Consider the following 43,067-nt stretch of genomic DNA (forward strand, 5'->3'; position numbering starts at 1 on the left):
CATCCTTGAAGGCCCCTCCGGCTGGTTCGCGGCGACCGCCCCCCAGGCCGAGGCTCGACTGGTGTTCGAACCTGCTGCCCGACCCTGGCTGGCGGACGTCAGCTTCAAACCCTGGCCCGCCTGCCGCCATGCGCACCCGGCAATGGATGCGATGCGTGAATGCTTGCGTGCTGGAGCGCTGCATGCAGCGGACGTGGCGGCGGTTCGCGTCGACACCTACGGTGATGCGTTGCGCTTTTGTGATCGGCCGCTGCCGCGCGACGAGGCTCAGGCGCGCTTCTCGATACAGCACGCGCTCGCCGCCTGGCTGCTGTGGGGCGAGCCTCGCTTCGAGCACTACGCGGCCGCTGCGATCGACGATCCGGAGCTGGCGGCGCTGCGCGCGCGCATCACGGTGCACCGCGGCGAAGCGCAGCAGGCCCGCTACCCGGCGCACTATGGCGCGGCCGTGCGGGTCGAGTGCCGCGACGGCCGCGTGCTGGCTGCCGAGCTGCAGGACTGCTGGGGCGACCCGGCTCGGCCCATGCCAGAGGCCGCCGTGCGCGACAAAGCCGCGCGGCTGATGGCCTATGGCGGCTGGGCACCGGCAAGGGTCGAAGGCGCCCTCGCCGCCGTCGAGGCATTGCCGCAGGCTGCCGACCTGGAAGCGCTGCAAAGGACGTTGCAACCATGACGATGATGGACCGCTTGCTCGATCATGCCCAGGCCCTGCGCTTTGAGCATCTGTCGCGGGCCGCCGTGCAGGCTGCGTTGACCTTCATCACCGACAGCGTGGGCGTGGGCCTGGCCGGCAGCCGGCATGCGCGCGTCGCTGAAGTGCGCGCCGCAGCGCAGGGCTGGGGGTGCGGCGACGAGGCCAGCGAATGGGCCAGCGGCGAGGCCTGGCCGGCGCCGACGGCGGCCATGCTCAATGCCTACCAGATCCACAACCAGGAGTTCGACTGCGTGCACGAGCGCGCCGTCGTGCATCCGCTGGCCACCGTCCTGCCGGCCCTGCTGGCACAAGCCGAGCGCCAGTCGCGGCGCGGGGCGCCGGTCAGCGGACGCGATCTCATCGCCGCGTTGGCCCTCGCGGTGGATGCTGCCGCGACGCTGGGCTGCGCGCATGTCGCGCCCATGCGCTTCTTCCGGCCGGCGATGTGCGGTGCGCTCGGAGCCACGCTGGGCTTGGCCAAGCTGGCCGGCTGCAGTCGTGCCCAAATGGCCGACGCGCTGGGCATCGCCTATAGTCAGCTGGCCGGCACCATGCAGGCCCACAGCGAGGGTTCACCCATGCTGGCGTTGCAGGTGGGGCTGGCTGCGCGGGCGGCGGTCTGCGCTTTGGACCTGGCGCAGGCCGGATTCAACGGCCCGCACGACATCCTCGAGGGGCCATTCGGCTACTTCGAGCTGTTCGACGCGCCGCTAGCGCCGCGCCGCGCGCAGGTGCAAGACCTCTTCGACGCGCTCGGCCGCGACTGGCGAATCGCCGAGCTCAGTCACAAGCCTTTTCCCACTGGGCGCGCTGGCCACGGCGCGCTGGATGGCGTCATCACGTTGCAGCGCGAGCACGGTTTCACAGCTGACGACGTGGTCAGCGTGCAGCTGGCTGCGCCGCCGTTGGTGCTGAGACTGGTGGGCCGGCCAGCCATGGCGGGCATGGACGTCAACTACGCCCGCCTGTGCCTGGGCTTTTTGGTGAGCACCTGGCTGCTGAAGGGGCGGCTGGGCCTGGCCGACTTCAGCCGCGACGCGCTGGATGATCCTGAACGCCTGGCGCTCGCAGCGCGCGTGCGCGTGGTGCCCAACGACTGCGCGGACCCCAATGCACTGGCGCCGCAGCGCGTGGCCGTCCAACTGCGCGATGGTCGCCACCTCGCCATCGATTTGCCCGCCGTACTGGGCCATCCACGGCGGCCGCTGTCGATCGAGGCGCAGCGCGCCAAGTTCGACGCCTGCTGTGCCCATGCAGGGCTGGGCGCTGAGGCCACCGAGCAACTGCACGAGGCCAGCCTTCGTCTGGCCGACTCTTCCGACGCCGCCTCCCTCGTGCGGCGCATGCATCCCCCGATTTCTCACTGAATCCGCGAATCCCCATGAGCCACCCGACCTACTACGAGTCCTTCGACGTCCGCGAGATCCTGGCGGACTACCCACTGGGCGATGCCTTCGACCAGCTTGCCAAGATCAGCCGCGACGAACTGCGTGCGCTGCAGAATCGGCGCTTCATGAAGCTGGTGGAGCGCGCTTGGCAGATTCCGTTCTACCAGCGGCTTTGGGGCGGCAAGGGCATCATCCCGGCTGACATCCGGAGCCTGGACGACATCGTCAAGCTGCCCAGCTTCGGCAAGCACGAGATCATGGAAAGCGTGGCCTTGAAGCCGCCGCTCGGTGACTTCCACGGCGCCGACGTCCCGGTCGAAGGCCGGCACCTTCCCATGATCCTGCACACCACCAGTGGCACCACGGGCCGACCGCAACCGTTGTTGTTCAGCCCCAAAAGCCGTGAGATCCAGAGTCTGCTGCTGGCCCGCATCTACCGCATGCAAGGTCTTGCGCCGCGCGAGGTGGTTCATTCGGTCTATGGCCACGGCATGATCAACGGCGGCCACTACGTCCGCGAGGCGGTGCTGCATTACACCAACGCGCTGCTGATTACGCCGGGCACCGGTGTGGAGACGCCGTCGGTGCGCCAGGTGGAGCTGATGCGCGATTTCGGCGTCAACGTGGTCGTGGGTTTTGCCGACTACATCAAGCGCCTGGCGGACGTCGCGCGCCAACAGGGCATCGAGCCCGGCCGGGACATTCCGGTCCGACGCATCTGCGGCCATCTGGGTCGTGAGTCGCGTGAGACGTTGTCGGCTGCCTGGGGCGGTGCCGAGATGTTCGACTGGTACGGCGTGGGCGACACCGGCGCCGTGGCCGGCGAGGGGCCGGACCACGATGGCCTGTACCTGATGGAGGACGCGCAGTACGTGGAGGTGGCCGATGTCGACACCGGAGCGCCAGTGGCCGACGGCGAGAAGGGCGACATGATCGTGACCTGCCTCTACAAGGACGACATCTATCCCATCATTCGCTTCAACACGCATGATGTGACGCAGGTGCTGACAACGCCGTCCAAGCTGGGCTGGAGCTTCAAGCGCATCGCCGGTTTCCTGGGGCGCAGCGACAACATGGTGAAGATCCGTGGCATCAACGTCTTCCCCCAGGCCATGGGTCCGCTGTTCGAGGAACGGGCCGACTTTGCAGGGGAGTTCCTGTGCACGGCCGTGCGCGACGCCGCCGGCCGCGACGACCTCATCGTCTCCATCGAGACGAGGGGGGCGCGCGACGAGGCATCCGCCCAGCCCTACAGGGACCTGCTCAAGCGTGCGCTGGGCGTGGAAGTGCAGGTGGAGCTCGTTGAACCGCGCGCGCTGGCCGCGCTGACCGGCATCGAGACGCGCCAGAAGCCCATCCGGCTGATCGACAAGCGTTTCGCCTGAGTCATGATCAGCACCGACCTCATACTTGGCGACCTGACCGCCCAGAGTCGGGCGCTGGCGGCCGGCCGCACGAGCAGTGTCGAGCTGACCCGCGCGCAGCTGGACGTGATCGCCTCTCGTCCGGATCTCAACGCCTTCCTTCACGTCGACGCCGAGGGTGCGCTGCTTGCGGCAGCCGCCAGCGACGCGCGCCGTGCGGCCGGACAGGCGCTCGGCGCCTTGGATGGCCTCACGCTGGCCGTCAAAGACAACATCGACGTGGCTGCCATGCCGACCACGGCCGGCATGGCCACGCGGCGTGGCCGTGTCGCTGCGCAGGACGCCTTTGCCGTTGCGCGGCTGCGCGAGGCCGGCATGGTGCTGTTGGGCAAGCTCAATATGCACGAGGCCGCGCTGGGCGCCACCAACGACAACCCGCATTACGGCCGCTGCGAGAACCCGCACCGAGCCGGCTACACGCCCGGCGGCTCCAGTGGCGGGTCGGCTTGCGCCGTGGCCGCCGGCCTGTGCGCGCTGGCGCTGGGCAGTGACACCATGGGTTCTGTGCGCATCCCTGCCGCCTACTGCGGCGTGGTGGGCCTGAAGGCCAGCTATGGCCGCATCTCGACCGGTGGCAGCGTGGCCTGCAGCTATTCGCTGGACCATATTGGCCCCCTGGTGCGCTCGCATCGCGACCTGGCGTTGGTCATGCCGGTGCTGGGCGTGTTTGACGCCGCCTGTGCCGACGCGCGCGACGTGGCCGACCGACCTTCGCCTCCGAAGCCGCGCTGGATCGCCGCGAGCGACATCGAGGCGCTGGGCACTAGCCCCGCCGTGGTTGCCGCCTATCGCAAGGCGCTGCAGGCACTACGGGCGCGCGGCGACGAGGTCCGCGAGATCTCGCTGGTCGGCTACGACTTCGGCCGGGCGCGCCGCGCCGGTTTGCTGGTCGTCGAGGCAGACCTGCTGGTGGAACATGCTCAGGACTGGCGGGCTCAGCCCGAGCAGTTTTCCACCGAGCTAACGCGCTTCCTGCGTTACGGCGAGAAGCAGTCGGCCGCAGCGTATGCCGGCGCGATGCGCACGGTGGCCGCAGCCCATGTGGAGGTGGCCCGCTGGTTTGAACATGGCGACGTGATGCTGTTGCCCACCGCGCCGCAGCAGGCCTTCGCCTTCGGTGAGCCGGTGCCGGCCAACCAGGCTGACCTCACCAGCATCGCCAACATGGCCGGCGTGCCGGCGCTGTCCGTGCCGTTGCCGGTGGCCGAGGGCGAGCTGCCTGTCGGCTTGCAGCTGCTCGCGCCGTTGGGGGGCGAATCCACGCTGATCGCGGCCGACCTAAACGGAATCTGCAAGTCATGAAGCTCGAAGGCATCAGGGTCCTGGACCTGTCCATGTTTCTGCCGGGACCGCATCTGACAATGATGATGGCCGACCATGGCGCAGAGGTCATCAAGATCGAACCGCCTCAGGGCGAGCCGGTGCGCGAGGTGGGCCTGCGTCAGGCCGGCCACAGCGTGTGGTTCCGCAACACGCACCGCAATAAGCGCTGCATCACGCTGAACCTCAAGATGGCCGATGCGCGTGAGGTGTTCCTGGCGCTGGCCCGCGAGGCGGACGTCGTTGTCGAGGCTTTCCGGCCCGGTGTCGTCGAGCGCCTGGGAATAGGCTACGAAACCGTGAAGGCCGTCAATCCGCGTATCGTCTACTGCTCGATCTCGGCCTTTGGTCAGACGGGACCGCTGGCGCACAAGCCGGCGCACGACTTGTCCGTGCAGGCCGAGGCCGGCTTGGTGTCGGTCAACCTCGGCGCCGACGGTCTTCCCGCCATGCCGGGCGTGCCGTCGGCCGACATGGCCGCGTCGCTGATGGCGTTGTCCGGCATTCTGATGGCGCTGCTGCGCCGACAGCAGACAGGGCAGGGCGACTACCTCGACATCGCGATGTACGACGCGTTGCTGGCCTGGACACCCAATGTCATGGGCCCGCCCTTCGCAGAGAACCGTGCGGCCGTCGTCAAGGACGAGCGCTCTTGGGGCGGCTCGTCGTTCTACGGCATCTTCGCCACGGCCGATGGCCGCCACATCACATTGGGTGGAGGTGAGCACAAGTTCGTCGAGGCGCTGTTGCAGGCGCTGCAGCGGCCCGACCTGATCCCAGTGGCGCTTTTGCCGCCAGGCCCGGCCCACGAACCAGTGCGCGTTTTCCTGAGGGAGGCTTTCGCGCAGCGAAGTCTGGTCGACTGGTGCGAGTTCCTCGCGCCACTGGATCTGGCCTGGGCGCCGGTGCGCGATCTTCACGAGGCCATCCACAGTGAGCACGCCGCTGCGCGGCGCATGATCGTGCAGCGGCCGGGCGAACCGCCGCAGCTAGGTTTGCCAATCAAGTTCAGCGCTGAGCCGGGGCAATTGGACGGCCGTCTCGATGAGCGTGGCGGCTCCACCGACGCAGTGCTGGGCGCGGCTGGCTATGCGCCTGAGGCCATCGCCGCGCTGCGTGAGCGCGGTGCCGTCAGCTGACGCGTCGTCGCTCCGCCCGCCATGCGCCGCCCACTGGGCGGCTTTTTTCTGCCAGCGTTCTTTCCTGCGTTTCAAGGCGGCGGGGTGAAACGCAACGCACCGTCGCATGAAACGTCGCGACCGAGATTCCGCTCGCCTTCCCCCCGGCGGGTGGGCGGGAGAACGGCCGACTGAGGGTGGTCCAGGCCGTCTAGTCGGTCTTGGATGGCCTGTTTTCTAGTGGTTTCCCTGATGTCCGGACAACCGAATCAATCCTGGCACATGTCTTGCGCTTAAGCACTCATTCAACCTTTGCCGCGAGGACAAGACAAACATGGAGTTCAACGAACTGGCAGTGCTGCGCTGGCTGCACATCATCGCGATGGTCTACTGGCTGGGCGGCGAGTGGGGGGTGTTCCAGACGTCCTACAACGTCATCAACCGCAAGCTGGGTCTGGACGAGCGCAAGCGCCACATGGAGACCGCCTATCGGATCGACATCCTGGCGCGTACCGGCATCATCATGCTGCTGCCGCTGGGCCTGCACATGGGCTATCTGTGGGGCATCCAGCCGCTGGGCGGCGCGTGGCTGACCGGCATGTGGATCGCCTTCGCGGCATGGCTTGCGCTGTGCTGGGGCGCGTTCCTCAAGCGGGAGACCGACATCGGCATCAAGCTGACCAAGATCGACGAGGCCATCCGCTTCTTCGTCATCCCGGCGCTGTTCGTTGTCTCGATCTCCTCGCTGCTGGGTCATGGGCCGCTGGAGGCGGAGCCGGGCCAGCGCTGGTACTCGGCCAAGATGTTCGTGTACGGCATCACGCTGATCATCGGTCTGAAGTTGCGATTCATCATGCGTGAATGGACGGCCATGTTCCGCATCTTGGCGCAGGGCCCCAACGTTGAAGTCGAGACCAAGCTGGACAAGTCCATCCGTTTTGGTCGCAGCATCGCCTACGTCTACTGGATCTGCATCTCTACCGTCGCCTTCTTCGGCGCCGTGAAGCCCTTCTGATGTCGCGGTACCGCGCTGCAGAGAGCCACCGATGAACGAAGCCTGCAAATCCATCGCGCCCTACCAGGCGCTGGCGCTGCAGACGGCCTGCCACGCCGTCAACCGTTGCGCCGGCACGGCGCAAGCGCGCGAGCGAATGATGGACAACATTGGGCGCGTTCACCGCCAAGTGCTGGCCAGCAAGGCCTTCATCGGGCCGGACCTGAAGCTGGTGGTGGCACCAGAGTACTTCCTGACCAGCTATCCGCTGGGCGACTCCTTGCCGGGCTGGGCGGCCAAGGCGGCGATCGCGCCGGACGGACCGGAGTACGTCCGCCTGGGTGACATGTGCCGCGACGCGGGGATCTATTTTTCGGGCAACGCCTACGAGACGGACGCCCATTTCCCGGGCCTGTATTTCCAGACCAGCTTCATCATCGACGACGGCGGTCGCGTCATCTTGCGCTACCGCCGCCTGGTGTCCATGTATGGCCCCACGCCGCACGACCTTTGGGAACGCTATCTGGAGATCTACGGCCTGGACGGCGTGTTCCCCGTCGTCGACACGCCGCTGGGGCGGCTGGCCTGCGTGGCATCCGAAGAGATCCTCTATCCCGAGATCGCGCGTTCGCTGGCGCTTCGCGGTGCTGAGGTGCTGCTGCATTCCAGCAGCGAGGTGGCCAGCCCGCGCCTGACGCCCAAAGACGTGGCCAAACGCGCGCGCGCCTACGAGAACTGCGCCTGGTTGGTGTCCGCCAACAGCGGCGGCATCCGTGACGTGGACATTCCCGAGAGTTCTGCCGACGGCATGTCCAAGATCGTCGACTACCTGGGCGAGGTGCGGGCCGAGGCCGCCAGCGGCGAGACCATGGCCGCCAATGCAACCCTCGACGTCGCCGCGCTGCGCCGCCATCGCCGCAAGCCCGGTATGGGCAACGTGTTGTCGCGCCAGCGCCTGGAGTTGTTCGCGGCCACCTATGCCGGCAGCGTCTATCCGGCCAACACCATGCTGGACGACAAACGCCAGCCCTTCGTGCCGGAGCGCGCCCATTTCGGCGCCCGCCAGCGCGAGGCCATCGAGATGCTGACTGCGCGCGGCGTGCTCGCCCGCGACTGACCGCCCCCATATTCCGAGACCCCGACACCATGAACGATAGCCAGCTGTTGGGCGCCCTGCGCGCCGCCCTCGGTACCGAGCGAGTGCTCGACGACGCGAGCACCCGCGACTACTACTCGCACGACTTGTACTGGTACGGTAAGCCGCCCGCCTGCGTCGTGCGCCCGGTCGACGCCGACCAGGTACAGACCGTCGTGAAGATCGCCGCTGAAGCCGGTCGGCCCGTCGTGCCGCGTGGCGGTGGCATGTCCTACACCGGCGGCTACGTCGCCGACGATGCGCGGGCCATCCTGCTGGACCTGGCTGGCATGAACCGTGTGCTCAAGATCGACACGGTCAACCGCTATGTGACGGTGGAAGCCGGGTGCACCTGGGCGCAACTTCATGAGGCGCTGGCGCCGCTGGGCGTGCGCACGCCCTATTGGGGCCCGCTGTCGGGTCAGCGCGCCAGCGTGGGTGGCACGGTGTCGCAGAACAGCGTGTTTTTCGGCTCGGTGCGCCATGGCAGCGCCGCCGAGACGGTGCTCGGCGTGGAGGTCGTGCTGGCCGATGGCCAGCGCCTGGTGACCGGCAGCGCGGGCCGCCATCACGGGATCCCGTTCGTGCGCTGGGGCGGTCCAGACCTGACTGGCCTGTTCATCGGCGACGCCGGCGCGTTTGGCATCAAGGTCGCGGTGAGCCTGCGCCTGATCACGCCCGCCGAGGCCGTGGGCTTCGGCTCCTTCGGCTTCTCTGACTTCACCACCATGATCAACGCGCAGGCCGACCTGGTGCGCGCCGGCCTGGGCGCCGAGACCTTCGGCATTGACGCCTACAAGGCCCGCAATTCCGCGCAGACCGGCCGCAAGCTGGGTGAGGCGACGAAGACGGCGCTTGGCGTCATCAAGAGCGGCAAGTCGCTGCTGTCGGGCCTCAAGGATGTGGCCGGCATGGCCATGGCCGGGACCAACGACCTCGAGAACGCAGCCTACTCGCTGCACCTCACCGTCGAGGGCGACACCGAGCAGGATGCCGATCGCCAGCTGAAGAAGGTCGAAGCCATCGTCGAGAAGAACCACGGCTGGGTGTTGCCGCCGGTGGTGCCCAAGGCCATGCGCGGTCGGCCCTTCCCGCCGCTGCGCTCGGCGCTGGGGGTGGACGGTCAGCGTTGGGTGCCGGTGCATGGCATCCTGCCGCTGGGAACGGCCGCGGCCTGCGTGATCGAGGTCGAAGCCATGATCGCCGCCCGCCAGGCCGAGCTGGACCAGCACGGCGTGCTGTATTCGCCGCTGACCACCAACGTGCCCAACGGCATCCTGTTCGAGCCGTGCTACTACTGGATGGATGAGGTGACGCCGCTGCACATCGACGCCACCGAGCTGTCCGATCCGCCGGCGGCGTGGGCCCAGCGTGTCAACCGGCCCGACCTTCGCGCCTATGTGATGGGCTTGTGGCAGGACACGGCGCGCATCCTGGCCAAGCATGGCGCGGTGAACTTCCAGATCGGTCGAGCCTACCCCTTCCTCGACACCGTGTCCGCCCCGTACGCGGCGCTGATCGAGAGCCTGAAGCAGACGCTGGATCCGCAGGGGCGCGTCAACCCAGGCGCGCTGGGCCTGGCGCGGAGCGCCTGAGCATGGCGGCGCCAGCCTCTCGCCCCACCCGCCGCCGCTTGCTCGGCGCTGCCGCGCTGGGCGGCCTTGGCGTGGTGGCCCGGCCCCTGTGGGCCGGCGAGCGTGACGTGGACGTCATCGTGCTGGGCGCCGGCCTGGCCGGCCTGAACGCAGCCCTGCTGCTGGAGCAGTTCGGCCTGACCGTGAAAGTGCTGGAGGCGCGCGAGCGTGTCGGCGGGCGGCTGTACACATTGGACGGCGTGCCGGGCCGCCCCGAGGCCGGCGGCAATCAGTTGGCCCCAGCCTATGCGCGCACAGTGGCGGTCGCCGAGCAGCTCGGCGTGGCGCTGGCCGCCAGCGCCACCTCGCCGCTGCTGCAGCCACAGCGAATGATCTACGACGTCGGTGGTCAACGCATCGGCGCGGCCGAGTGGGCCTCGTCGGCACTGAACCCACTGCCAGCCGCGGTGCGCGCGATGCCGCCAGACCGCGCGCTGCTCGGCCTGGGCGGCGCAAGCTCGCTGGCCCAGCTGAGCGATTGGCGCGAAGCCGAAGCGCGCGCGCAGGACGTGCCCGTGCTCGCGCGGCTGCGCGAGCTGGGCATCAACGAAGCCGCGCAGGCGCTGCTCGCCGCCAACAACAGCTACGGCACCAGTCTGGCTGACACCTCGCTGCTGACGCTGCACTACGTGCAGAGCAACCTCGCAGAGGTCCGCAAGATTCCCGGCCCGCTGCAGAACGTCAGGGGCGGAAACCAGCGCCTGCCGGAGGCCATGGCCGCGGCACTCAAAGGCCCCGTGCTGCGGGGCCGGCGAGTCGTGGCGGTGGACACGGCTGCGAACGGTGCCAGCGTGCGCTGCGCCGATGGCAGCCAGCACCACGCCCGCCACGTCATTTGCGCGCTGCCACTGCCGGCCCTGCGTGGCATCCGCTTCACGCCGGACCTGGACGCGCCGCACGCCGAGGCGGTGCGCAGCGTGCCCTATGCCCAGATCACGCAACTGCACCTGGAGGTGCTGCGTCCGTTCTGGGACGAGGCGGGGCCGGCGCCCTATGTCTGGTCCGACGGCGTGCTGGGCCGCGTCTTCCCCAACGACGAGCAGGGCAGCGGCCGGGCCGAAAGCCTGGTGGTCTGGTCCAACGCGGCCGGCGCCGCACGCTGGGATCGCTTGAGCGATGCCGACGCGGAGGCCCTGGTACTGGGCGAACTGGCGCGGCTGTTCCCCGCCTCGCGCGGCATGTTGAAGCTGGTGCAGCGCGTGTCCTGGCAGCAGGACCCGCTGGCTGGCGGGGCCTGGGCCAACTGGGCCCCGGGGCAGGCCACGCGGTTGGCCAAGGCCTGTGCCGCGGCGAAGGGGCGCCTGCACTTCGCCGGCGAGCACACCGGCGCCACCATCCGCGGCATGGAAGCTGCGATGGAGTCCGGCGAGCGGGCGGCCTCCGAAATCCTGTCCACCCTTTGAGAGTTTCCTGAACCCCATGTTGATGAAGACCATGCTCCGCGCCATGGCGGTCCTGCTGTTCGTCGCCGCCTCCGCGGCCGGTGCGCAGACCGCCGATGTTCAAAAGGGCAAGCTTGCCTTCATGCGCTGCGCCGCGTGCCACACCGTCGAGACCGGCGGCAAGCATCGGGTCGGCCCCAACCTGGCCGGCATCGTCGGCGCGAAGGCCGGTCGGCATGCCGACTTCGGCTACTCGGCCGCGATGAAGAAGGCCGCGCAGGACGGCCTGACCTGGGACGCCGCGACGCTGCAGCGCTGGCTCGCCCGCCCGGCGGCCGTGGTGCCTGGCACGTCCATGGCCTACGCCAACAGCCTCAGCGACGCCGAGATGAAGGCGCTCATGGCCTACCTCGCCGCCCAGTCACCCGCCAAGCCCTGATGACCATGAACCGGCCAGCCTTCGACATCGACGGCTTCAATGAATCCGTGCTCGTCGTTCGTGACGAGGGCCCGCACCTGGATTGTTGGGTGGGTGTGGGAGGCTTCGAGTTGCGCCACCATGGCGCGATCGATCCGCGCCTGCTGGCTGCATGGGGACGTCCCGGCGCGACGGGCGAGGAATGGTTGCTGGCCCACCCGGCCTGCGCCAGCGGCTGCGTGCGGCTGGTTAAGCTGGCCGGTGCGGAGCCGCAGGCCGACGTACGCCCGGACGACCAGTGCTGGGACAGCGGCGGCATCTTCGACCTCAACGTGCGCGTGCTGGACCTGCAGCGTCAGGCGGCCCGCTTGCGCGCGCTGCACTGGCACGGCGCATCCCCACCCATCGGCTGGGACTTCGGCCCCTCGCTGAAGGTCAAGGAATGGCTGGTGCGCGGGCCCGACAACGTGCGCCTGGCGCTGATCGAACGGGTGGCACCGCCGCTGGAGGGCTTCGACCACCTGCGCGAGTTCAGCCAGGTCTTCAACTCCAGCCAGATCGTGCGCGACATCGATGCCGCGTTGGCCTTCTACCGCGATGTGCTGGGCTTTCAGACCGTCATGCACTACGAGCGCCCGGGCTTCCCGCCTGGTGCCAACCTGTTCGGCATCCCGCCCGGCGTGGCAGACCGGATCGGGCTGAACCTCTACATCGTCCATCCCCAGGGCAAGGCCGAGGGCTCGATCGAGCTGGTCGCAAACCCGGGCGCCGAAGGACTGGACCTGGCTGCCGACGCTCGACCGCCCAACCACGGCATGGCCGTGTTGCGCTTTCCGGTGCGTGGCATCGCCGCGCTGGCGGCGCACGCGCGGGCGCAGGGCGTCGCACCCGTCGTGCCACTCACCACGCTGACCCTCGCGCCCTGGGGCGAGGTGTGCCTGCTTGCGCTGCGCGCCCCCGATGGCGCATGGCTTGAATTCATCGAGCCGGTCGATGTGCCGGCGCTTCCCTGAACCCACCCCCGATAGGATGCATATGCGCAAACTGAGCAAGACTTCGCTGCTGCTGGCCGTGGCCCTGGCACTGGGCCACGGCGCCGCCCTGGCGCTGGACTTGAACAAGCCCGAGGACAGCTACCAGGCGATGCTGCGCGTCGTTGGCGACCTCAGCGGCAAGCCCGTCTACAAGGACTGGGACGCCACCATCTTCGCGCAGCTGCCCGGCGAGAAGGCCCGACCCATCCTGCGCACCATCGGCTTCAACGCCGGCCGACTGATCAAGCAGCCCGACGGAAGCTACCACTGGGTCACGCGCGAGGTGTCGTTCTACGTGGACCTCAAGACCGGCCAGATCCTTGACCACTGGGCCAACCCGTTCAACGGCAAGACCGTCAAGGTGGTGCAGGTCGCCAACGACCCGGTCAGCAACAAGTTCCCGCTCATTGAACCCGGCAAGCCCAACCCCTTCGCTGCCTTCAGCAGGTTTGAGGTGCGCGGTGACGTGGCCTGGATGCGCTGGGATGTGCCGTTGAAGTACCCCAATGAGCTTAAGCCGGACCTGTATCCCGAGGAGTCGCATGGCGACACCTACATCGCCTCCGAGCATTTCCACTTCTTCGTCAACACGGCCGACGCGCAGAGCGACGCCGCCACCACCACCCCCACCCACTACTCCTGGTTCCGTACCGGCCCCTGGCTGCCCTGGATGAGGATGGGTTCGGCGCCCGGCACGCTGCTCTACAGCGGCAACGGCCGAAAGTACGACAGCTTCGAGGCGCTGCCCGAGCAACTGCGCGAGTACACGCGCAAGCACTACCCGAAGTTCATGGACGCACCCACCAGCTTCTACCAGCCCAACGAGACGAGCTGGTCTTACTACCGCAAGCTCAGGGAAGCCGAGGCCGCCGCAGCCAAGCCGACCGGCAAGTGACATCCCTTCAAGAACGCATCAAAGGAACAGAAAAATGGCCAGTTTGAACTCCGTCCAGGCCTGGGACCATGAAGTCGACGTGCTGATCTGCGGCTTCGGCATGGCCGGCTCGTCGGCCGCCATCGAGGCGATCGACAACGACCCCAACGCTCAAGTGTTGATCATCGAGAAGATGCCCGAGCGCTATGCCGGTGGCAACGCCCGTGCGTCGGGCCAGTCGCTGATGATCAACAAGAACCCGCAGGCGCTGAAGGACTACCAGCGCGCGATGAGCCAGCCCAACCCAATCCCCGAGGACATGCTGGACATCTGGGCCGACCGCATGTCCAAGCTGGAGCCCTGGATCCAGGCACGCGCCGAGGAGGTCGGCGCCAAGTTCATCAAGGGCACGGGCTTCTCCGAGCGCGAGGCGGTGCTGGAGTTCCCCGAGTTCGGCGCCCGCGAGGCGGTGGCCTACACGTCCACCATCCTGCCCATCCCGTCCGGCGTGTGGCTGGCCTTCAAGGCCAATGTGGACAAGCGCCCCGTCAAGGTGATGTACGAGACGCCGCTGGTGGATTTGGTGCAGGACCCTGACACCCTGGAGGTGTTCGGCGCCATCGTCGAGCACAAGGGTCAGCGTGCCGCCATCAAGGCGCGCCGCGGCGTCGTGATGGCCGTGGGCGGCTACGAAGCCAACCTGGAGATGCAGCGCAACTACTGCGGCTACCAGGACATCCATCCGCTGGGCACGCCCGGCAACACCGGCGATGGCATCAAGATCCTGCAGAAGGCCGGCGCCGAGCTCTGGCACATGCGCAACAACGGCCAGTCGGGCGGCATCTGGCCGGGCATCCAGCATCCGGACTTCCAGACGGTCTTCATGCGCAACTTCTTCATGCAGACCTTCAGCTGGCTGGAGATCTGCGCCGACAACCAGCGCTTCTACAACGAGACTGCCGAGCTGCAGCTGACCCACTACAAGGAGAAGAAGCACGGCTTCTTCACCGACACGCCGCACATCAACGCGCAGCCGGTGCACATGATCTTCGACGAGGAGACCCGTGTAAACAACTGCCTCGTCGTCAAGGCCTTCACCTGGAACGTCGCCACGGAGCAGCTGGAGTGGAGCGAGGACAACAGTGCCGAAGTCCAGAAGGGCTGGATCCTGAAGGCTGACTCCATCGCGGAGCTGGCCGCCAAGATGGGCCGTGATCCGGCGGCCGTCGAAGCCACCGTGGCCAAGTACAACGCCGCCTGCGCCAAGGGGGAGGACGAGTTTGGCCGCCACCCCGCCACGCTCCAGCCCATTGCCAAGGGCCCGTTCTACGCGCTGAAGATCGTGCCGGCCGTGGTCTGCACCAGCGGCGGCGGCAAGCGCAACATGGAGGGCGAGGTTATCTCCACCAGCGGCCAGCCCATCCCGCGTCTGTACGAGGCCGGCGAATGTGGCTCCATGTTCTCGCACCTCTATCAGAACGGCTGCTACCTGACCGAGGCGATGATCTCGGGCCGCGCCGCCGCGAAGAACGCCGTGTCCCTGAAGGCCTGGGGCTGATCGGCCCGGAGAACCCGAGATGCGAGTCAACACCCTTTCGATGAAGCTCAATGTGCGCATCGAGGAAGCTGCCGTCAAGGAGGGCGCCATCGTGATGAGCGGGTTCGCGGGTGCCATGCCCTGCGAGACCGTCGTCGCGGCGGACGAGGCGGCGCACATGCTGCGCCTGTGCCTCAAACCCGCCATCATCAAGCTGGTGCTCAAAGCCTTCTTCACCCGCGCGACCCCCAAGGCTTCAGACTGAACTCGATCCCATGACCCAGACCGCCGCCACCACCCTGTCCATCCGAAATCCGCGCACCGGACAGCCCGACTACGAACTGCCGGTGCACGACGCCGAGCAGGTGGCGGCGGCGGCCCGGGCGCTGCGCGAGGCCCAGCCGGCCTGGCAGGATGGGGGGCTGCCGGCCCGGCTGGCGGCCGTCGCCGCCTTCGCTGAGGCCATTCAGGCCAGGCGCGAGGCTCTGGTCGCCGCCCTGACGGCGGATACCGGCCGACATCGCGAGTCGGTCATGGAGGTCGATGCGATCGTCGCGACGCTGCGGCGTTGGATCAACGATGCGCCGGTGCTGCTGGCCGATGCTCCGCCGCGACAGTCGCAGATCCCACATATCCTCATCGAGGAGCGCAAGCGACCCTATCCGGTCGCTGGCGTCATCAGCCCCTGGAACTTCCCGTTGATCCTGTCCCTGATCGATGCCGTGCCGGCGTTGGTCGCGGGCTGCGCGGTGCTGATCAAGCCATCGGAAGTCACTTCGCGCTTCGTGCCGGTGCTGGAACAGGTCATCGCCGCCGTGCCCGGGCTGCCGGCCGTGCTTCGCTTCGTCACCGGCGCCGGCGCCACCGGCGAAGCGGTGGTGCGCAACAGCGACGTACTCTGCTTCACAGGCAGCGTGCGCACCGGTCGCCGCGTGGGTGAATTGGCGGCGCAGCATTTCATCCCGTGCCACTTGGAGCTGGGTGGCAAGGACGCTGCCATCGTCTGTGCCGACGCCGACATCGAACTGGCCGTGCGCGCACTGACCTTCGGCAGCATGGTCAATGCGGGCCAGACCTGCATGTCCATCGAACGCTGCTACGTCCATCGCAGCATCCATGACCGGTTCGCCGCGGCGCTGGCTGATTCGGTGGGCAGACTGCGTCATTGCCACCCCGGCCTTGACGACGGCGAGCTGGGGCCCATCATCGCGGCCATCCAGGCGCCTATCGTCCAGCGCCATCTCGAGGACGCCTACATCAAGGGGGCGAGGGCGCTGACGGGCGGTCGTCTGCTGAAGCTGGGCGGCGGCGACTGGCTGGAGCCCACGGTGCTGGTGGATGCCCGCCACGATATGGCCATCGTCAGCGAAGAGACCTTCGCCGCGGTCCTGCCGGTGATGCCATTCGACGACGAGGACGAGGCCATCCGGCTCGCCAACGACACGAGCTACGGCCTGTCCGGTTGTGTCTTCTCGCGAGATGTCGAACGAGCCAGGAGAATTGCCAGTCGCCTCAACGCGGGCGCGATCTCCATCAATGACGCGGCACTGACGGGCATGGTCCACGATGCCCCGAAGCAGTCTTTCGGATACTCGGGCCTCGGTGGATCGCGCATGGGGAAACCCAGCCTGCAACGGTTCTATCGCATGCAGGCTTTTCTCATCAACACGGGCGAGGCATCACCCTGGTGGTTTGGCCATTGAGAGGCCTCCTGTCAGCAGCCATGCCAAGTGTTGGCTTGACGTCAGGCGCTGCGACGATCGCTTGCTGGCCGACTGCTTTCGTGATGTGGCCGTCAGCGCGGCCAGGGCGGCTAAAGGACGGTGATTTCCTCCCAATCCTGACCCGCCGGACGCGCGCGAACAGCGCAGGCGCCAGGTGAAGAATCTACAGGAGACCTGCCGCGGGGCAATGCTGGCGCAGCGGGCAATGACAAGATTCCAGTCCGTGCTGGGAAAACCGGTTGCGAAGGTCCGACTCCGCTGATGGCGGACATTCGTGGGACAGGCCTTAGCGGCAGCTCCTAACAAGAGAGCGGTCGACTGCGCCAGGGCGACCTGGCCGTCAGCTCAGGCTCCGATAGCCGCGTGCGCTATCGGGCGAACTGGCAAACCACCTGAACTGGTCAGCCACTTCTTGTGGAGCGGAGCACCCTCTTGAAATGCTTGACCCCGCTCCTAAGTAGCGCGCGACCGGCCGGATGTTCCGACCGGTGAACACCACTGAACGGAGATTAGGCCATGTTCCATTCATTGCTGACCCATCCGAACAGCCTGTTCGGACAATTCGATCGCCTCCAGCGCGAGTTTGATGACCTCTTCAGCACGTCGGGTCTGCCCAGCAGTATCCGCTCGGTTGCGAGCGGCACCGTGCCGCAGATCAACGTGGGACGCACGCCTAAGAGCGTGGATATTTACGCCTTTGCTCCCGGCCTGGACGTCAGCAAGATCGAGGTCACCCTGGACCGTGGCGTGCTGCGCCTGGCCGGCGAGCGCGCGCAGCCGGGGCCTGCCGACCGCGAGCGCCTGCGCTTCTACGCCCAGGAGCGCGTCACCGGGCGCTTCGACCGCAGCGTCACGCTGCCGGACGACGTCGATCCCGACCATGTCGAGGCCAGCTATCGCGACGGCGTGCTGCATGTCAGCATCGCGCGCCGCGAAGCCGCCCAACCCAAGCGCATCGCCATCCAGTAATCGACTTCATCGAGGAGCCACCATCATGAGCAAGGAGATCATCCAGAACGACAAGCAACAGGCGACCCTGAATAGCGCGGCCAACGAACGTGCCGTAGCACCGGCCGTGGACGTCTTTGAGGACGAGACCGGCATCACGCTGCTGGCGGACATGCCCGGCGTGCCGCGCGACCAGCTCGAGCTACATGTGGAGGGCGACACGCTCCTGATCGAAGGGCGGGTCCAACCGCAAACGCCGAGCGGCCTGGAGGCCATCTACGCCGAACTGCGCGTACCGCGTTGGCGCCGCAGCTTCACGCTCAGCCGGGAGCTCGACACGTCCAAGGTCGATGCCAACCTGAAGGACGGGGTGCTAACGCTGCGCATCCCGAAGCAGGCGCATGCGCAGCCCCGGCGCATCGCTGTCAACGCGGGCTGAATGGAGGGCCGAAACCATTACCAACTTCACCCAGCAGTTGAAGCATGGGGCCGCCGGGCCTGGGAATCGCTGACGGAGGGCCGGTGGGACCTCGGCGCGCGGGCCAGCGGCGCATTGACGCGCTTCTGGGCCGACGACGTCAAGGCCTCCAACGCCGACGGCGACAAGCCTGAGACGAACGGCACCTGGGACTTCGGGCTGCCGCTGACTCGCTGGGCCTTCCTGGCGGTCGACGTCTACGGTGCGGACGACAAGCTGGTCGTCCGCATTGTGGCGCCTGCCTTGGAGCAGGAGGACTTCCAGATAGAGATGAGCGCACCGGAGATGCTCAGCGTGCTGGGTCGCAAGCGGTGCGACCCCGAGCGCGCGAACAGCAACTATGCCCTGCTGTAGTGCGCCTACGGCGCATTCCGGCGCGACATCCAGTTGCCGTTGCCGTGGACGTCGAACGCGCGAAGGCCACCCACGAGGCCGGCGTGCTGGGTATCGAACTGCCGCGGCAGTCGAAGGTACCGCATCGACGCATTGAGGTTCGCGGCGCCTGACGCCGCTCGTGCGCTGCTTGCAGCGCTCAAGGCCCGGTTTCGCCTGGGGCGAACAGCCGTGGGCGCTACCTTCGCGCGTAGATCCTCGAGGAACGTGGAGCGCGGCGGCGATGTTCCACGATCACTTGATTTCCGGCGCGCAGATGTCAAAAATTGGTGCTGTCTGTTCGAGTTCCATCTGCTGGGCCATGATCTTCGACATCATCCGGCAGCAGGTGGAGGTCTTGCGCAGGCCTCTGGCCGCCGTCGTGCTCAGCACGCTCCCGCGCAGATCTTCGCCCTTGCTGCTTCTGCTTCATTGGCATGGCTTTGCGGCCGACGAGACGCAGCGTGCGCCGCCGGACGCGGTCGCCCCCTGGCCGCAGGCGCCGCTGGCCAGTTCGGTGCTGCAGCTCAACCAGACGTGGGCCGACCTGGCGCAGATTGACCGGCAGATGCTCGACGCTGCGTGGCAGCAGGGCGCATGGAATCTGGTGCGAGAAGTGCACCGCGGCTGCAACGTCATCGGCGCGTCGGTGCAGGAAGCCGTGGCGTGCCGACAGGCCTTCGGGGACAACCCGTTCGATCCGGCCGACGAGACGCATCGCGCCCAAGAGGCGCCGGACCGGGAAGCGCTTCGGGACTTCGCGGCCAGGATTGGCTACGTGCGCTGGCTTTTCAGGCCGGTGGCGGATGGTCTGTGGCGCGGCGCGGGGCGAGACGACAGCCTGATGCCCGACGGCCGGCGCCCGCCACCCTGCCCGGTGGAGCTCACTGCCGCTTTGGACGCGCGCGTCTCGCGCAGCGTCTATCAGCTCGGCCGTATAGACAGCATCGTCCTGCTCTGATCGGGCCGTCGGCGCGGGGGGGCTTGAAATCCCCTGCGCCGGCTCTAGATCCCCGACCGGCCGAAGCCGGCAGAGCTGACACCTACAGTGGCTGTCGCGGTTCGTCCAGATTTGTCAATCATCTGCCACCTGAAAGGAGACCCAAGATGCAAATCCGTCCCCTCTACGACCGGATCATTGTCAAGCGCATTGACCCGCTGCGTCAGACTACCTCTGGCATCGTGATCCCCGACACAGCGGCCGAGAAGCCCGAGCAGGGCGAGGTCGTCGCTGTCGGCAACGGCCGGCTGCTGCAGGACGGCTCTGTGCGGCCGTTGCAGATCCAGCCCGGCGAGCGGGTGCTGTTCGCCAAGTACTCCGGCCAGACCGTCAAGCTCGACGACCAGGAATTGCTGGTCCTGCGTGAAGAAGATGTGCTCGGCGTGATCGAGGCTGGTGTCGCGGCGCCGGCGCTGCGAGCCGCCTGAAACGGTTCGCTCATCCATCCCCATCCCTCAACTTCAAGGAGTTTCAAGGAGTAAAGCCATGGCTGCCAAGGAAGTTCATTTCCATGACGAAGCCCGTGCCCGCATCGTGAAGGGCGTCAACATCCTCGCCGAGGCCGTCAAGGTCACGCTCGGTCCTAAGGGCCGCAACGTCGTGCTGGAGCGAAGTTTCGGCGCACCCGTCATCACCAAGGACGGCGTGTCGGTCGCCAACGAGATCGAGCTGCGCGACAAGCTCGAGAACATGGGCGCGCAGATGCTGAAGCAAGTCGCGTCCAAAACCGGCGATGTCGCCGGCGACGGCACCACCACGGCCACCGTGCTGGCCCAGGCCATCGTGATCGAAGGCATGAAGCTCGTGGCCACAGGAATGAATCCGATGGACCTCAAGCGCGGCATCGACAAAGCCTGCGAGGCCGTTGTGGCGGAACTGAAGATCCTGTCCCAGCCCTGCTCGACGAGCAAGGAAATCGCGCAGGTCGGCGCACTGTCTGCCAACTCCGACCAGGCCATCGGCGAGTTGATTGCCCGGGCCATGGCGAAGGTCGGCCAGCACGGTGTCATCACCGTCGAAGACGGCAAGTCGCTGGAGAGCGAGCTCGACGTCGTTGAGGGCATGCAGTTTGACCGCGGTTACCTGTCGCCCTATTTCATCAACAACCCCGAGAAGCAGACGGCCGTGCTCGACGACCCGGCCATTCTGTTGTGCGACAGGAAGATCTCGAACATCCGCGAACTGCTGCCGGTGCTTGAAGAGGTCGCCAAGGCCGGCCGCCCGCTGCTGATCGTGGCGGAGGAGGTCGAAGGTGAGGCGCTGGCCACGCTGGTGGTCAACAGCATGCGCGGCGTCCTAAAGGTCGCTGCGGTTAAGGCACCGGGCTTCGGTGATCGCCGCAAAGCCATGCTCCAAGACATCGCCGTGCTCACTGGTGCCACTGTGATTGCCGAGGAGGTCGGCAAGCAGCTTGAGAAGGCAACGCTGGCAGACCTGGGACGTGCGCGCCGTGTGGACATCCACAAGGACGTCACGACGATCATCGATGGCGCCGGCAAGCCCGAGGAAATCGAGGCGCGTCGCAAGACCATTGCCGCCGAGATCGAGAACGCCAGCTCGGACTACGACCGCGAAAAGCTGCAGGAGCGCCTGGCGAAGCTGTCTGGCGGCGTCGCGGTCATTCGTGTCGGTGCCGCCACGGAAGTCGAGATGAAGGAGAAGAAGGACCGCGTCGACGATGCTCTGCATGCCACGCGTGCGGCTGTCGAGGAAGGCATTGTCCCCGGCGGTGGCGTGGCGCTGCTGCGCGCGCGACGCTCGCTGGAGGCGCTGCGCGGCGGCAACGCCGACCAGGAGGCCGGCATCGCCATCGTACGGCGCGCGCTGGAAGCCCCGCTGCGGGCGATCAGTGCGAATGCCGGCGACGAGCCGTCCGTCGTCATTGATCGCGTTGTTCGCGGCGACGGCAGTCACGGTTACAACGCGGCCACCGGCGAGTACGGCGATCTGCTGGCCATGGGCGTCGTCGATCCCACCAAGGTGACCCGCTCGGCCCTTCAGAACGCGGTTTCGGTCGCCGGGCTGATCCTGACAACCGATGCCACGGTCGCGGAGCAGCCGAAGGAGGCCAAGGCGCCGGTGCCAGCCGGCACGGAGTTCTGACATGGACGGGCCCACGACTTCGCACCCCGAACGGTCCGCGACGGACGCGGGCCGTGAGGGCTGGGCTTGCAGTACGCGGGCAACTGTCCGAAGCGGCCAGATGACTGCCTTGCTCCAACCCGCTCCGCTTACCGCGAAGGAACTTCAGGCCTTGCGAGCGTGGCTGGCAGGCGCTGCGGCCCTGCGGCCCGAACGGGCCCGGCGCCTGCTGGAGCAGGCCATCGACGACCGTCAATTGGTCAGCGACCCGGTCTTGCACTGGCGAGCCGTGAAGGCACAGATCGCAGGAGACATCAACTGGGCTCAGATGGGCTTCCGGCTGGTGCTCGACTAGCGGCTGCCGGGCGAGATGCGTTCGTGCGCGCCGAGGTGCCTTTTGGACACTCGGCGCGCAATTCTCAAGATGATGAGGGGTTCGATCATGAACGATAGAAAGGCAACCGACGGCGCACTGCATCGCGGCCAAGCCAATCGATTCCATCGTCTGCTATGCGGGCACCTGCAGGCCTACCTTGTCGCCCGCGAAACCATGCGACGTCTCAAGCAGTCACCCGGACCGTGCTTCGCGCGCGATTGGCGGCCCAAAGAAAACGGCATCAATGGAAGCTAAACGAGGCTCTGGCTCCGCCACGGTCGACCGGGCTCCGGCGTGCAGGCCGTCCGCCCGAATCGCTGGCCCCACCGCAGCATCGCGCAGGTTCTCCAGGATGCTTTGCAACGTGCTCTTGCCTGCGTCTGCCACGTCGCCCCTTTGCACCCGTTCGCGGATAGGAGCCGTCAAGGTACGCTTACACGCTGCATGCCGCAAGACCGTCAGACGTGGGATACCCGTGTTTGGCAGGCCTGCCTCTGCGCATCCACGGGTCACTCGGCCTCCCGGAAGGCGCCCGTCGCCAGCGGCAGCCGATGGCCGAGACCTCCAGCTCAATGCTGCTCCAAGCAGCTGCCGGTCAGAGTGGCCGCCCGCCACAGCGGCGGGCGCGGCCATCATCGAAGGACTCAGTTTTCCATCTATTCGGCAATTTCGAGCGCGTCATCGACCTCGATGCCAAGGTGCCTCACCGTCGACTCCAGCTTCGCACGTCCAAGCAGCGGTTGCACGGCGCACATGTTCTTGGTGTGCCGGCAAATCAACGTCGCCTTCGTTTTCGCACGGAGTGCGTCCCGTAGTCCTACCGGATCAACGGCATCGATTGCTATCGCAACTCGCGTGTGCTGTTCACAGGGCTGCCCAACGCCACGACCGTCAACGACTACGCCGCGCTGCTGCCCTGGAACAGTGGTCTCGGCAAAGTCAGAGACGCGCTTGGACCACCGGCTCGGGAGAGGCAAGGACGCTGTTTGTTGAGCGCTGACAGATTGACTCGAGCGATCTTGAGCGCTTGATGGCGTACATGGATTCATCTGCCTTTGAGACCAAGACGTCTTCCGCGTCTCCATCCTCAGGAAACACAGACAAACCCACACTCGCTGAGACCGTCATCATCCGTCCACCAACGGAAAATGGCTCGCTCAAAGCTTCCGTGATTTTCTGTGCCAGCTGACTCACCCCATCCCTGGTCGGTGTGGAGGCCACCACGACGAATTCGTCGCCTCCGAGGCGACATACCGTGTCGCTGGCGCGCACGGTGGCAGTCAAGACACTCGCGACCCGTTGGAGCATCAAGTCGCCGAAGGCGTGGCCGTGCCGATCATTCAGTTGCTTGAAGTTGTTCAGGTCCAGAAGAAGAACGCCCACGTGATGTCCCAGCCTGCTGGCCAAATCCAGTTCATGCGAGAGCCGCCCGAAGAGCACGCTGCGATTTCGCAGCCCCGTCAATGGGTCGGTCTGTGACGCCTTCACCGCCAGGTCGAGCGCAAGCTGGCTGTCGGAAGCCGCCTGCTCCGCCCGCAGGTTGGTTGCGAGAAGATGCTTGTTTTCGGCACGGACATCTTGGACAGCCGCGAGGCCTGCGTCGCTGCGCGCCTCGGCAATTGACGCGTGCAGCGTCGTGAGGCGCGCCTCAGCTCGGGCGATTTGAAGCCGTAGCGACGCCAGCTTGCGCTGGCTCCGGTCGCTGCGGCGCTTGGTGCCCACGAGGGTCCGATCGTTAGCCGAGCCACTGCTTCAGCAGCGCGGCGACCTCGGCACTCGACAACAGTCCGAGGTGCCCTGTGTCGTGTATGACGGCCTGACGCTCCGGCAAGAACCCGAGGCTCAGGGCAGCGTTTTTGTGCTGCCCCAGCGCGCTGGCGACCGGCACCAGGCCGTCTCCGAGGAGGTCTGCCTTCAAGCTGCCAGCGGCGGGGCCGAGTTTGGCGGCAATGGCAAAGCATCGGGTGCTGCTTGGCAAGGCGACGTGGTCTGCTCGCTCCGTGCCGCCGTCGCCCGCTGCGCCCCTGAGCACATTGCCCAGTCGGAGGTCATTGATGCCTGCACTGCGAACCTTGCCTAGTCGAGCCAGAGGCGCGGCGTACGGCGCGGCGCCGAGCAACAGGTCCAGGCCGTGTCCGATGCGTTCCAGTGGCGCGCCATGGTGCGGCGTGCCCAGGCATACCAAATCGTCCACCCGGCCTGGCCAGCGAAGCCCGCCTCGCTGCATCAGGGTGCCGTGATGGATGGCGCTGCGCGCCACCAGCCCACCCATGCTGTGGCCGATCATTGTCAGACGTTCAATAGGCATGGGCCAGACGCTGTACAGCCCCTCCATCAACTGCGCCAGGATGCGACCGTTGGTCGACACGCTCAGCCCGCTGTTGTAGTGAAGGTAGATCGGCGTGTAGCCCAGCTCGCGAGCGAGCGTCTCACCATGCTCGTGCCCTTCGCGGCTCCACTGAAGGTCGTTCATGCACAAGCCGTGCAGCAGTACCAGCAGTTTCGGCGTCGCAGTGCCGAGGCGCGCGCGAATCGCATGGCGCTGGATCGGCAGCGGGCGGCCCGCGTACCGAAACTGCATTGCGATAGCTAGCGGGTTGTCCGTCGTCGCCAGGTGGTCGCCCAGCACGCCATTGAGCGCCGCAAGGATCGCCTCGCGCTCTGGGCGGGGCGCCTGGTGCGGATCAGCGGCTGCGAGAGCAGGCGCCAGCCAGCCGAGCAAGGCATCGAGCGTACCGCCCGCAAGGTGAGTCGCGCCGCGCACGGTTTTGTAGACAAGGCCCGTGACGCCATGGGCTCGTTCGTCCTTTGTGACGGCGTCGCTAAGGAGTGGAATGCGGGGGAGTGCGGCGATGCGCGTATGCATGGCCTCCACGAGGCTGGTCAGACCGGCCACGGCATCGGTGGTGAGGCGTGCGGCGCCGCGAAGATCGGCGGCTTGAAGGAGAGGTTGTGTCATGAGTGGTCGTCGCTCGCGCTGGAGGTCAGGGTGAGCAGCACGTCGGCATACCAGGCGCAGTTCAACCCCAGTGAATCGTCTAGCGCCGCATCGCGTGTGGACATGTCCATGCGGCTGGAGTGAACACCCAGCAGGCACCAGCGCGCCCGCCCTGAGAAAGCGGACTCAACTCGCGCGAGTACCGGGGAGCCGCTGCTGCCGCGGTGCATGCGCGCATCGGTGAGAAAGTACCCCAGCCCCTGAAACCGAACGCCATACCAGGAGGCAATGCTGGCCTGCCGCACCACGGGCAACTGATGCACGGTGTCGAAGAAGCCCAGGGGAAATCCTGGAATGGCCAGGCGGTCGCCCACCTCGAACAGGTCGAATCCGATGGGAAGGTGCTCTGGCCCGAAGGGCCGCACGATGTAGTCCACGGGCAACTCAGTCCGGTCGATCTCCAGAACCGCGACGTCCACCTCGCCAGCGCTGTCGCGCGCCTCGCTCCACGCGGTCAAGCCGTCGCGATGCAGCAAGATGGACAGCGTGGTCAATTCGGTCAGGTTCCGGGCATCGGTATGAAGTTTGATTTCGATGCGGTCGGGTGCATGACCTGTCGGCGCGTCGAACAGCACATGGCGGCTGGTGACGAGGAAGAGCCTGCCGTCGCGTTCGAAGAAGAAGCCACTGGCCGATGTCAGGGCCTTGGTCCCCGCGAAGGTCAGTATGCGTGTGACGCCGAACAGCGCCTCGTCGTGGTCGCGCTCGTTGGCCTCACTACCATCTGGTGGACGTGGGACCGCGGCCATCGGGCGTTGCTGAGCGTCGTGGCCGCGGTCCCAGGCGTCACGCCGATCCACCCATACCTGTTCCGTCTCACCGGTAGCTCCAGGCTTGTTGATCGTTTCGAGCATCGGGTTCGATGCCTGCGCTTCGCCACGGGCGGCCGCTTTGGCTCCCTGACGTTGCAGCTCAGCGTGCTCTGCGGAGACCGGCTCCAGGAACGGTTCGCCTTGCGCCGAGTCGGCGGTCGGAGCGGCTTCGCCCCAAGTGGGTGGCCTTGATAGCAAGGGACAACTCCTTTGAAGGACTTGTCCCGTCAGGGGCGACGCTTCCGCCCGTGACGCTTCAAGCAAGTTTTGCGCGGGGCGGTGTCACTTGCAGCGTGCCCCGTGGGATCAATGTATCGGAATGGCCTGCGAAACGCCGGGAAACCCTCTCGGCATCCTTGGCACAGACCCGGCCCGCCTGAGCTGAGCTTGGTGGCAGGTCGCTCCGTGGAGGAGGAGGGGGCCTGGCGGGCCAATGGCGCCCAAGGAGCGCCTCAGGGCGACGCTCAGAGCGTGCGAATCTTCGACGCCTGGGGGCCCTTGGCGCCTTGCGTCGCTTCGAACTGAACCTTGGCGCCTTCTGCCAGCGAGCGGAACCCGCCGTCGTTCTGCACTTCGCTGTGGTGGGCGAAAAGATCCTTGCCGCCGTTGTCCGGCGTAATGAAGCCGAAGCCCTTGCCGTCGTCGAACCACTTCACGGTGCCGGTTTGCGTAGTCATGGTGTTTCCTTGATAGAAATAAAGATGGAGAAAACCCTCCGCAGGCGGACGCCATGCGGAGACAGAAACACTCAAGAACACTCGCCGGGGAGTTGCTGAAGCGAGCCGCTCGCAAGAAAGGCCAGGGGGTGGCCTGCGGGGCTGCAGAAAAGACCTTGAGAAAACGGTCTTGCGCGAATCTATGCCGGACAGGGTAGCACGTCTGTCAAGTCAATGAGGTCCGAGTCCAGGGTCTGCCAAAACGCTGCGAGCGTTCAGAGGCTCGACGTCGCGATGGCGTGGAGCGAATGCGTGGGCATCGTCACGCGCTCATCGGCGCCTGCCGCCCACCGCTGCCAAACCCTCGCGGGACGACGTTCGCCCTGGTCTCGCCTCCGCAAGACCGGATACGGTCTATGCGCTGGTTGCCGCGTTATTGAAGTGTTCGGAGGCCGCATGCGCTTGTGCTTGATGCCCCGGGTGCCGCAGCAACCTGGCGAAGCGCTTGGAGCGATAGCCTGAGCCGCTGAAAGTCAACACGGCGTCGATGCGCACGCCGCACTGCTTGTAGTAGCGCAGTGCTGCGAGCTGGCACTTGCAGGCGCCGCAGCTCTTTTCGTCGGCCACCATCTGGCTGAAGCCCACGCGCGAGTGGTCGTCGATAGCGACGTCCAGCGCTTGCCAGCCTGCGTGGACATCGCTGACCGTCGGCGAGCCCGCGCTGCTGCAGTGAACCGCTGATCGCCGCGGCGCAAACGAGGGCTTGCGAGCCTATTGGTGGAAGTGCCTGACTTAGTCGCGGTGCTTGTGCGAGCTTCAGGCGTGCTTAAGGGGAGGCTCCCACACTTATGACAAGCATCCCCTGTGGCCGAAGGCGTGGGGTGTGCATGTCTGTGCCGGCTCAGTCCCGAGGGGCTGGCTGGCGCCCAAGCACCTGATGGGGGTAAACCGTGTTCTGTCTATTTCGGCGCTGCTTGTTGCTCGCCCTTCTGGCGGGCATTGCCTGCCACGCCGCCGCTGAGCCAGCGCCCGAGTTTGTGGTCGACCCAGCGCAACTGCAGTCGCTCGGCGTTGGCTTGCAGAAGCTGACCGCCTCCTCGGCCACCGTCGGTGCACCGGCGCCCGCCAAGGTGACCTTGCCACCGGAGTTGGACATGCTTATCAGCGCACCGGTGGACGGCGTCGTGACCCAGGTTCTGGTGGGGCCGCAGGATGCAGTCAAGTCCGGTCAGTCGTTGCTGCGCCTTAGCAGTTCGGCCCTGGGAGAGATGCAGTTGCGATTGATGGAGGCGGGCTCGCGGTTGCAACTGGCCCGGCACGCGCTGGACCGTGAACGCCGCCTGTTCGATGAGGGAATCATCCCGGAGCGGCGGGTGCAGGAGGCGAAGGCTGCGCAGCGCTCGGCGGAGGCCACACAGCGGCAGGCCGAGGCCGCCCTGCGACTGGCCGGCGTTGGCGATGCGACCATCAGCCGCGTCGCCGCCGGTGGTCGTCTGGACGACGGACTGACGGTGCATGCCCGCTCAGCCGGCTGGGTGACGGCATTGGACGTGCGCCCGGGCCAACGGGTGCGCGAGGCCGATGCGCTGCTGCGCCTGGCCAACCCGCGCGAAGTATGGCTGGAGGTCCAGTTGCCGGTTGGCGCCGCGGTGGCCACGGGGCAACAGCTCGCCTTGGTGGGGCGTGATGTTTCGGCCGTCGCACAGTCGCTTGGGCCGCTGGTGGGCGAGGGGCAGACCCAGACGCTGCGCGCTCGCGTCACGCGCGGCGCAGCGCTGCTGCGGCCAGGCGAGGTCGTACAGGTGAGTGTCCCGAAGGCGGGCGGCGCTGGCTGGGTGCTGCCGCAGGCGGCCGTCTTCCATCATGAAGGGCGTGCCTTTGTCTTCGTCCGCAGCACCCGCGGCTTCGTAGCTACGCCGGTGCGTATGAGCGGTGGTGCAGGTGGTGTCACCCAGGTCATCGGAGAGCTCAAGGCCGGCCAGGATGTGGCCGTCCGGGCTGTCGTGGCCCTGAAGTCGGCCTGGCTGGGCCACGGCGGGGGCGATTGATGCTGACCCGCCTTGTGCAGTTCGCGCTGTCCCAGCGCCTCTTCGTGCTGCTTGGCGCGTTGTTGCTGGCAGGGTTCGGCTGGTGGTCGTTCCGTGAGCTCCCCATCGATGCCTTTCCGGACGTATCAAGCACCCAGGTCAAGATCATCCTGAAGGCCCCGGGAATGACGCCGGAGGAGGTCGAGACCCGCATCGCGGCGCCCATCGAGGTGGAGATGCTCGGCATCCCCCGTCAGAAAATGCTGCGCTCGGTCTCGAAGTACGGCATCGTCGACGTGACAGTGGACTTCGAGGACGGCGTGGACATCTACTGGGCGCGCCAGCAGGTGGCGGAGCGCCTGTCCGGCATTCAGGGCGAGCTTCCGCCCGGACTGAGCGGAGGCATGGCGCCCATCACGACGCCCCTGGGCGAGATGTACCAGTTCACCGTCGAGGCGCCGGAGATGAGCCTGGAGGAGCGCCGCGCGTTGTTGGACTGGGTCATCCGTCCGGCCCTGCGCACCGTGCCCGGCGTCGCGGACGTAAATTCGCTCGGTGGCAAGGTGCGTGCCTTCGAGGTGGTGCCCGACTTGGCGCGGCTCGCGGTCCTGGGGCTCTCGACGGCGGCGCTCAAGACAGCCATCGAGCAGAACAACCGCAACGACGGCGCCGGCCGACTGGGCGATGGCGACGAGGTGCTGCTCGTACGCGCCGAGGGCAATCTGCGCACGGCCGATGACGTGGCGGCCACGGTCATCTCTCGCCGCAACGGCGTGCCGCTGCGCATCGGCGACGTCGCCGAGGTGCGCCTGGGCAGCCTGACGCGCTACGGCGTCGTCACCAAGGACGGGCAGGGCGAAGCCGTGGAGGGTCTGGTGCTCGGCCTTGCTGGTGCGAACGCACGCAAGGTGATCGAGGGCGTCACGCACAAGCTCGATGAGCTCCAGGCAACCTTGCCCCGTGGCGTGACCATCAAGCCCTTCTACAACAGGGCCCAGCTCGTGGACAAGGCCGTGGGCACGGTCTCCAAGGCCCTGCTCGAGGCCACCGTGCTGGTACTGGTGCTGTTGGGCGCCTTTCTGGGGAACCTTCGGGCGGCGGTGACCGTCGCCCTTGTTTTGCCACTGGCCGCGCTGTGGACATTCATTGCCATGCGGCTCTGGGGCATGTCGGCCAACCTGATGAGCCTTGGCGGCCTTGCCATCGCACTGGGCATGCTAGTGGATGCTGCCGTCGTGGTCGTGGAGAACGTCGTGCGGCACCTTGGGCAGGAGCGCGCAGCCGGCAGACTGCCTCGCCTGCACGTACTGTTGCGCGCGGTGCGCGAGGTGGCCTCGCCGGTTGCTGCGGGCGTGCTCATCATCGTGACCGTCTTCTTGCCGCTGCTGACGCTGCAGAACCTGGAAGGCAAGTTCTTCGTCCCCGTTGCGTTGACCATCGTCTTTGCGTTGGCCGGCTCGCTGCTGCTGTCGCTGACGGTGATACCCGTCGTCGCGAGCTTCCTGATCCGTCAGGCCTCGCATAAGGAGCCTTGGCTGGTGCGCCAGCTGCAGCGCCTGTACGCGCCCTTGCTTGGCATGGCCCTGCGGCGCGAGAAGGCTGTCTATCTGGTCGCGGTGCTGCTGCTCGTGCTGGCCGCCGGTGTCTACACGCGCGTAGGCAAGACCTTTCTGCCGGCGATGGACGAGGGCGACCTCATCGTCGGCATCGAGAAGCTGCCTTCGATCAGCCTGGAGGAGTCGGCCGCGTTGGATCTCAAGCTGCAGCAGGCGTTGCTCAGCCACATTCCGGAAATCCAAGGCATGGTGGCCCGCGCGGGTGCCGACGAGATTGGCCTGGATCCGATGGGTCTGAACCAGACCGACACCTTCCTCGTCCTCAAGCCGAGAAAGGAGTGGCAGCTTCCCGACAAGGATGCGCTGATCACCCGGATCCGCGAAGTGCTGGACGGCATGCCCGGTATCCGCTATTCCTTCACCCAGCCCATCGACATGCGCGTGTCCGAGATGATCCTTGGCGTGCGCGGCGATCTGGCCTTGAAGGTATTTGGACCAGACCTGGCCGTACTCAATGAGCTGGCCGGCCGCATCGAGACAGTGCTCAAGACAGTCCCAGGAAGCCAGGACGTCTATTCCGTGCGCAACGACGGCGTGCAGTACCTGCGCGTTGCCATCGACCGGCTTGCCGCCGGCCAGCACGGCCTGACGGTGGAGGACGTGCAGGACGCCCTGCGCGCCCAGGTCGAGGGACAGCGCGCCGGCCAGGTGATCGAAGGCGTGCGGCGTACCGCCATCTTGCTGCGCGGCCCCGAGTCGGTGCGGCTGTCGCCGGCAGATTTCGAAGCTCTGCAGATTGCGACTCCGGACGGACACGCGGTGCCGCTGCGCAGCCTGGCCACGTTGTTGCGCAGCGGTGGACCAGTGCAGGTCAATCGCGAACTCGGCAGCCGCTATAGCGTCGTCATTGCCAATGTGGAAGGGCGCGACCTCGTCGGCTTCGTGGAGGAGGCCCGTCTCAAGGTCGCGGCCGCGGTCAAGCTGCCGACCGGCTACCGGCTGAGCTGGGGCGGGCAGTTCGAGAACCAGCAGCGTGCGGCTGAGCGACTTGGTCTCGTCGTGCCGCTCGCGCTGGGCATCATCTTCATCATCCTATTCTCGACCTTCGGCTCGGTGCGGCAGTCGCTGCTGGTGCTCAGCAACATCCCCTTCGCACTGGTGGGCGGGATCGTTGGCCTGTGGGTCACCGGCGAGTACCTCTCGGTGCCGGCTTCGGTCGGCTTCATCGCGCTGCTGGGTATTGCGGTGCTCAACGGAGTGGTGCTTGTCAGCTGCTTCAACCAGTTGCACGCCGAAGGACTGTCGCTGCAGGACAGCGTGATCCAGGGCTGCCATCGCCGCTTGCGGCCGGTGCTGATGACGGCCTCAATCACCGCCTTCGGCCTGATCCCGCTGCTGCTGGCCACGGGTCCGGGCTCCGAGATCCAGCGGCCGCTGGCCATCGTCGTCATTGGTGGCCTCATCACCGCCACCGCCCTCACGCTCATCCTGCTGCCGGTGCTTTACCTGCGTCACGGCCGGCCCGCGCCCGCAGGCCTTGCCACCCTGGAGGTTGCTCATGAATGACCGCTGCCTGCACCTGCTGTGCCCGCTGACCGTCGAAGAACGCGTCGTCGACCTGCTGCTCTCGCTGGGCGAGACAGGTGTCTTCACCAGCGCGCCCACTCACGCTCATGGATTTGCCCACGGCCGTCTGAACGCGGCCGAGCAGGTCAGTGGCCGCAGCGCGGCCGGCCTGATCCATCTGGTAGTGCCCGAGGCCGAACTGGGCGGACTGCTCGCCGAATTGCAGCGCGAGCTGCCCCGTAGCGGAGTGCGCTACTGGGTGACCGACGTGCTGTGCCAGGGAGAGCTGGCGTGAGGCAGCTCGTCACTTCCGTGCTTGGCCTGCTGTTGGCCACTACGCTGCAGGCGGAGTCCTTGCCGACGCCCGTCTGGCTGCCCGCCACTTCCCAGGCCGCAGCGTGGATAGAGGGCGACGCCAGTGTGGCCTTCGCTCGCCATGGCACTGCTGCGGCCGGCCATGCAGCGCAGGCGCTGTCGACGGGAGCAAACGAATGGGCGCTGCGGCTGCAGGCTCAGCGGCGCCAACTGCAGGACGGCAGCTCGCCATCGAGGGAATGGCAGGCACATCTGGAGCGTCCCGTGCGCGTCAATGGCAAGGCGGCGTTGGATTCCCAGCTCGGCGATGTCGAGCGCGAGCTGGCCCGAGCCCTGTTGGGCGAGGCGCGGCACGAGTCCGCCCGTGCCTTGGCTGACCTGTGGATTGCCGAACTGGCTGCACGTCATCGCGAAAGCCTGGCCGCCAGCCAGGTTGCCTTGGCCGACTCCAACCTGGCTGCCGTTCAGAAGCGTCGCCGTGCCGGAGACGCCTCGTTGCTGGACGAGCAGCAGGCCCAGGCTGAAGCGGGCGACACGCGGCGCGAGTTGATCCTCGCGCGGTCGGCTCTGACCAAAGCCAGAGCAGCGCTGCGCGCGCGCTTTGGCGCCGAGGTGCCAGCCGAAGCGATGCTTGGTGACATCGGGGAGCCTGCATTGGTGGAAACCGCATGGCATGCCCGCGTCATGGAAGAAGCAGACGGGATCAAGGCGCGACAGGCGGAGCTCCGGCGAGCGCGATTGACTGCGGCGCGCGCGCGCGCCGACCGGGTGGCCGATCCGGTCGTCGGCGCCTTCATCGCCAGCGAGGCGCGTGGCAGCGAACGGTTGCTGGGGCTCAGTCTCACATTGCCCCTTGGCGGCACCCACCGCGAGCAGCGCTCTTTGCAGCTCGCCCGCGAGGCAGACATGTCCGAGTCCGCCCTGGAGCAGATGCGCCGCGAGGTAGACCTGCAGGCCCGTGAGACCTGGGCCGATGCGCAGGGCGCCCGCGAGCGCTGGCTTCTGAGCCGTGAGACCTCACGGTTGGCGACCGAGAGCGCGCGCCTGGCGCAGCGCGCCTACACCCTCGGCGAGTCTGACCTCCAGACCCTGCTGCTCGCGCGTCGTCAGGCTGCGCTCGGCAGTGCGGCGGCGCTGGACGCCCAGGCCGAGGCACTTCGCTGGGAGGCGCGGCTGCTCATTGATGCCCATCAGGTGTGGGACCTTGAACATGATTGAGGCGCAGCCAGTCGTGATGCGAGACCACGCGTGGGCGCAGGCATCGGTTCTTCTTGGATGCCCATGAACTCGGAGGGCGTCCGCCATCGCGCGGTGCAAGCCATGCTCGTCACCGGCATTGGCGAGCACAAACCTGACACAGGTGGTGTTAGCGTGCTGCCGGCGCCATGAGGACAATATGCGGCTGCTTTTGCTAGAGGACGACGTCACGCTCGGTGAGGCGCTGACAGGCTTTCTTCGCCTGGAAGGGCACGTGGTGGACTGGTTGCAGCGGCTCGGCGATGCGCGTGCCGTGATCGGGGAGCCCTTTGATGTGCTGCTGATCGACTGGCAGTTGCCCGACGGCTCTGGTGTCGACTGGGTTCGCCAGTTGAGGGCGCAAGGCCGCACCATGCCCATCTTCGTGCTGACCGCGCGTGACCTCCTGCAGGATCGCATTCACGGGCTAGACAGTGGCGCCGACGACTACCTCGTCAAGCCATTTCCACCGGAGGAACTGGTGGCGAGGCTGCGTGCGGTGCGCAGGCGTCAGCTGGCTCAAGGGGCGCCTCGCCTCATGCTCCCATGTGACGTCAGCGTCGACCTTCCGGGCCGTGCAGTGTGGAGAGACGATGTGCCCATAGAGCTGACGGCGCGGGAGTGGTCGTTGCTGGAGGCACTCGTTTCCCGAGCCGGTCGAGTGGTGACGCGCTCGGAGCTGGAGTCGCTTTCTCAGGGCTTTGACGGCGACGCCAGCAGCAACGTGCTGGAGGTCCACGTGTCCAATCTCCGCCGCAAGCTGGGTCGAGACCTTATCGAGACCGTTCGCGGCCTTGGCTACCGCGTACCCAAATGACTGCGCGTAGGCCGTTTCCCTCCTTGCGCGGAGAGCTTCTGCGGTTGACGACCGTCGTTGCCATTGGTTGGCTCGTAGTCCTTGCCTTCACCGTTACATGGGCAGTGCGCCACAAGGTTGACGACTTGTTGGACGAAGCGCTGCGCGAGGCTGCTGAAGTCATGTACGGCGTCCTGGTGACCGCGCCGCAGTTGAGCGATGGAGCCGCCTCGTTGCCGCAGGTTCTACCTGCCCCTGCCCACGACGAGAAGTTCGTTTGGCAGATTGTGGACTCGCGAGGGCAGGTCATCCGTCGCTCCCACAAGGCCCCGGCTGCCAGCTTCAGCGACGTGACGCAGGCCGAATGGTTCGATCACGGCAGCCAATGGCGCGTGTACGGCATCCCCATGGTCGCAAGCTCACCGCAGATGCTGTATGTGGCTCAGGTCGGCAATGAGCGCAATGAGGCTCGCTACGAAGCCATCGGTACCGTTCTCCTTGCGGCCTTGACGGTCAGTCTGCTCTGGGCTGCCTTGCTGCGGCAGCGCGTGGATCGCGCCTTGCAGCCCCTGGTGCAACTGACGCGCCAGATAGAGACCTATGACCCTTTGAGGCCTTCGACCGAACCTGCGCAGGGCCAGCGTGAGGAGACTGCCGCTATCTCGGAGGCCGTGTGCGTTCTCGGTCGACGGCTGGCGCACAAGGTCAAGTCGGAGCAGGCCTTCGCCGCATGCGCGGCGCATTCCTTGCGCACACCGCTGGCGGGCATGGATGCGCAGTTGGCCTTTGCCCAGCGGGGGCCAACAAGCGGGGTGCCGCATAGGCTGGAGCGAGCCAGGGCGGCGCTCACACGTCTGACTCGCGTGGTGCAGTCGTTGCTGGCCCTGTTCAGGGCGGGCGAGGACTGGGGTCTGGAGTTGAGGGTGTGTTGCCTCTCAGCGCTGGTAGCTGATATTCCCGTCGAGGGGCTCGATGTCATCGTGGAGGAGGACGTCGAATTCATCGCGGATCCGAACCTGGTCACCATTGCGCTGGTCAACCTGCTGGACAACGCCGTGAGGTTCAATGCGCGTCACGTGCGATTGCACGGGTCAATCGGTCCGCTGAACGTGTGCCTTCGCGTTCAAGACGATGGAGACGGAGTCACCGAAGCGAGGTGGCATGAGGTTCAAGGCGCGCTAAGAGTTGGTGAAGTCGGTTCGGGCCTTGGGCTTGGTCTGCGCTTGGCCACCCTCGTCGCGGAGGCACATGGCGGCAAGCTGGAGCTGCCGCGACCTCTGCCTGATCAGCTCGGTTTTCTCGTGGAGCTCTGGCTATCCAACCAGCCCGCTGCTCCCGATGCATGGGTAGTCGCACATCGGCACTCAACCACCCGGTCATCGTAGACACGTCCTGAGGGCGAACCTCCCGTTCGCCCCTGCACTCGGAGCCGCTGAGCAGCGGTCGATCCCTGCCAACGCGCGGCCATACGGGCGGATGGCGGAGGGTGCCGAACCGATGACGACTCCCTTCGTGCAGAGTACTCCGTAGGTAGCGAGGCGGCAGTCAAGGGCGCCCCTGACCATGCGCTGCGACCGAGGCTTGGCGGGCCTCAAGGACCGTCCTCGACCCGCCTCGGCATGGCATGGATCCGACTGTGTAGTTCGGTTTTTTCAATGCTAAAAAAAACAATAAAAAGCAATCAATGCGCGATCTGTTCGCAAATTTGGCGAGTCAATTGCACTTTAAGTATAAATAGTGCAAACTTGCCTGGGCGAGATTGGCGCTGCCCGAGAGTGATCGGTGGTGTTCGTTCCCTTGGTCCGGGCTCGATCCGAATCCCCGGCTTGCTGCAAGGGGCTCGCGTGGGTCGTGACTGAGCGAGCGTGGGCGGGATGTCAAGGAAGGGCGGACATCGCCCGTGCTCGCCAAATTTCGAAGAAACCGGCGCGGAGTGCCGCGTCAATGAAGAAGGAGACAGCTGTGAAATTGAAATGGATACGTCTTGCATCGGCGGCGGTTTTGCTGAACGTGGCAGCGCAGGCTCTTGCTGCCGAGAAGATCACGCTGATGGTGGGCGGCTATGAGAAGCAGATCTATCTGCCTGCCAAGCTTGCCGAGCGGCTGGGCTACTTCAAGGACGAGGGGCTCGACGTGGAGCTGCTCAACGAAGCATCGGGCGTAGATGCCGAGAACGAGATGCTGGCCGGCGCCGTGCAGGGCGTCATCGGCTTCTACGATCACTGTGTCGATCTGCAGGCCAAGGGAAAGTACATCCAGTCCGTTGTGCAGCTCAGCCATGCGCCGGGCGAAGTCGAACTTGTTTCGAACAAGTACCCGCAGATCAAGAGCATGGCCGATCTGCGCGGGAAGAACCTGGGCGTGACGGGCCTCGGTTCATCGACCAACTTCCTGACTCAGTTTCTGATGGTCAAGGCCGGCGTGCCTCTGGGCAACTTCAGCTCGCTACCCGTCGGCGCTGGATCCACCTTCATCATGGCCATGCAGCAGGACAAGATCCAGGCCGGCATGACGACCGAGCCGACCATCTCGCGCCTGCTCAAGACCGGTGCGGCGCGTGTCCTGGTTGATTTGCGAACCCCGGAGAAGACCCGGGAGGCTCTGGGTGGAGACTATCCCGCGGCCTCGCTCTACATGCCCAATGACTGGGTGCAGAAGAACAAGCCGGCGGTCCAGAAGCTGGCCAATGCCCTCGTCAAGACGCTGCGCTACATCCACTCGCACAGCGCTGCTGAGATCGCTGCCCAGATGCCCAAGGATTTCTATGCCGGCGATCCGGAGAGCTATGTCAAGGCACTGGAGCAAGGCAAGGGCATGTTCACGGTGGATGGCGTGATGCCCAAGGGCGGGCCGGAAACCGTGCTGTCGGTGCTCTCCGCCTTCTCGAGGAACGTCAAGGGCAGGAAGATCGATCTGTCCAAGACGTACACGACCGAGTTCGTCTTGCAGGTGAAGTAGCCATGAGCACTTCCGCGCAATCTCCCGGACCGGCCATCGAGCTGCTCGGGGTCAGCCGCCGCTTCCTGACACCCGACGGCAAGTCGATGACGGCCATTCGAGACTTCACGATGACGGTCGAGCGCGGCGAGTTTGTTGCCGTGGTGGGCCCGACCGGCTGCGGCAAGTCGACGACGTTGAACCTGGTCACCGGCCTGGCTGCCCCCTCCTCGGGGCAGGTCCGGGTGATGGGCGGCGCGGTCAACGGCATCGACCCGCGCATCGGCTTCGTCTTCCAGACCGACGCGCTGTTCCCCTGGCGCAGCGTGATCGACAACGTGGTCGCCGGTCCGGTGTTCCGCGGCATGGCCAAGGAGCAGGCGTATGCAAGCGCCCGCGAGTGGCTGGCCCGGGTCAACCTGTCGGGCCATGAGGCGAAGTATCCGCATCAGCTGTCGGGTGGCATGCGCAAGCGTGTGTCGCTGGCGCAGACTTTCATCAACGAGCCGCAGATCCTGCTGATGGACGAGCCTTTCTCGGCTCTTGACGTGCAGACCCGCGTGCTGATGCACGACGAGCTGCTGCGCCTGTGGTCGCAATCGAAGGCCTCGGTGGTCTTCGTCACCCATGATCTCGAGGAGGCGATAGCGCTGGCCGACAAGGTCTATGTGTTGACTGCTGGACCGGCGACGGTCAAGTCGGTCTACACGATTGACATTCCGCGCCCGCGTGTCGTCAGCGAGATTCGCTACGACAAGAGGTTCATCGAGATATCGCAGACCATCTGGAACGACCTGCGGGACGAGGTGATGCGTGGTGCCGCGCACGAAGAAGCCCGCGTGGCCGAGGTTCAGCCATGACCCGCCGCGCTCCGTCGATCCCAGCCGACGCGCTCCTGCCCGCAGGACCAGATCTCAGGCCGAAGGAGGCCCCATGAGCAACATGAGTTTGAGCACGCCGGTCGCCATGGCGGCTGGCACGTCCGCCGCCGAGATCGAGGCGGCGGCCGCGCTGGCGCGCCGCCGGCGCATCCAGAAGGTCTACTTCTGGCGCTACCTGATCCTGGTGGTCTTTCTTGGTGGTTGGGAGTTGCTGGCCCGTACCCGGCTGATCGACGAGTTCTTCTTCTCCAAGCCGTCGGACATCGCCGAGCGCCTCTACACCTGGACGGTGGAGGGCACTTCCGAGGGGCCGCTCTGGTACCACCTGTGGGTGACCATGGAGGAGTCGGTCCTCGGTTTCGTGACCGGCTCGGTGGCCGGCATCGTGGCCGGCATCGCACTGGGGCGCAACCGGATGCTGGCGGACGTGTTCTCGGTCTACATCAAGGTGATCAACGCGGTGCCGCGCGTGGTCCTGGCGCCGATCTTCATCATGATCTTCGGCCTGGGCCTGACGTCCAAGGTGGCGCTGTCCTTCGTGATGGTGTTCTTCGTGGTCTTCTCGAACGCTTTCCAGGGCGTCAGGGAAGCCGACAGGAACCTGTTGGCGAATGCGCAGATCCTGGGCGCGCGCGACTGGCAGTTGACTCGTTCGGTGGTAATCCCCTCGGCCATGAGTTGGATCTTCGCGTCCTTGCATGTGAGCTTCGGATTCGCGATCGTCGGTGCGATCGTCGGCGAGTTTGTCGGCGCCCGCTATGGCATCGGCCTGCTGATCAATATCGCCAAGGGTTCGTTCGATGCCGCCGGCATGTATGCCGCGATCGTCATCATCATGGTGGTGGCGCTGATGGCCGAGTATTTGATGACCCGGGTTGAGAATCGCCTCGCGAAGTGGCGACCACAGCCAAGTCATGATCTGAATTGACAATGCAAACGGCCGCATCTGATGCGGCCGTTTCATTTGGTTCATCGCCGATGTGCGGGCATGAACGAGACGCCGCCAGCCATTGGTGCTCGGCCGCGTCGCTCAACGCGCTCAGACCGGCAATGCGGGCAGCGCCTCGCGCCCATTGCCGAGTTCGGCTAGCAGATCGCTGGTGGTGGCCGCCTCGAGCAGGCTGCGTGTGTAGGCCTGTTGCGGCCGGTCGAAGATGTCGGCCACGCTGCCTTCCTCAATGATCTGGCCGCCGTCCATGACGACGATGCGGTCGGCGATCTCGGACACCACCGCCATGTTGTGGGAAATGAACATGCAGGCAAAGCGTCGCTGCGCCTGCATGGTCTTCAGCAACTGCAGCACCTGTTTCTGGATGCTCATGTCGAGCGCGGAGACCGGCTCGTCCGCCACGACGAAGCCGGGTTCGCCGATCAGGGCCCTGGCGATGGCGACTCGCTGCCGCTGGCCACCGGACAGGGCGTGCGGGTAGCGGTCCTCGAAGCCTGCCAAGCCGACCTCGGCCAGCATCGCGCCGACACGTTGGTGCCGCTGCTCGCGCGAGAGCCCAGCCACGTGGAGCAGCGGTTCGCCGACGGCATCGCCAATCCGCCGCCGAGGGTTCAGCGACGAGTACGGGTCCTGGAACACCAACTGGCAGTCGAGCCGGAAAGCGCGTGCCGCGGCCGCGCCGTGGCGCGGTACGGGCTGGCCGCGGTAGCGCAGTTCGCCCGATTCGATAGGCAGCAGGCCCAGCATCGCGCGCCCAAGCGTCGTCTTGCCTGAGCCGGAGCCGCCCACGATGGCCACCACCTCACCCGGCTGTACCGCCAGCGAGACGCCGTTCAGGGCCCGCTTCGGTGATGCCTTGGAGCGCCAGCTGCTGGTGCCCGGAAAGCTCACTGTCAGCGCACGGGCTTCAATCAGGGGCTCGCCGTGGGTCTGCGTGCGGTACTTGTCCCGGCGTTGGGGCAGCGCGTCGATGAGGCTGCGGGTGTAGGGCTTGGCCGGATCTGTCAGCACCTGCCGGGCAGGACCCGATTCGACATGGTGCCCCTTCTCCAGCACGACGACCGTGTCGGCGTAGCGCGCGACCAGGCCGAGATCGTGGGTGATCAGTAGCACCGCGGTGCCCTCCGTTCGCGTCAGCTCAGCCATGATCTCCATGACCTCGCGCTGGCTCAGCGAGTCCAACGCGGTCGTCGGCTCGTCAGCGATGAGCAGGCGCGGCTTCACGAGCATGACGGAGGCCAGCATGATGCGCTGCCTCATCCCGCCGGAGAACTGGTGGGGGAAGGACTTCATGCAGGCTTCGGGGTCGGCGATGCGGACCCGGCGCAGCATTGCGACGGCCCGTTCGTGGGCCTCGGCGCGCGAGAGGGCTTCGTGCAGCAGCAGGCCTTCGCAGAGCTGCTCACCTATGCGCATGGCGGGATTGAGCGACACCATGGGCTCCTGGAAGACCATGCCCATCGCGCTGCCGCGCAGCTTGCGGATCTCGCTCTCGGGCAGGCTCGCGAGATCCTGGCCAGCGAAGGTTAGCGTGCCGCTCACCTGCTTGAGCTGGGGCGGCAGCAGGCGCAGCACGGTCCGGCCCGCCAGGGTCTTGCCGCTACCCGATTCGCCCACCAGGGCGAGCACCTGCCCAGCCTGGATGGCGAACGAGACGTTGTCGATCAGGCGTCGACCGGCCGGGCTCAGCACCGTCAGGCCCTGCACCGAAAGCAGCGGCGTCGCTGCGGGGAGGGTGTTCATCAGGATTGCTCCATGCGCGGGTCGAGCCAGTCGCGCAACGCGTCGCCCAGCAGATTGATGCCCAGCAAGGAGGCTGCGATGCAGGCCCCGGGCGCGATGCCCAGCCAGGCGGAGGATTCCATGTAGGGTCGGCCGGAGGACAGCATGTTGCCCCAGGTCGGCGCTGGTGGTGGGATGCCCAGGCCCAGGAAGCTCAGCGCGCTCTCGGCCAGGATGACCCAGCCAAACATGGAGGTGGCCAGTACCACGATGGGTGCGACGCAATTGGGCAGCAGATGCACGAAGATGGTCCGCAGGTCCGAGTTGCCGATCACCCGGGAAGCTTCGATGAACTCCTTCTCCCGCAGCGACAGCACCGTGCCCCGGACGATCCGCGCCGCCGTCGGCGCGTAGGCCAGGCCAAGGGCCAGGACGATGCTCCATTTGTCGGCTCCGACGATCACCATCACGCCCAGCGCCAACAGGATGCCGGGAAATGCCAGCAAGGCGTCGGCGAAGACCATCAGGACGCGGTCCACCCAGCCGCGCAGGTAGCCGGCGACCAGGCCGATGAGTACCCCCAGTGCGAGCGCAAGCAGCACCGACAGGGCGGCGACGAGCAAGCTGGTGCCGGCGCCGGCCATCAGCCGTGAAAGGACGTCGCGGCCGAACTCGTCCGAGCCGAGCAGGAACTGTCCGCCAGGCGGTTGCAGGCGCAGCTTCAGGTTCAGGCGCAAGGGATCGGCGGGGGTCCAGAAAACGGACAGCAGCGCCATCAGCGCGACGCAGCCCACCAGCAGGCCTCCCAAGCAGGCATTGACTCGCAGCTTCATGACACGCATACCCTTGGATCAAACAGCGGATAGCACAGGTCCACGACCAGGTTCACGATGACGTAGATGCCGGCCGTGAACAGCATGCAGGCCTGGATCACGGGATAGTCCCGTGCAAAGATGGCGTCGACCAGCAGCCGCCCCAGGCCAGGAAGCGTGAACACGGTTTCTAGTACCGCGATGCCGCCCAGCAGGTTGCCCAGGACCAGGCCGATCAGGGTCCAGGTGGGCGCGAACGCGTTCGGCAGGACATGGCGCAGCATGACGCGCCACTCGGACAGTCCCTTGGCCCGCGCGTGGGTCACGTACTCCAGGCGCAGCGTCTCGATGGCGCTTGCGCGCGCCATCCGCGTGAGCACGCCGAGTTCGATCAGGGTCAGCGTCACGATCGGCAGCGCCAGGTAGGTGAGGGCGGCGAAACCGCCCTCGCTGAACGGGGTGTAGCCCACCACCGGCACCAGGCCCAACTTGAGTCCGACGAACAGCAGCAGCAGCAGGCCAAGCCAGAAGCTGGGGATCGAGAGAAAGAGCGTGGCGGCAACCACGACCACGGTGTCCGCGAAGCTGTTCTGCTTCCAGGCCGCGTACAGCCCGGCCGGCACGGCCAGCGCCACGGCCAGCGCGACGGCGACCAGGACGATCGAGGCGCTGACCTGAAAGCGCTCCAACAGCAACGGAAGGACGGGTTGCCCGGTGGTGATCGAGTGGCCCAGGTCGCCCTGGGCGACCTGCCACAACCAATGGAAGAACTGCAACGGCAGCGGCTGGTCCAGCCCGAAGCTGACGCGCAGGGCTGCGATCTGCTCGGGCGTGGCGCCGTCTCCGAGGATGAGCAGGGCCGGGTCACCGGGGATCAGCCGGATCAGCGCGAACACCAACACGCTGACCAGGAGCAAGGTCGGCAGGGTCCAGGCGATGCGGCGCAGCAGGTAGAGAAGCAGTGAATTCATGGCGTCGCACTCAAGGCTTGGTCACGGAAACGCCCCACAGGCGGGCTTCGCCAAAGACCCAGGACCGGTATCCCTTGACGTTCTTTCGGGCGGCACTGGTGGTGACGCTTGAGTACAGGAACACGGCGGGCACCTGGTCGCGCAGTCCTGCCTCAAGCTGGTCGAGGAGCGCCTGGTAAGCCTGCGCATCGGTCACGCGAGACAGGCGCGCAACCTGGTCCAGCGCATCCGGGGCGTCCCAGACCTTTCTGGGCTGCTTGTCCTTGTCCCCGGCGATCATCTCGAAGGCCAGGGCCGGATCGAGGCGGGCGCTGAAGGCGAATGCCATCGCCTGATAGTCGCCCTTGTTGTAGCGGTCGAGCAGGGTCGCCCATTCGAGGACTTCGATCTCTAGGCGGATCCCCGCCTCCTGGGCCATCGCCTGGGCCATCACGGCGATGCCGTAGAGGCTGTCGAAGCGCTTGGTGGTCAGCAGCTTGATGGGCTGGCCCCGGTAGCCTGCTGCGGCGAGCAGCCGGCGGGCCTGAACAAGGTCTCGCTTCGGTACGGCGGCCTGGGCCGCTTTGTGAAGACCGCTGGCGACCGACAGGATGGAACGCGATGCCTGCGCGGTATCGGTGGTCACGGCTGACACCAGTTCGGGCACATCCAGCGACAGCGCTATGGCGCGGCGCATCCGTGGGTCCTTCAACAGCGAGTTCCTGGTCTGGAACAGGATCGCTTGCTTGTCCATCGACGGCGCAGACTCAAGGATGAGTTCCTTGCGTGTCTTCAGCTCGGCAATGTTCTCCGTCAGGACGTCGTAGTCGAGGTCGATGTTGCCGGACAGCAGGGCGGCCTTGGCTGCCGACGAGTCGGGGATGATCACGTAGCGGATCCGGCCTACCTCGGCGGTCTTGTT

Annotated in this window: 39 protein-coding genes and 2 pseudogenes; 31 read left to right on the top strand and 10 right to left on the bottom strand. The window is 66.4% G+C overall.

Features of this window, described 5'->3' with window-relative positions; genetic code table 11:
- From VGF12_RS00075 to VGF12_RS00180, 22 genes and pseudogenes are all read left to right on the top strand, one after another.
- A pseudogene (locus VGF12_RS00075) lies at window positions 1-673 on the top strand (hypothetical protein); the annotation flags it as partial.
- A complete protein-coding gene (locus VGF12_RS00080) occupies window positions 670-2,061 on the top strand; it encodes an MmgE/PrpD family protein (protein ID WP_331174008.1) in 1,392 nt (463 codons plus the stop codon). The pseudogene VGF12_RS00075 and the gene VGF12_RS00080, both read left to right, overlap by 4 nt.
- A 14-nt stretch (window positions 2,062-2,075) precedes the next feature.
- The gene (locus VGF12_RS00085; RefSeq protein WP_331174009.1) at window positions 2,076-3,467 is read left to right on the top strand and encodes a hypothetical protein; all 1,392 of its coding nucleotides are present in this window, start codon (window positions 2,076-2,078) and stop codon (window positions 3,465-3,467) included.
- A 3-nt stretch (window positions 3,468-3,470) separates the two neighbouring features.
- A complete protein-coding gene (locus VGF12_RS00090) occupies window positions 3,471-4,808 on the top strand; it encodes an amidase (protein ID WP_331174010.1) in 1,338 nt (445 codons plus the stop codon).
- Window positions 4,805-5,965, top strand: coding sequence for a CaiB/BaiF CoA-transferase family protein (locus VGF12_RS00095; protein ID WP_331174011.1), 1,161 nt, complete (start codon window positions 4,805-4,807; stop codon window positions 5,963-5,965). Before VGF12_RS00090 ends, VGF12_RS00095 begins: the two co-directional genes overlap by 4 nt.
- Before the next feature lie 313 nt (window positions 5,966-6,278).
- Window positions 6,279-6,959 (top strand): hypothetical protein, encoded by a 681-nt coding sequence (locus tag VGF12_RS00100; RefSeq protein WP_331174012.1) that lies wholly within the window; start codon window positions 6,279-6,281, stop codon window positions 6,957-6,959.
- Between the two features lie 31 nt (window positions 6,960-6,990).
- Window positions 6,991-8,055 (top strand): nitrilase-related carbon-nitrogen hydrolase, encoded by a 1,065-nt coding sequence (locus VGF12_RS00105; RefSeq protein ID WP_331174013.1) that lies wholly within the window; start codon window positions 6,991-6,993, stop codon window positions 8,053-8,055.
- A 29-nt stretch (window positions 8,056-8,084) separates the two neighbouring features.
- Window positions 8,085-9,668 carry an FAD-binding oxidoreductase gene (locus VGF12_RS00110; RefSeq protein ID WP_331174014.1) on the top strand — a complete coding sequence of 528 codons (1,584 nt, stop codon included), beginning with the start codon at window positions 8,085-8,087 and terminating at the stop codon, window positions 9,666-9,668.
- 2 nt (window positions 9,669-9,670) lie between these two features.
- The gene (locus tag VGF12_RS00115; protein WP_331174015.1) at window positions 9,671-11,110 is read left to right on the top strand and encodes an NAD(P)/FAD-dependent oxidoreductase; all 1,440 of its coding nucleotides are present in this window, start codon (window positions 9,671-9,673) and stop codon (window positions 11,108-11,110) included.
- A 22-nt stretch (window positions 11,111-11,132) separates the two neighbouring features.
- Window positions 11,133-11,528 carry a c-type cytochrome gene (locus tag VGF12_RS00120; protein ID WP_331174016.1) on the top strand — a complete coding sequence of 132 codons (396 nt, stop codon included), beginning with the start codon at window positions 11,133-11,135 and terminating at the stop codon, window positions 11,526-11,528.
- A 5-nt stretch (window positions 11,529-11,533) separates the two neighbouring features.
- Window positions 11,534-12,520 carry a VOC family protein gene (locus tag VGF12_RS00125; protein ID WP_331174017.1) on the top strand — a complete coding sequence of 329 codons (987 nt, stop codon included), beginning with the start codon at window positions 11,534-11,536 and terminating at the stop codon, window positions 12,518-12,520.
- A 22-nt stretch (window positions 12,521-12,542) separates the two neighbouring features.
- Window positions 12,543-13,436 (top strand): DUF1838 family protein, encoded by an 894-nt coding sequence (locus VGF12_RS00130; protein ID WP_331174018.1) that lies wholly within the window; start codon window positions 12,543-12,545, stop codon window positions 13,434-13,436.
- A 34-nt stretch (window positions 13,437-13,470) separates the two neighbouring features.
- Window positions 13,471-14,973 (top strand): FAD-dependent oxidoreductase, encoded by a 1,503-nt coding sequence (locus VGF12_RS00135; protein WP_331174019.1) that lies wholly within the window; start codon window positions 13,471-13,473, stop codon window positions 14,971-14,973.
- A 19-nt stretch (window positions 14,974-14,992) separates the two neighbouring features.
- Window positions 14,993-15,217, top strand: a complete 225-nt coding sequence (locus VGF12_RS00140; protein ID WP_331174020.1) for a hypothetical protein — start codon at window positions 14,993-14,995, stop codon at window positions 15,215-15,217.
- Window positions 15,218-15,227: 10 nt separating this feature from the next.
- The gene (locus VGF12_RS00145; protein ID WP_331174021.1) at window positions 15,228-16,655 is read left to right on the top strand and encodes an aldehyde dehydrogenase family protein; all 1,428 of its coding nucleotides are present in this window, start codon (window positions 15,228-15,230) and stop codon (window positions 16,653-16,655) included.
- A 537-nt stretch (window positions 16,656-17,192) separates the two neighbouring features.
- Window positions 17,193-17,645, top strand: coding sequence for an Hsp20/alpha crystallin family protein (locus VGF12_RS00150; protein WP_331174022.1), 453 nt, complete (start codon window positions 17,193-17,195; stop codon window positions 17,643-17,645).
- Between the two features lie 25 nt (window positions 17,646-17,670).
- Window positions 17,671-18,063: an Hsp20/alpha crystallin family protein gene (locus VGF12_RS00155; RefSeq protein WP_331174023.1), complete on the top strand. Its 393-nt coding sequence runs from the start codon at window positions 17,671-17,673 to the stop codon at window positions 18,061-18,063.
- Complete coding sequence (locus tag VGF12_RS00160) at window positions 18,064-18,456, top strand: hypothetical protein (RefSeq protein WP_331174024.1); 393 nt, start codon at window positions 18,064-18,066, stop codon at window positions 18,454-18,456. It abuts the gene before it with no gap.
- 262 nt (window positions 18,457-18,718) lie between these two features.
- Window positions 18,719-19,435 (top strand): diguanylate cyclase, encoded by a 717-nt coding sequence (locus tag VGF12_RS00165; protein WP_331174025.1) that lies wholly within the window; start codon window positions 18,719-18,721, stop codon window positions 19,433-19,435.
- A 146-nt stretch (window positions 19,436-19,581) separates the two neighbouring features.
- On the top strand, window positions 19,582-19,902 hold the full coding sequence (locus tag VGF12_RS00170; RefSeq protein WP_331174026.1) for a co-chaperone GroES: 321 nt from the start codon (window positions 19,582-19,584) through the stop codon (window positions 19,900-19,902).
- A gap of 58 nt (window positions 19,903-19,960) precedes the next feature.
- Window positions 19,961-21,577 (top strand): chaperonin GroEL, encoded by a 1,617-nt coding sequence (gene groL / locus VGF12_RS00175; protein WP_331174027.1) that lies wholly within the window; start codon window positions 19,961-19,963, stop codon window positions 21,575-21,577.
- Window positions 21,578-21,677: 100 nt separating this feature from the next.
- Window positions 21,678-21,911 (top strand): hypothetical protein, encoded by a 234-nt coding sequence (locus tag VGF12_RS00180; protein ID WP_331174028.1) that lies wholly within the window; start codon window positions 21,678-21,680, stop codon window positions 21,909-21,911.
- Window positions 21,912-22,588: 677 nt separating this feature from the next.
- Here VGF12_RS00180 and VGF12_RS26200 read toward each other — a convergent pair.
- The 6 genes and pseudogenes from VGF12_RS26200 to VGF12_RS00205 form a co-directional block, all read right to left on the bottom strand.
- Window positions 22,589-22,749, bottom strand: a pseudogene (locus VGF12_RS26200) (integrase); the annotation flags it as partial.
- Between the two features lie 122 nt (window positions 22,750-22,871).
- Entirely contained in the window at window positions 22,872-23,654 is a 783-nt protein-coding gene (locus VGF12_RS00185; protein ID WP_331174029.1) for a GGDEF domain-containing protein, read from the bottom strand.
- A gap of 13 nt (window positions 23,655-23,667) precedes the next feature.
- Window positions 23,668-24,891: an alpha/beta hydrolase gene (locus VGF12_RS00190; RefSeq protein WP_331174030.1), complete on the bottom strand. Its 1,224-nt coding sequence runs from the start codon at window positions 24,889-24,891 to the stop codon at window positions 23,668-23,670.
- Complete coding sequence (locus VGF12_RS00195) at window positions 24,888-26,006, bottom strand: serine protease (protein ID WP_331174031.1); 1,119 nt, start codon at window positions 26,004-26,006, stop codon at window positions 24,888-24,890. The genes VGF12_RS00190 and VGF12_RS00195 overlap by 4 nt, the downstream gene beginning before the upstream one ends.
- A gap of 200 nt (window positions 26,007-26,206) precedes the next feature.
- Window positions 26,207-26,419, bottom strand: coding sequence for a cold-shock protein (locus tag VGF12_RS00200; protein WP_331174032.1), 213 nt, complete (start codon window positions 26,417-26,419; stop codon window positions 26,207-26,209).
- A 393-nt stretch (window positions 26,420-26,812) separates the two neighbouring features.
- Window positions 26,813-27,043, bottom strand: a complete 231-nt coding sequence (locus tag VGF12_RS00205; protein ID WP_414709949.1) for a hypothetical protein — start codon at window positions 27,041-27,043, stop codon at window positions 26,813-26,815.
- Window positions 27,044-27,372: 329 nt separating this feature from the next.
- On the opposite strand from VGF12_RS00205, the gene VGF12_RS00210 reads away from it, so the two are divergent.
- From VGF12_RS00210 to VGF12_RS00250, 9 genes are all read left to right on the top strand, one after another.
- Complete coding sequence (locus VGF12_RS00210) at window positions 27,373-28,446, top strand: efflux RND transporter periplasmic adaptor subunit (RefSeq protein WP_331174033.1); 1,074 nt, start codon at window positions 27,373-27,375, stop codon at window positions 28,444-28,446.
- A complete protein-coding gene (locus VGF12_RS00215; RefSeq protein WP_331174034.1) occupies window positions 28,446-31,547 on the top strand; it encodes a CusA/CzcA family heavy metal efflux RND transporter in 3,102 nt (1,033 codons plus the stop codon). The genes VGF12_RS00210 and VGF12_RS00215 overlap by 1 nt, the downstream gene beginning before the upstream one ends.
- Window positions 31,540-31,842 (top strand): DUF3240 family protein, encoded by a 303-nt coding sequence (locus VGF12_RS00220; RefSeq protein ID WP_331174035.1) that lies wholly within the window; start codon window positions 31,540-31,542, stop codon window positions 31,840-31,842. The genes VGF12_RS00215 and VGF12_RS00220 overlap by 8 nt, the downstream gene beginning before the upstream one ends.
- A complete protein-coding gene (locus tag VGF12_RS00225; protein ID WP_331174036.1) occupies window positions 31,839-33,080 on the top strand; it encodes a TolC family protein in 1,242 nt (413 codons plus the stop codon). Before VGF12_RS00220 ends, VGF12_RS00225 begins: the two co-directional genes overlap by 4 nt.
- A 178-nt stretch (window positions 33,081-33,258) precedes the next feature.
- Window positions 33,259-33,915 (top strand): response regulator transcription factor, encoded by a 657-nt coding sequence (locus tag VGF12_RS00230; protein ID WP_331174037.1) that lies wholly within the window; start codon window positions 33,259-33,261, stop codon window positions 33,913-33,915.
- 128 nt (window positions 33,916-34,043) lie between these two features.
- Window positions 34,044-35,279, top strand: a complete 1,236-nt coding sequence (locus VGF12_RS00235; RefSeq protein WP_331174038.1) for a sensor histidine kinase — start codon at window positions 34,044-34,046, stop codon at window positions 35,277-35,279.
- Window positions 35,280-35,838: 559 nt separating this feature from the next.
- The gene (locus VGF12_RS00240) at window positions 35,839-36,852 is read left to right on the top strand and encodes an ABC transporter substrate-binding protein (RefSeq protein ID WP_414709950.1); all 1,014 of its coding nucleotides are present in this window, start codon (window positions 35,839-35,841) and stop codon (window positions 36,850-36,852) included.
- 2 nt (window positions 36,853-36,854) lie between these two features.
- Window positions 36,855-37,691 carry an ABC transporter ATP-binding protein gene (locus VGF12_RS00245; protein WP_331174040.1) on the top strand — a complete coding sequence of 279 codons (837 nt, stop codon included), beginning with the start codon at window positions 36,855-36,857 and terminating at the stop codon, window positions 37,689-37,691.
- A gap of 73 nt (window positions 37,692-37,764) precedes the next feature.
- Window positions 37,765-38,640: an ABC transporter permease gene (locus tag VGF12_RS00250; protein WP_331174041.1), complete on the top strand. Its 876-nt coding sequence runs from the start codon at window positions 37,765-37,767 to the stop codon at window positions 38,638-38,640.
- A gap of 111 nt (window positions 38,641-38,751) precedes the next feature.
- Here VGF12_RS00250 and VGF12_RS00255 read toward each other — a convergent pair whose 3' ends face one another.
- The 4 genes from VGF12_RS00255 to VGF12_RS00270 form a co-directional block, all read right to left on the bottom strand.
- Window positions 38,752-40,404, bottom strand: coding sequence for an ABC transporter ATP-binding protein (locus tag VGF12_RS00255; RefSeq protein WP_331174042.1), 1,653 nt, complete (start codon window positions 40,402-40,404; stop codon window positions 38,752-38,754).
- Window positions 40,404-41,216: an ABC transporter permease gene (locus VGF12_RS00260; protein ID WP_331174043.1), complete on the bottom strand. Its 813-nt coding sequence runs from the start codon at window positions 41,214-41,216 to the stop codon at window positions 40,404-40,406. The genes VGF12_RS00255 and VGF12_RS00260 overlap by 1 nt, the downstream gene beginning before the upstream one ends.
- Window positions 41,213-42,157, bottom strand: coding sequence for an ABC transporter permease (locus tag VGF12_RS00265; protein ID WP_331174045.1), 945 nt, complete (start codon window positions 42,155-42,157; stop codon window positions 41,213-41,215). The genes VGF12_RS00260 and VGF12_RS00265 overlap by 4 nt, the downstream gene beginning before the upstream one ends.
- Window positions 42,158-42,176: 19 nt before the next feature.
- The coding region (locus tag VGF12_RS00270; RefSeq protein WP_331174044.1) for an ABC transporter substrate-binding protein at window positions 42,177-43,067 on the bottom strand (891 nt) is incomplete at its 5' end.

It is taken from the genome of Roseateles sp., assembly GCF_036404855.1.
Classification (GTDB): Bacteria; Pseudomonadota; Gammaproteobacteria; order Burkholderiales; family Burkholderiaceae_C; genus Pelomonas.

What these genes read in the sequence shown, in the direction of transcription:
- VGF12_RS00230 (WP_331174037.1), top strand. Translation starts at nt 33,259, where the DNA reads ATGCGGCTGCTTTTGCTAGAGGACGACGTCACGCTCGGTGAGGCGCTG.
- VGF12_RS00135 (WP_331174019.1), top strand. Translation starts at nt 13,471, where the DNA reads ATGGCCAGTTTGAACTCCGTCCAGGCCTGGGACCATGAAGTCGACGTG.
- VGF12_RS00095 (WP_331174011.1), top strand. Translation starts at nt 4,805, where the DNA reads ATGAAGCTCGAAGGCATCAGGGTCCTGGACCTGTCCATGTTTCTGCCG.
- VGF12_RS00215 (WP_331174034.1), top strand. Translation starts at nt 28,446, where the DNA reads ATGCTGACCCGCCTTGTGCAGTTCGCGCTGTCCCAGCGCCTCTTCGTG.
- VGF12_RS00105 (WP_331174013.1), top strand. Translation starts at nt 6,991, where the DNA reads ATGAACGAAGCCTGCAAATCCATCGCGCCCTACCAGGCGCTGGCGCTG.
- VGF12_RS00085 (WP_331174009.1), top strand. Translation starts at nt 2,076, where the DNA reads ATGAGCCACCCGACCTACTACGAGTCCTTCGACGTCCGCGAGATCCTG.
- VGF12_RS00110 (WP_331174014.1), top strand. Translation starts at nt 8,085, where the DNA reads ATGAACGATAGCCAGCTGTTGGGCGCCCTGCGCGCCGCCCTCGGTACC.
- VGF12_RS00090 (WP_331174010.1), top strand. Translation starts at nt 3,471, where the DNA reads ATGATCAGCACCGACCTCATACTTGGCGACCTGACCGCCCAGAGTCGG.
- VGF12_RS00180 (WP_331174028.1), top strand. Translation starts at nt 21,678, where the DNA reads ATGACTGCCTTGCTCCAACCCGCTCCGCTTACCGCGAAGGAACTTCAG.
- VGF12_RS00170 (WP_331174026.1), top strand. Translation starts at nt 19,582, where the DNA reads ATGCAAATCCGTCCCCTCTACGACCGGATCATTGTCAAGCGCATTGAC.
- VGF12_RS00245 (WP_331174040.1), top strand. Translation starts at nt 36,855, where the DNA reads ATGAGCACTTCCGCGCAATCTCCCGGACCGGCCATCGAGCTGCTCGGG.
- VGF12_RS00145 (WP_331174021.1), top strand. Translation starts at nt 15,228, where the DNA reads ATGACCCAGACCGCCGCCACCACCCTGTCCATCCGAAATCCGCGCACC.
- VGF12_RS00200 (WP_331174032.1), bottom strand. Translation starts at nt 26,419, where the DNA reads ATGACTACGCAAACCGGCACCGTGAAGTGGTTCGACGACGGCAAGGGC.
- VGF12_RS00100 (WP_331174012.1), top strand. Translation starts at nt 6,279, where the DNA reads ATGGAGTTCAACGAACTGGCAGTGCTGCGCTGGCTGCACATCATCGCG.
- VGF12_RS00260 (WP_331174043.1), bottom strand. Translation starts at nt 41,216, where the DNA reads ATGAAGCTGCGAGTCAATGCCTGCTTGGGAGGCCTGCTGGTGGGCTGC.
- VGF12_RS00165 (WP_331174025.1), top strand. Translation starts at nt 18,719, where the DNA reads ATGTTCCACGATCACTTGATTTCCGGCGCGCAGATGTCAAAAATTGGT.
- VGF12_RS00130 (WP_331174018.1), top strand. Translation starts at nt 12,543, where the DNA reads ATGCGCAAACTGAGCAAGACTTCGCTGCTGCTGGCCGTGGCCCTGGCA.
- VGF12_RS00160 (WP_331174024.1), top strand. Translation starts at nt 18,064, where the DNA reads ATGGAGGGCCGAAACCATTACCAACTTCACCCAGCAGTTGAAGCATGG.
- VGF12_RS00255 (WP_331174042.1), bottom strand. Translation starts at nt 40,404, where the DNA reads ATGAACACCCTCCCCGCAGCGACGCCGCTGCTTTCGGTGCAGGGCCTG.
- VGF12_RS00125 (WP_331174017.1), top strand. Translation starts at nt 11,534, where the DNA reads ATGAACCGGCCAGCCTTCGACATCGACGGCTTCAATGAATCCGTGCTC.
- VGF12_RS00155 (WP_331174023.1), top strand. Translation starts at nt 17,671, where the DNA reads ATGAGCAAGGAGATCATCCAGAACGACAAGCAACAGGCGACCCTGAAT.
- VGF12_RS00240 (WP_414709950.1), top strand. Translation starts at nt 35,839, where the DNA reads ATGAAGAAGGAGACAGCTGTGAAATTGAAATGGATACGTCTTGCATCG.
- VGF12_RS00140 (WP_331174020.1), top strand. Translation starts at nt 14,993, where the DNA reads ATGCGAGTCAACACCCTTTCGATGAAGCTCAATGTGCGCATCGAGGAA.
- VGF12_RS00190 (WP_331174030.1), bottom strand. Translation starts at nt 24,891, where the DNA reads ATGACACAACCTCTCCTTCAAGCCGCCGATCTTCGCGGCGCCGCACGC.
- VGF12_RS00250 (WP_331174041.1), top strand. Translation starts at nt 37,765, where the DNA reads ATGAGCAACATGAGTTTGAGCACGCCGGTCGCCATGGCGGCTGGCACG.
- VGF12_RS00120 (WP_331174016.1), top strand. Translation starts at nt 11,133, where the DNA reads ATGAAGACCATGCTCCGCGCCATGGCGGTCCTGCTGTTCGTCGCCGCC.
- groL (WP_331174027.1), top strand. Translation starts at nt 19,961, where the DNA reads ATGGCTGCCAAGGAAGTTCATTTCCATGACGAAGCCCGTGCCCGCATC.
- VGF12_RS00220 (WP_331174035.1), top strand. Translation starts at nt 31,540, where the DNA reads ATGAATGACCGCTGCCTGCACCTGCTGTGCCCGCTGACCGTCGAAGAA.
- VGF12_RS00115 (WP_331174015.1), top strand. Translation starts at nt 9,671, where the DNA reads ATGGCGGCGCCAGCCTCTCGCCCCACCCGCCGCCGCTTGCTCGGCGCT.
- VGF12_RS00080 (WP_331174008.1), top strand. Translation starts at nt 670, where the DNA reads ATGACGATGATGGACCGCTTGCTCGATCATGCCCAGGCCCTGCGCTTT.
- VGF12_RS00150 (WP_331174022.1), top strand. Translation starts at nt 17,193, where the DNA reads ATGTTCCATTCATTGCTGACCCATCCGAACAGCCTGTTCGGACAATTC.